This is a genomic window from Cryobacterium sp. PAMC25264 (assembly GCF_019443325.1).
Taxonomy (GTDB): domain Bacteria; phylum Actinomycetota; class Actinomycetes; order Actinomycetales; family Microbacteriaceae; genus Cryobacterium.
Map to the genome: position 1 here is coordinate 458,832 of NZ_CP080383.1, position 57,121 is coordinate 515,952.

A 57,121-nucleotide genomic window follows, 5' to 3' on the forward strand; every position below is an offset into this window, starting at 1 on the left:
GTGATGTCGACGTCGGATGCGGCGGGTCCGGCGGGGGTGTGGGCTGTGCTGCTCGTGGTCGCCGGTTCGGTCGCCCGGTCGGCGGCGGCGTTCCAGGCGGATGGCCAGGCCGGCTCCCGCCACGTGGTCGAGCTGGCGGCCGGGCCCGTCACCGGGACGCCAGGTGGCCGGATAGAGGTGTCCACGGTAGCCGCGGGCACCGTGCTGGTGGCCGACGCCGATACCTGGCAGGCGAACTGGTCCCTGCTCGCCGGGCTGCGCGGAGCAGCACCGCTGGTTTTCGACGGCACTACCCTCGCCGATTACCGCCTGCTGACACGTCGGCGCGACCTACCGCCGCCGTTGGCGCCGGGCCGCTCGCGGGGCTGGCTCGTCGAGCCGGACGGCACCGTCCGGCGGGTGACGCTGCCCTAGCCGGCCGGGGCGGCGAGCACCTCGGCCAGGGGTGTGAGCGGCAGGGCGTGTGCCGTGGCGACCGGGGCGCTGGTGAGCACCCCGCCGAAGGTGTTCAGCCCCAGCGCCAGCGCCGCGTCGGCGCGCAACGCATCCGCCCACCCCCGGTTAGCGATGGCACGCACATAGGGCAGAGTCGCGTTGGTCAGCGCATACGTCGACGTGCTCGGCACGGCGCCCGGCATGTTGGCCACGCAGTAGAACAGCGAACCGTGCACCGTGAAAGTGGGCTCGGTGTGCGTGGTGGGGTGGGTGTCGGCGAAGCAGCCGCCCTGGTCCACCGCGATGTCCACGAGCACGCTTCCGGGCTTCATACGCGACACCAGCTCGTTGCTCACGAGTTTGGGCGCCCGGGCACCGGGAATGAGGACCGACCCGATCACCAGATCGGACTGCAGCAGCGCGGTCTCGATCTCGAAGGCATTCGACGCGATGGTCTTCACCCGGCCGTAATGCAGGATGTCCAGCTCGCGCAACCGGAAGAGATTGGTGTCGAGGACCGTGACCTCCGCGCCCAGCCCGATCGCCACCTGCATCGCGGCGGTTCCGGCGACACCGCCGCCCAGGACCGTGACCCGGGCCGGATGCGTGCCGGGCACGCCGGGCACCAGCAGACCGGGGCCACCATTGGGCTTGAGCATGGCGTTGGCCCCGACGATGGGCGCCAGACGTCCGGCGACCTCGCTCATGGGCGCCAGCAGGGGCAGCGCCCGGGTCGGCAGCTGCACGGTTTCGTATGCGATGGCGGTGACTCCAGCGTCGAGCAGCGCCCGGGTGAGGCCCGCCTCGGCGGCCAGATGGAGATAGGTGAAGAGCACCAGGTCGGCCCGGAAGTACCCGTATTCGCTGGGCACCGGCTCCTTCACCTTGAGTAGCAGCTCGGCCGCCGACCAGGTGGAGACGGCATCGGGCAGGATCGTGGCGCCGGCCGCTGAGAACTGGTCGTCGGTGATCGACGACCCCAGGCCTGCGCCGGTTTCGATCAACACCTCATGGCCGTGCAGCACCAGGTCGTGCACCCCGGCGGGCGTGATCGCCACCCGGAACTCGTTGTCCTTGATCTCTTTCGGTACACAAATCCGCATGGGGCTCCTTTGCCTGTACGGGCGACCCGGGAGAGGCGCACGCCCGTGGCCACAGCATACTGGTGCGGCTCCGACGGGGTCGGATGCGTTTTCGAACGTGTTCCGGGCATCCGACCGACGGTATCCGCTGAAATCGCGTCGAATGTTAACGTTTTAGGCATTTTATGGCGCGTCTTGTTCCGACTGTGACAGTATCGGTCCACTCGTCACCCCGTGGACCACCCCTCGATGGAGCGGCCGCTGAAGAATGCAAGGAGACCGCCCCATGCCCCTGCCCGCAGACCCGATGATCCGTCAACTCGTGCAGCAGGCCCAGCGTGCCCAGATGGGGCGCCGTGCTCTCTTGGCCGGTGCGGGTGCCGGTGCGGCCGCCCTGGCGCTCGCCGCCTGTTCCACCGGCAGTGCGGCCAAGCCCACCGCGGCCACCGACAAGTCGGCGAGCGAGAAGACCCTGCGCTGGGACAACTGGGCGCTCTACATCGACGTGGACGACGCCGGCAACTACCCCACCCTGGAGGCGTTCATGGCGGAGACCGGCATCACGGTGAACTACACCGAGGCCGTCGACGACAACAACACCTACTACGGCAAGGTGAAGGACCAGCTGGCCCTGGGCAAGGACATCGGCGCCGACACTGTCTGCCTCACCGACTGGATGGTCGGCCGGCTCGCCCGGTTCGGCTACCTGCAGGAACTCGACCACGCCAACATCCCCAACCTGGCCAACCTGCTGCCCAACCTGAAGGACGTCGACTTCGACCCGGGCCGGGAACTGTCGGTGCCGTGGCAGGGCGGCTTCGCCGGTATCTGTTGGAACAAGGAGAAGTTCCCCGACGGCATCACGTCCGTCGAACAGCTGTGGAGCACCCCCGAACTCAAGGGTCGCGTCGGCGTGCTCTCCGAGATGCGCGACACCATGGGCCTGATCATGCTCGACGCGGGCGTCGACATCTCCGGCGACTGGGGCGACGACGACTTCACCGCCGCGATCGAGGTACTCAAGAAGCAGGTCAGCGACGGCCAGGTGCGCAACATCAAGGGCAACTCCTACAAGGAAGACCTCGTCAACGGCGACAGCCTCGCCGCCATCGTGTGGTCGGGCGACATCGTGCAGCTGAACGCCGAGAACGGCGACAAGTGGGGGTTCGTGGTGCCCGACAAGGGCGGCACCATCTGGAACGACAACTTCGTCGTGCCGATCGGGTCCGCGCACAAGGCCAACGCCGAAGCGCTGATCAACTACTACTACGACCCTGCCGTGGCCGCCGAGGTGGCCGCGTACGTCAACTTCATCACCCCGGTGGCCGGCGCCAAGGAGGCGGCCATGGAGATCGACCCCGAACTGGCCGACAACCCGTTGATCTTCCCCGACGACGCCACCCTCGCCAAGGCCAAGGTGTTCCGCACCCTCACCGGCGCCGAAGAACAGACCTACGGGGCAGAGTTCCAGAGCATCCTGCTGGGGGCCTGACGCGTGGCCACCGGAGCGTTCGCCGACCGCGGCGCCGACCTCGAACTCGTCGGCATCCAGAAACGGTTCCCCGGCTTCACCGCCATCGAACACCTCGACCTGGTCATCCCGGCCGGTTCGTTCTTCGCCCTGCTCGGCCCCTCCGGCTGCGGCAAGACCACCACCCTGCGGCTCGTGGCGGGGCTGGAAGACCCCACCGGCGGGCGCATCCTGATCGGCGGCCAGGACGTCACCGGGCAGAAGGCCTACCAGCGCCCGGTGAACACGGTGTTCCAAAGCTACGCGCTGTTCCCGCACATGACCGTGCTCGAGAACGTGGCGTTCGGCCTGCGCCGGCGCAAGATCGCGGATGCCGTGGCCAAGGCCCACGAGGCGCTGCGGCTCGTGGAACTCGACCACCTGGCCGCCCGCAAACCCGTGCAGCTCTCCGGCGGGCAGCAGCAGCGGGTGGCCCTGGCCCGCGCGATCGTGAACCGGCCGGCGCTCTTGTTGCTCGACGAACCGCTCGGGGCGCTCGACCTCAAGCTCCGCCGCCAGATGCAGCTGGAGCTCAAGACCATCCAGGAGGAGGTTGGCCTCACCTTCCTGCACGTCACCCACGACCAGGAGGAGGCCATGACCATGGCCGACACCATTGCGGTGATGAACAAGGGCCGCATTGAGCAGATGGGCACCCCCGAGCTGCTCTACGAACTGCCGCGCACGGCCTTCGTGGCCAACTTCCTCGGCCAGTCCAACCTCTTCACCGGGGCCGTGGTGGGGGAGACCAGCACCTCGATAGCAGTCGACGTGGCCGGGCGCAGCATCGTGGTGCCCAAGGCCCGCTCGCACCGCCACGCCGGTGATGTCACCGTGGGCGTACGGCCCGAAAAGATCACCCTGCACCGGCAGAAGCCGGAGCCGGACTCCGCCCACAACGTGATCGGCCCCGGCCGGGTGACGGATGTGTCGTTCACCGGAGTGAGCACCCAGTACCTCGTGACGGTGCCGGGTGTGGGCACCATCATCGTGTTCGAACAGAACCGCTCCTTCGGCCCCGTCGAGGGAGAGGGCGACGAGGTCTGGATGACCTGGAACGTTGAACACGGCTTCGGCCTGGACGACGACCCGGCAGGGCCGGACCCCAAGTTCGTCGCCGACACCACCACCAAGAGCATCGCGGCCCAGCGTCGGGCCGCCCTCGTCACGGAGCTCGAGGAGGCCTAGGAATGGCCTTCGCCGCGTTCTCCAGCACGGCGGCACCGCCCGCCGATGCGCCGCCGCGCCGCCGCAGCAAGGTGGCACTGCTCCTGCTGCTGCCCGGAATCCTCTACCTGGTGCTGTTCTTCCTGGCCCCCCTGGTGTCGCTGATCCTCACGTCCCTGCAGGCGCCAAGCGAGTTCGGTGACATCGGAATGTACAGCTACGCGTTCCGATGGGAGAACTACGTGGCGGTGATCGAGCAGTACTGGCCGCACATCCTGCGCTCGTTCGGCTACGCCATCGTCGCCACGGTACTGGCGCTGGCGTTCAGCTACCCGCTGGCATACTTCATCGGGGTCACGGCCCGCAAATGGCCTCTACTGCAGAGCCTGATGCTGGTGCTCGTGATCGCACCGTTCTTCATCAGCTTCCTGCTGCGCACCCTGGCCTGGAAGCAGATCCTCTCCGACGAGTCGTTCCTCGTGACATCACTCAAGGCGGTGTCGCTGCTGGCGCCGGATGCGCACCTCACCGGCACGGCGTTCTCGGTGATCTTCGGGCTGACCTACAACTTCATCCCGTTCATGACCCTGCCGCTCTACACCACCCTGGAACGGCTGGACCTGCGCTACCTTGAGGCAGGCAACGACCTGTACGCCAGCGGGTTCCACACCTTCCGCACCGTCACCATCCCGCTGTCGATGCCCGGCATCGTGGCCGGCACGCTGCTCACCTTCATTCCCGCTGCCGGCGACTACATCAACGCCAGCCGTGACTTCCTCGGCGGGGCGGATACCCAGATGATCGGCAATGTGATCGAGGCGAACTTCCTCGTGCTGTTGAATTACCCGGCGGCCGCCGCTCTCTCGATCATCCTGATGACCGTGATCCTCGTGATCGTGGGCGTCTACGTGAAGAGAAGCGGAACGGAGGAACTGCTGTGAGCCGACTCTCGCTGGGCAAGTGGCTGCTGCCGGTCTATTCGACGCTTGCGCTGATCTTCCTGATGATCCCGATCGTCTACACCTTCGTCTTCTCGTTCAATGACTCGCTCAAGTCCAACATCACCTGGCGCGGCTTCACCTTCGACAAGTGGCTCAACGTCTGCGCGGTGCAGAACGGTGCGGTCTGCGAGGCCTTCGGCAACAGCCTGATCATCGGGGTGGTGGCCACCGTGATCGCCACGACGCTGGGCACCATGATCGCGATCGCCCTGGTGCGCTACCGGTTCAGGTTCCGGGCCGGCACCAGCCTGCTCTTGTTCCTGCCGATGGCGACACCCGAGGTGGTGCTTGGCGCCGGTCTGGCCGCGCAGTTCCTGTCGCTGGGGGTGCCCAAGGACATGCTCACGATCATCCTGGCGCACACGATGTTCTGCATCAGCTTCGTCGTGGTGACCGTGAAGGCCCGCGTTGCCGGACTCGACCCGGCGCTGGAGGAGGCCGGGCGCGACCTGTACGGCTCGCCCGCCCAGGTGTTCGCCCGGATCACCTTCCCGCTGCTACTGCCCGGCATCCTGGCAGCCGCGCTGCTGTCGTTCGCGCTGAGCTTCGACGATTTCATCATCACGAACTTCAACTCGGGGGCGGTGACCACGTTCCCCAAGTACATCTACATCTCGGCGTCACGCGGTATCCCCGCCGAGGCGAATGTGATCGCGTCGGCCGTGTTCATCCTGGCCCTGGTGATCGTGGTGACCGCGCAGGTTTCCGCGGCCGCCCGGGCCAAACGCCAGGCCCGCCAGGGCTGACGCGTGAAAGTGAGCCGGTCGTTGGTCGAGCCTGTCGAGACTACGGCCATCTCGCCGGTCGAGCTTGTCGAGACCACGTGAGACGACCGTACTGCGCGGAGCGCGTCAGCGAGGCCGGGTCACCGAATCTCGACAAGCTCGATCAGCGGTGGGCTCGATCAGCGTTGGGGTCGGTCAGACGTAGCTGGCGCGGATCTGCCCGATGGGCTGGCCGCCGCCGAAGACCGCGAGCTTCAGCTCGGGGATGATGGCGTCTACCTCGGAACGCGGCACCGCGCCGGCATCCGCCAGCAGGCTCAGCGCCACGATGGTGGCCGCGCGCAGGTTGCCGTCCAGGATCTTCAGCGCCACGGTCATGCCGTTGTCGGCCGAGGCCACCATGATGCCCTCTGCGCCGCCCTTGACGAACAGGCCCAGACGCTCGATCGCGATCGAGTCCGGCAGCCCTGGGCCGGCGATGACCCAGCCGTTCTCACGCACGGCCTCGGCCAGGAAGCCGGCCTCACGGTAGATGGCGAAGGGCGAGGTCGACTTGGACGTGGCGATGCGGGCGATGCCGCGGGCCAGCGCCGTGAGGGACAGCGCGTGCACGGGGGCACCGCAACCGTCGACGCCCGAGGCGGTCGGACGTTCGCCGGTGAAGCGCTCAACGACGTCGAGAATGCGCTTCTGCAGCGGATGCTCCGGGTCGAGGTACCCCACGATCGGCCAGTGGTTCTGCACGCAGGCCACGAGCATCGCCGCGTGCTTGCCCGAGCAGTCGGAGTAAATCGGGGCGGGACCGGCGCCCTGGCGCACGAGGCCGTCCCTGGTGGCGGAGTCTCCCGGCCAGGTGGGCGTGCAGCCGAGGTCGGCCTCGGAGAGACCGGCGCGGGCGAGCAGCCCACGCACCAGGTCGGTGTGCTTCTGGGTGCCGGAGTGGCTGGACGTCGCGATCGCGGCATCCTCCCCGCGCAGCACGACACCGCTGGCCATGACCGCGATGGCCTGGAACGGCTTCATCGACGAGCGCGGGAACACCGGCGCGTTCACATCTCCGAGCGCGCGCAGCACGGCGCCGTCACTGCCGAGCAGTACGGCCGCGCCGGCGTGCCGGGATTCGATGAAACCGGACCGTTCGACGACGGCGAGCTCCACCGAGTCGATCACCTCGATGGTTCCCGCGCTGCCGGAAGGGCCGGCCGCACCGAATGCGGCGGAACTCGTGGTGCTCGTCACGGCTACAGTGTCGCCATCGCGTCGTCGATGACCGACAGTGCGTCGGCCAGCAGGGCATCCGTGACCGCCAGGCTGGGCAGGAACCGCAGCACGTTGCCGTAGGTGCCCGCGGTGAGCAGCAGCACACCGTGCTGAGCCGCGTAGGCGGCGATCGCCGTGACGGCGGCGGCGTTGGGCGCCTTGGTCGTCGTCTGGGTGCCGGGCTGCACGAGCTCGATGGCGATCATGGCACCGCGGCCGCGGATGTCGCCGATGATGTCGTGCTTGTCGGCCAGTGCGGTCAGACCGGCGCGGAGGGTCTTCTCGATGCGCTGGCCCTCGGCCAGGAGATTGTTGCGCTCGATCGCGTCGAACACGGCGATCGCGGCGGCGCACGCGACGGGGTTGCCGCCGAAGGTACCGCCGAGCCCACCGGGCTGGGATGCGTCGAGGATCTCGGCGCGGCCGGTCACGGCGGCCAGCGGCATACCGCCGGCGATGCCCTTGGCCACGAGCACCAGGTCGGGCTCCCACCCGAAGTGCTCACTGGCGAAGTAGGCGCCGGTGCGGGCCATGCCGCTCTGGATCTCGTCGGCGATCATCACGACGCCGTTGGCGGTGCACCATTCCTGCAGCAGCGGCAGGTAGCCCTCGGCCGGAACCATGAAGCCGCCCTCGCCCTGGATGGGTTCGACAACGAGGCAGGCCAGGTCGCTGGCGCCGATGACCTTCTCGAGGTACGCGATGGTGCGGGCCGCGGCCTGCTCACCGGTGAGGCCGTCGTGGTACGGGTAGGAATTGGGGGCGTGGTACACGTCGCTGGCGAGCGGGCCGTAGCCGGTGGCGTAGGGCGCCGCCTTGTAGTTCATCGCCATGGTGAGCACGGTGCGGCCGTGGTACGCGTGGTCGAGCACGGCTACCGCGCGGCGGCCGGTGTACTTGCGGGCGATCTTCACGCCGTTCTCCACGGCCTCAGCGCCGGAGTTGATCAGCACGCTCTTCTTGGCGAAGCTGCCGGGAGTGTGGGCGGCGAGCAGTTCGGCGACGCGCACGTATTCCTCGTACGGGGTGATGGTGAACAGGGTGTGCACGAAATCACCCAGCTGGTCGGTCGCGGCGGCGACGACGCTGGTCTCGGAGTGCCCGACGGTGGTCACACCGATGCCGGCGCCGAGGTCGATGAACTGGTTGTCGTCGAGGTCGACGACGATGGCGCCGCTGGCTTTCTTGATGTACACGGGCAGGGCGGAGCTGACGCCGGTGGACACCGCAGCCAGACGTCGCTGGTGCATCTCCGTGGAACGCGGACCCGGGATCGCGGTGACGATCTTGCGTTCCTGGCTCACCGAATACACGGGAGCCGAGGTGGAGGAGGAGGCAGCGGAGTCAGTCAACGTGTCAGTCATGATGAGGCCAGTTTACCGGCCGGTTCCCCCGCGGCCACGATGATTCCCTGCGAGAATTGACAGTGACGCGTTTATCCCGAAGGAGTCACCATGATCGGTGCACATCACTACGCCGTGCAGACCCAGTGGACCGGCAACCGGGGGACCGGCACCAGCAGCTACCGCGCCTATGGCCGGGAGCACACCCTCACCTCCGCCGGCAAGGAGCCGATCGCCGGTTCGGCCGATCGCACCTTCCACGGCAACGCCGACCGGTGGAACCCCGAGGAGCTGCTCCTGGCCGCCCTCAGCCAGTGCCACATGCTGTCCTACCTGCACGTGGCCGTGAACCACGGGGTGATCGTGGTCGACTACTCCGACGATGCGATCGGCACCATGGCGCAGACGGCGGATGGTGGCGGTCACTTCACCGCCGCAACCCTGCGTCCCCGGGTCACCATCGCAGACCCGGACCAGGCCGAACTCGCCCAGTCCCTGCACGCCGAGGCGGCCAAGGCCTGTTTCATCGCGGCGTCGGTCAATTTTCCGGTGGGACACGAAGCGGTTACCATCGTGGCCGCACCGGCCTCGGTGCTCTAGGCCGCGTAACCCGGTCTGCGGTCGGTTCCCCTCTAGTCGGTCGAGCTTGTCGACTTGGTGAGGTGTGTCGTGAACGTGTCGGCTCGCGGGATCTACTTCGACAAGCTCAGCACAAGTCGACACGATCAGCGTGTGGGTCGTGTCCGTCTCGTCGGTCGAGCGTGTCGAGACCTGGTGAGCTTGTCGAAGTAGAGCCGGTGACCCGTTTTCGACAAGCTCAACCAGCGAACTGACCCTACTTCTGGGCGGCCTGGAACAGTGTGAAGGCCTCTTCCAGAACCGAGGCGGCGTCGTCGATGAGGGCTTCGGAGATGACCACAGACGGCATGATCCGCAGCACGGAGTCCCAGCTGCCGGCATCCAGTGCGATGACGCCGTTGGTGGTGGCGTGCTTGAGCACGAACGACAGCGCCTCGGGGAACGGCTTCTTGGTGCCGGGGTGTACGAGCTCCACGCCGAACATGGCGCCCTTGCCGCGCACGTCGCCGACGATGTCGAATTTGTCGGCCCAGTCGCCGATGCGGGCCCAGAGGGCCTTCTCCACGCGCTGCGCTTCGCCCAGCAGGTTGTCGCGCTCGATGATGTCGAACACCGCCAGCGCCGCCGCGGTCGAGACCGGGTTGCCGCCGAAGGTGCCGCCGATGCCGCCGGGCTGCACAGCATCCATGATCTCGGCGCGGCCGGTGACGGCGGCCAGCGGGAAACCGCCGGCGATGCCCTTGGCCGTGGTGACCAGGTCGGGCACCACACCGTGGTGCTCGATGCCGTACCAGGCGCCGGTGCGGGCGATGCCGGCCTGGATCTCGTCGGAGACGAAGACGATGCCGTTCTCGGTGCAGAATTCGCTGAGCCGCTTGAAGTAGCCGGGGGCGGGGATGACGATGCCGCCGTCGCCCTGGATCGGCTCGACGAAGAAGGCCGCGATCTCCGACGCCCCGATGTGCGTCTGGATGTAGTCAATGGTCTTGTCGGCCGCTTCCTCGCCGGACAGGCCGTCCTGGTACGGGTAGCTGGTGGGCACGCTGTAGATCTCACCGGGGAACGGGCCCATGCCCACGCGCTCCGGCCACGGGCGGTAGGTCATCGCCATGGTGAGGTTGGTGCGGCCGTGGAAGGCGTGGTCCAGGCTCACGATGGCGCGGCGGCCGGTGTACTTGCGGGCGATCTTCACCGCGTTCTCCACGGCTTCGGCTCCCGTGTTGACCAGGATCGAGTGCTTCTCGAAGTCACCGGGGGTGATCTCGGCGAGCTTCTCGGCCACGCGCACGTAGTTCTCGTACGGGGTGACGGTGAAGAGCGTGTGGGTGAGCTTGCCTGCCTGCGCGGCGGCGGCGGCGGCCACCTCGGGGTGGGCGTGGCCGATGGTGGTCACGCCGATGCCGCAACCCAGGTCGATGATCTGGTTGCCGTCGACGTCCACGAGGATCGCTCCCGCGCCGTGGTCCATGTAGATGTTCGCGAGGGTGCCTGCGCCGGCAGACACGGCGCGAACGCGTCGTTCCTGCAGCGCGATTGACCGTGGGCCCGGGAGGGCGGTGACGAGCTTGCGCTCCTGGCTGACCGAGAAGGAAGAAGACATGGCTCCAGCTTACGGATGTCGGCTGGGGGCTCGCCCCGACCGGCTGCACGGATGACCGGCTGCCGCGAAGCGGTGGGGCATGATTGCCGATACTGTGTCCTTGATGCGCACGTCCTGAGGGGGCCCAGTGAGTAGACAGTCCATCATTCTTGCGTCGGTGGCGGTGGTCGGAGCTCTGACGCTGTCCGGTTGCACCGCGAGCGCCGAAGCGGCTCCGACCGAAACGACGGCATCCGCGGAGCCGACCGAATCGACGGCATCTGCTGGATCGACGACCGACGCGATGACCTGCACCGGTTTCAACGACGTCATGACGATCATCGTCAATGCCGACGCGGGTCTCTCCCAGGGTCGGATGGCCGAACAGGAGCAGCAGGGCTGGTACCGGCTCGCCACCCGCGTTCTGGATGGTGTGCCCACCCGCGGGGAGGGCGCGGTCAGTGACGTGACCACCGCGATGAAGGACCTCGCGCCACGGGTCGCCCTTGGAGCGATGGGAACCACCGGAATCGGCTCCGCCGAGTGGGATCTCGCCCGCGACGAACTGTCGGCCGCGTGCAGCGAGGCCGGCACTGAAATGGCCGTCGAAGGGTTCACCGGGGGGTGACCGTGAGCCGGCGCGTGTGCAGTGCCGGCGAGATCACTCGTTGTGCTGCGAGCAGCCTGTCCACGTTCCGTGTGGTGCTATGACTAGCTCATGACCATTGTGGAGGCCCAAGCCGACGTTCGACGGATCTATCGGGGCGGGTACAGCGGCCCTCTCGTCTCCGCGATCGTCTGGGCGGCGGCCAATGCCGTCTACTTCGTTATGTCGCCCGGCGCGGCCATGATGGCTCTCTTCTTCGGAGGCATGCTGATCTTTCCGCTCTCCGCGGTGATACTCCGGTTGACGACCGGCGCAGGGATGCTTCCCACAGGGCATCCGTCGACGGCGCTGGCGATGCAATCGGCGTTCACGGTACCCCTTGGACTCCTGGTGGCGATAGCCCTCGGGTCCTATGCGCCAGTGCTCTTCTTCCCGGCGTCCCTGATCATCGTTGGCGCTCACTACTTGGTGTTCATGACGCTGTACGGCATGAAGGTGTTCGCGGTGCTTGGCGGAGCTCTCGTCGTGTTGGGAACCCTTGGCATCTTCGTCATTCCCGAGATCGGCGCGATCAGCGGCTGGATCGGCGCGATCGTGTTCGCGGTCTTCATTCCTGTGCTGTATCGCACCGGCGTGGATCGACGGGTGTAGGGACTCCTGACGCCGACGCAGCACGGTCGCCGGAACTCCGGCGGGGATGAGACATGGCAGGGTGGGGCAATGGGGATTCGACGTGGTGGGGGACTGGCGGGAACTATCGTGGCGGCGGTGGTGATCTTGAGCGGATGTGCCGGGTCGGCGCCAGAGGCGAAGCCGAGCCCGACGCACACCACGCCGCCGCGTATCGAGGATCTGCTGACACCGAGCCCGACGCACACCACGCCGCCGCGTATCGAGGATCTGCTGACACCGAGCCCGACACCGACCGCCACAGCGCCGGCCACCGCGGAGCCGGTGGCACAGACCGTCGACGCCGGTGTTGTGTCCGAGGGTACCTCCGCGTCGGCCTCCGGGAACGGGCCCTCGAACGTCGCCTATCAGCGTCAGGGAGAATTCGCGGTTGTCATGAATGTCGACTGCTCGGCCTGTACCGGCACCACGACCGTGACGGAACCGGGACGCATGTCACCCTTCGGGGAAATGGCGGCGCCAATGAACGGCTCGTTCCTGAAAGACGTCTTCAAGAACGACCCCGTCAACCAGACGCTCATCGTGCTCGCCGACGGGCCGTGGACTGTGACGCTGCAGAGCTGGAATGACATCCCCTCGGTCTCCGGCGCACAGTCGGGTGTCGGGCCTGCAGTGCTGTTCCTCTCCGACGACATGCCCCGCCTCACGGTCGATTACGCACCCGCCGCTACCGAGGACTCGTTTTCCGGACGGGTGTTCACGACCTCCGACTCGCCCAAGTTGTTCGGTAACACCGAAGCGTTCTCCGAGGTGTACGACGTGGACCTGCCGGGAGTCATGGCGATCCAGACCAACGGCACCTGGACGGTGACGCCGACACCGTAGCCGGGTGCGCCAGACTGGGCTCATGCCCGATCTCACGTTGCGCGGTGGCATCGGCAGCCGGGTCTCGGCCGAGATCGACGTCAAACGATCCAGATTCCTCTGCCGTGTGGTGCGCGTCGACACCGAGGATGCCGCGCGCGCCGCGATCGACGCCGCGCGCGTCGAACACTGGGGCGCGCGCCACCACTGCTCGGCGTTCGTGGTCGGACCGAGCGGCACTCCCGATCAGGTGCTCCGGTCCAACGACGACGGTGAACCGTCGGGAACGGCGGGCCGGCCCATGCTGGAAGCCCTCTCGGGTCGCGGGCTCGTCGACTGCGTCACCGTCGTCACCCGCTATTTCGGCGGCACACTCCTCGGCGCCGGCGGTCTCGTGCGGGCCTATTCCGAGGCCGTTCTCACCACGATCGACCTAGCCGAGTCCCGGGGGCTGCTCGTAGCGCGCGAGCGTCGTGAACTGTTCACGCTCGCACTCTCCCATGCGGACGCCGGTCGTATCGAGGCCGAATTGCGCCAGCGTGGGGTGCTCGTCCTGGGCACGACCTACGGAGAGAATGCCCTGCTCAGTATTGCCGGCGACGACGCCGAGAGGCTGGGCACTATCGTGGCCCAGGTCACCGCCGGAGCGGGGGAGCTGGAGGCCATCGGAGACGAATGGGTCGACGTGGAGCGCGAGTCACACCCCTGAGGTCAGGTCACAAAATCAGGATGACGGAACTTTAGAGGGACGAAATCTCGGATTCCGTCCTTTCTTGCGCACTAAGTCCTTCTAAACGTGCGGCTAGCGCAGTTCGCGCCACCAGATGGCGCGCTTGACGCGCTGCACGACCGTGGTCGGCGGCGACTCGTTGTAGCTGTGCGCCAGTTCCTGCCCGGTCAAACCGTGGATCGCGGCCATGATGTCGTCGGTGGCCTTGCGGCGGGCCCGGCCGGAGTCGGCGGTGCCGTGCACGCTCACGTCGATCGGCTCGCCGAACTTCACGCTGATGCGGCGGATGCGCGGCATCTTCGAGCCCACCGGCATGATCTCCTGCGTGCCGATCAGTCCGACGGGCACGACCACGGCACCGGTGGTGAGGGCCAGCCACGCCACGCCGGTGCGGCCGCGGTAGAGCCGGCCGTCGAGGGAGCGGGTGCCCTCCGGGTAGATCGCGAAAGCGCCATCCACGTCGAGCACCTCCTTGCCGGCGTCGAGGGCCACCTGGGCTGCCTGGCCCGCGCCACGTTCCACGCCGATGGCGCCGATCGAGGTGAAGAACTGGCGTGACACCCAGCCCTTGAAGCCGGTGCCGGTGAAATAGGTGGACTTGGCCAGGAACTGCACCCGGCGCGGCGCGGTGAGCGGGATGACGATGCTGTCGATGAACGACAGGTGGTTGCTGGCCAGGATCACCCGGCCCTCGCGTGGAATGTTCTCCTTGCCGGTGATGCGGGGCCGGAAGACCAGGCGCGCGATGGGCGCCATGATGCCGTAGCCGAGGAAGTAGACGAACCCGGGCCGCTTGGGCTTGGCGTGCAGCGGGGCGATCTCGTCGGAGGCCGGCACCTGTTCGACGGGGGCATCCGGCGCGGTTTCGGGCTCGGATGCTGGGTCGTGCTTTGCTCCGGTCACTCAACGACCCTACAGCGCGGGTCAGTCGCGGCCCGGCATATGTGAGCGGTGCGCCTAGCATGGGCTCGTGCAGCGAATCATCATTCTCGGGTCCACGGGCTCGATCGGAACCCAGGCGCTCGACGTCATCAAGGCCAATCCCACCCGGTTCGAGGTGGTCGGTCTGTCGGCCGGCAGCAACCGGGAGCTTCTGGCCGAACAGGCCGCGGAGTTCAACGTGGACGACACCGCGGTGGGCGCCGCCGAGGCTGAACAGCTGGTGCGGGATGTCGACGCCGACGTCGTGCTCAACGGCATCACCGGATCGGTGGGGCTGGGCCCGACTCTTGCCGCGCTGACGGCCGGCCGCACGCTGGCGTTGGCGAACAAGGAATCACTCATCGTCGGCGGCGACCTGGTCAAGGCGCTCGCCGCGCCCGGCCAGATCGTGCCGGTCGACTCCGAACACTCCGCCATCGCGCAGGCCCTGCGTTCCGGCACCGCCGACGAGGTTCGCCGCCTGGTGCTCACGGCCTCCGGCGGACCGTTCCGAGGCCGCTCCCGGGCCGAAATGGCGAACGTGACCCCGCGGGAAGCCCTCGCCCACCCCACCTGGGACATGGGCCTGGTCATCACTACCAACTCGGCGACCCTGGTGAACAAAGGTCTCGAGATCATCGAGGCCCACCTGCTCTTCGACGTGCCCTACGACCGGATCGACGTCGTCGTGCACCCGCAGTCGCTCATCCACTCGATGGTCGAGTTCATCGACGGCTCTACCATCGCCCAGGCGTCGCCGCCGAACATGCGCCTGCCCATCTCGCTGGGCCTGGACTGGCCGAACCGGGTGGCCGCGGTGGGTGTGCCGATCGACTGGACCACGCCGCACACCTGGACCTTCGAGCCGCTCGACGACACCGCCTTCCCCGCGGTGGAGCTGGCCAAGCAGGTCGGCCGGGCCCGCGGCACCTACCCGGCGGTGTTCAACGCGTCGAACGAGCAGGCCGTGCTGGCCTTCCACGCTGGACGGATCGGCTACCTCGACATCGTCGACACCGTGCAGCGCGTCGTGGAGGCCCACGAGACCCAGGGCGAGCTGACCCTGGAATCGCTCGCGGAGGCCGAGCGGTGGGCCCGCGCCTCCGCCGACACCATCATCGACGCCATCAGCCGCTGAGCGAGCCCGGCTACCGAGTGCGGTAGCTCTCCGCCACGGTGACCAGCGCCTCGTCCCAGGGCGTGGCGTGGATGCCGAGATCCCGCTCGGTCTCGGCTGAATCGATCACGTACGGCACCAGGAACTGATAGCTGGAGTGATAGACCTCACGCATCAGCGGGCTCACAGCGCCGAGCGAGCGCAGCACCCACTGTGGGTACCCGGCGACCGTTCCGTGCGTGCCGTAGCGCGCGTTGAGTTGGGCGGCGATATCGGTACGGCTGTATGCCCCGCTCGGTACATGCCAGACGCGTCCCCACGAGCCCGTGTAATCGGCCGCGGCGATCATCGTGGCGGCGATATCCGGGATGAAGCTCCAGCTGTGCACGAGGTCTGGCCGGCCGACGCCCCTGGCGGTCTTCGAGGCCAGCACGGCGCTGAAGAACGCCTTGCCCAGATGGGCTGTACCACTCACCCTGCGCCGAAGTAGTCGCTCGCGCGCACCTCGACGGCCCGGATTTCGCCCCGGTCGTGCGCGTCGAGCACCCGGCGCCAGCCGTCCCGGCGGATCACGCCCTTGGTCTCGGTCGTGGTCTCCGGGGAGTGCTCGGTCATTGCTCCGGTGGGCGAGCCGTAGGGGTAGAGGTTGCCCATCACCACGAGGTTCGCGCCCGATACGGATGCCGCGGCGATGGCGGCTGCGAACACCGGCGGCCAGCGCCGGGCCCAGTCGGGGTATGGCGGGTTGGTGCAGAGGAAAATTGTCTGTGCGCGCTCGGCTGCCAGGCAGAGGGCCACCGGATCGGAGGCGTCGAGGGAGCGTGCCGTGGCCCCGGCGAGGGGGGTGGCGGAGCGGGTGGCGACAGTGACGCCATCGCCACGGGCCACCAATTGGCGAGCCAACTCGCTGCCGATCCAACCGGCTCCGACGACAAGGTGCTGGGGCATGAGAATCCTCCTGGCTGTGGGGTCGGACGTGCGGGGTACGGACCACGAACAGGTGCTGAGGACTGTTTAGCAGGTGCAGGCGCTTTCTAGTCGCACTTGCCCTTCTTCTCGCACGCACCGGTCTGGGTTTTGTCCTTGCCGGAGTCGCCCGATTTGTCCGGGCCCTTCGGCTTCTCCGGCGCGGCCGGCGGATCCTCGTCTGTGCTCACGGGCTCGGGTGCGGTGGTCTCGACCGGGGAGGTCTCGACGGGGGTACTCGCGGCGATAGACGATGCAAGGTCGGCCGCGACAAGGCCGATTGCGGTCTGGATCTCAGCGGCCCGCGCCGCCGTGACGGTGTCGTCGGCCGAGGCTTCGGCCAGGCTCTCGCGCAGAGTGTCGAGGGCGGTCTGCGCCGAGGTGTAGTCGCCAGCGGCGGCGGCCGTGCTGACGGCCAAAACGCCGCTCTGCAACTCGCTCGCGGCGTCGGCGTGCAGTGCCGTCGTCGCCCCGGCGCAACCGGCCAGCATGCCGCAGGCCAGGCCGACGCCGGCCAGCGCAACGACGAGTCTGGGGAGGAACTTTCGGGTGGCGCTCATGGGGTCACGCTCTCTTGGAGCTGCTGCAGGTGGGTGCCGAGGTCGCCGTCGACAGCGGGGTAAGCGGGCGGTTCGGGTGCCGGGTCGCCCGGCTGCACCAGGAAGACCAGGGCGAAAACCGCGGCTAACGCCACCACGGCGCCGATGATCACCAGGAGGGGGCGGCGCGCGGCGCTGGGGAGCAGAGCGCGCGGTTCGGGTCGGGTTCGGCGCGCCGGAGCTGCGCCCTTCGGCCGGTGGTCGGCTGCGGGCGGCGTCAGGCGGACCGTCACCGCACCGGTGTCGGCTGCGCCGGCTGCGAGGAGCACCCGGGTGGCCTCGTCGCCCGCGGGCAGGCGCCGGGTCTGCGCATCCGCCGCCTCGGTGGGCTGCAGCAGCTCCGTGGCCGCATCCGTCGCGGTATCGTTCGCCGCATCACTCGGTGCCGGAATCCACGAGGACTCGCCGGCCTCGAACGTGCCCTGCGGCACCAGGTCCCGCAGCCGCACCGCGGCATCCGCCGACGTGAGGCGGTCACCGGGCTCGCGGGAAGTCATGCCGGTCAGGACGTCGTGCCAGGCGGCGCCGAGCTCGGCGGGGATCTCGGGTTGACGCTGCAACCGGGCCATGGCCGACTCGATGGCCGTGCCCGGGTAGCTGCGCACACCGGTGACGGCCTCGAGCAGCACCAGGCCGAGCGAGTACACATCGCTGGGCGGCCCGATCGGGTGGCCCATCGCCTGCTCCGGGCTGAGGTAACCGGCGGTACCCAGCACGGCTCCGGTGCTGGTGAGGCGGGTGGCGTCGATGAGCCGGGCGATGCCGAAGTCGGCCAGCTTGGCGTGCGAGACGCGGCCGGGAAAGTCGGACGGGGCCAGGAGCACGTTGGCGGGCTTGATGTCGCGGTGGATGATGCCCCTGGCGTGCACATAGTGCAGCGCCTCGGCCAGGTCGGCGCCCATCCGGGCGACCTCTGCCGCGGGGAGCTTGCCATCGGCGATGCGGCTGCGCAGGTCGAAGCCGTCGACGTACTCCATGACGATGAACGACCGGGTGACACCGTCGAGCTGTTCGGTGCCCGCGTCGAACAGGGTGACCAACGCGAAATGGTTGAGACTGGCCAGCACCATCACCTCGCCGCTCTGCCGTTGCGGGCCCGAGCCATCAGCGGTGTCCATCCGGAACAGCTTGACCGCTACGGTACGGCCGAGGGAGACGTCGGTGGCCTGATAGACCGTGGCCATGCCGCCGGTGCCGATCAGCCTGTCGAGGGTGAACCTGTCCGCCAGGGTCAGCCCGATCAGGCTGTCGGATCGTGACTCATCACGAAGCGGCTCGGTCGGTGCAGACAGGGAAGGCCTCCAAGAGGGCGGGGAGCAGCGGATACTGAGCAATTCTTGACGCATGGGCCGGTGCCAGTCAACGACCAGCCGCCTTGCAGCTAGAAAAGGCTAATGTACGGATGTGGAAACCGTGCTGTTGTACATCTTGGGCGTAGCCGTGGTCGTCGTGGGCCTCGCGCTCTCCATCGGCCTGCACGAGATCGGGCACCTGGTGCCGGCCAAGCTGTTCGGGGTCAAGGTCACCCAGTACATGATCGGGTTCGGCCCCACCATGTGGTCGAAGAAGAAGGGCGAGACCGAGTACGGCGTCAAGGCCATCCCTCTCGGCGGCTATATCTCGATGATCGGCATGTTCCCGCCCGCCAAGGACGGTTCAGCGCGCAACAACAGCACCGGCTTCTTCAACCAGCTGGTGCAGGAGGGTGAACCGGCCCCCGCCGCCCGCAGCAGCATGGCCGCTGAGGCCCGGCAGGCCAGCGCCGACACCATCGGCGAGGGCGAGGATCACCGCGCCTTCTACCGCCTCCCGGTCTACAAGCGTGTCATCATCATGCTCGGTGGGCCCACGATGAACCTGCTCATCGCCGTGGTGCTCTTCGCGGTGCTGCTGATGGGCTTCGGCACCACCCAGGCCAGCACCACCGTGGGCAGCGTCAGCGCCTGCGTGCTGCCGGCCACCAGCGACCGGCAGACCTGCGCGGAGGGCGACGAAGCCGCTCCGGGCGCCGCGGCCGGCCTCAAGCCCGGCGACCGACTGGTGAGCATCGACGGCACCGCGATCACCAGCTGGGACCAGTCCACCGCGATCATCCGCGAGTCCTCCGGTACACCGCTGCAGGTGGTCGTCGAACGCGACAGCGCCCAGCAGACCCTCTCGATCACCCCCAAGCTCACCGAACGCTACGTGACGGATGCCGACGGCAACGTCGTCACCGACGCCAGCGGCGCCCAGGAAACCACCGAGGTCGGCTTCGTCGGCATCGGCCCGGCCGGCGAACTCGTGCCGCAGCCGGCAACCGCGGTGCTGCCCGCCGTCGGCGAGAACATCTCCGGCGTCTTCCACATGATCCTCAACCTGCCGCAGCGCCTGATCGACGTGGCCAACGCCGCGTTCGGCCCGGGGGAGCGCGACCCGAACGGCCCGATCAGCGTGGTGGGCGTCGGCCGGGTCGCCGGTGAGATCGCCAGCGTCGACACGATCCCGCTCGCCAGCAAGACCGCAAGCCTGATCGGGCTGCTCGCGTCGCTGAACATCGCCCTGTTCGTCTTCAACCTGGTGCCGCTCATGCCGCTGGACGGCGGCCACGTCGCCGGAGCGCTCTGGGAGGGCATCCGCCGGTGGTTCGCGAAGCTGTTCAAGCGCCGCGACCCCGGGCCCGTCGACACGGCCAAGCTGATGCCCCTGACCCTGGCGGTTGCCGTGGTGCTCGGCGGTATGACGCTGTTGCTGGTCTACGCCGACATCGTCAAGCCGATCAACCTGTTCGGCTGAGAGGTCGCGACACCAACCTGCGCCCATCGCGTTTGCGGGTGAGGTTCAGCTTCGACGCACAACCGGCGCGTAAGCTACATCCGTGGCCGCAATAAACCTGGGTATGCCCAAAGTCCCCGAAATCCTCGCACCCCGACGCAAGTCCCGCCAGATCAAGGTCGGCAAGGTCCTCGTCGGCGGTGACGCTCGCGTCAGCGTGCAGTCGATGACAACGACACCGACGACGAATATCAACGCGACGCTGCAGCAGATCGCCGAGCTCACCGCCTCCGGCTGTGACATCGTGCGGGTCGCGGTGCCCAGCCGCGATGATGCCGAGGCGCTGCCGATCATCGCCAAGAAGAGTCAGATCCCCGTGATCGCCGACATCCACTTCCAGCCAAGCTACGTGTACCAGGCCATCGACGCCGGGTGTGCGGCCGTGCGGGTGAACCCGGGCAACATCCGCAAGTTCGACGACCAGGTGGGCAAGATCGCTGCCGCGGCCAAGGCCGCCGGCGTCTCCATCCGCATCGGCGTCAACGCCGGTTCCCTCGAGCCCAGCCTGCTGCAGAAGTACGGCAAGGCCACCCCGGAGGCGCTCGTCGAGAGCGCCGTCTGGGAAGCCAGCCTGTTCGAGGAGCACGACTTCCACGACTTCAAGATCTCGGTCAAGCACAACGACCCCGTGATCATGGTCAAGGCCTACCGGCTGCTCGCCGAACGCGGCGACTGGCCGCTGCACCTTGGCGTGACCGAGGCCGGCCCGTCCTTCCAGGGCACCATCAAGAGCGCCACGGCGTTCGGTATCCTGCTCGGCGAGGGCATCGGCGACACCATCCGGGTGTCCCTCTCCGCCCCGCCCGCCGAGGAGATCAAGGTGGGCCTGCAGATCCTGCAGTCGCTCAACCTGCGTGAGCGCAAGCTCGAGATCGTCTCCTGCCCCAGCTGCGGCCGGGCCCAGGTGGATGTCTACAAGCTCGCCAACGACGTCACCGACGGCCTCGAGGGCATGACCGTGCCGCTCCGCGTCGCGGTGATGGGCTGTGTCGTCAACGGACCTGGCGAGGCCCGCGACGCCGACCTCGGTGTGGCCTCCGGCAACGGCAAGGGCCAGATCTTCGTGCGCGGCGAGGTCATCAAGACCGTGCCGGAGTCCGAGATCGTGGCGACCCTGATCGAGGAGGCCAACCGTATGGCCGCCGAGATGCCGCCCAGCGAAGACTCCCTCGGCGCCCCCGTCGTGACGGTCGGCTCCCGCTAAGCCAACTCTTCCCGCAACGGACAAATGGTCCCGGCACGCCGGGTGCATTTGTCCGCATGGGCACCAGTTGTCGCGGCGGTGAGCTGACAGCGCCGACGGGCGACGTGCTCGCGCCGTAAAGTAGGTGCGTGCCTATTCGTATGTCGAACTACTTTCTCCGTACCCTCCGCGAAGACCCCTCTGATGCCGAGGTCACCAGCCACCGCCTGCTTGTGCGGGCCGGCTACATCCGTCGTCAGGCGCCGGGTATCTTCGCCTGGCTGCCGCTGGGCCTGAAGGTCAAGGCGAAGATCGAGACCATCATCCGCGAGGAGATGGCCGCGGCAGGCGCGTTCGAGGTGCACTTCCCGGCCCTGCTGCCGCGCGAGCCCTACGAGGTCACCGGTCGCTGGGACGAGTACGGCGACGGCCTGTTCCGCCTTCAGGACCGCAAGGGCAGCGACCTGCTGCTGGCTCCCACCCACGAAGAGGTCTTCACCCTCATGGTGAAGGACCTCTACAACAGCTACAAGGACCTGCCCCTGTCGATCTTCCAGATCCAGGACAAGTACCGCGACGAGGCCCGCTCCCGCGGTGGCCTGCTGCGCGGCCGCGAGTTCACCATGAAGGACGCCTACTCCTTCGACCACACGGATGCCGGCCTCGACGTGAGCTACCAGGCCCAGCGCGACGCTTACGAGCGCATCTTCACCCGCCTGGGCCTCGAGTACGTCGTCGTGCAGGCGGATGCCGGCGCCATGGGCGGCTCCAAGAGCGAAGAGTTCCTGCACCCCACTCCGGTCGGCGAAGACACCTTCGTGCGCTCGGCCGGCGGCTACGCGGCCAACGTCGAGGCGTTCCGCACCCTGGCTCCCGCTGCGATCGACTTCACCGGGTTCCCGGCCGCCGAGGTGCACGACACCCCGGACACCCCCACCATCCAGACCCTGGTGGACAGCGCCAACGCCAACCACCCGCGCCCCGACGGGCGTGACTGGACCGCGGCGGACACGCTCAAGAACGTCGTCCTCGCGCTCGTGCAGCTCGACGGCAGCCGCGAGATCGTCGTGATCGGCGTGCCCGGCGACCGTGAGGTCGACCTCAAGCGCGTCGAGGTCGCCTTCGCCCCCGCCGAGGTGGAGGCCGCCAACGACGGTGACTTCGCCAAGCTCGACAAGATTCCCGGCCGCCCGGGCCTGGTGAAGGGCTACATCGGCCCGTGGGCCGCGACCGGCGCGATGCTGGGCGCCGAATCGGCGACCGGCATCCGTTACCTGGTCGACCCGCGAGTGGTCGACGGCACCGAGTGGATCACCGGCGCCAACGAGGCCGGCCGCCACGTCTTCGGCCTCGTCGCCGGCCGTGACTTCACGGCCGACGGCACCGTCGAAGCCGCAGAGGTGCGCGCCGGTGACCCCGCCCCCGACGGCTCCGGCCCGGTAGAGCTGGCTCGCGGCATGGAGATCGGGCACGTGTTCCAGCTCGGCCGCAAGTACGCCGAGGCGCTGGGCCTCAAGGTTCTCGACGAGAACGGCAAGCTCGTCACCGTCACGATGGGCTCCTACGGCATCGGCGTCACCCGAGCCCTCGCCGTGATCGCCGAGCTCAATAACGACGCCAAGGGCTTGATCTGGCCCGAGGCCGTGGCCCCGTTCGACGTGCACGTGATCGCCACGGGCCGCGACGAGGTGGTCTTCACGACCAGCGAGGCCGTGACCGCGATGCTCGAGGCCTCCGGCCGCGACGTGCTCTACGACGACCGCCGCAAGGTGTCACCTGGCGTCAAGTTCGGTGACGCAGAGCTCATCGGCATCCCCACCATCGTGATCGTGGGCCGTGGCGCGGCCGACGGCATCGTGGAGCTGTGGGACCGCCGCTCTGGAGAGCGCACGCAGGTGGCCGTCACCGAGCTGGCCGGCCACTTCGCCTGACCGTCGGCCCGCTGGTCGAGCTAGTCGAGACCTCTCACGGGGTCTCGACAAGCTCGACCAGCGTTCTTGTCGCGTCCGGTAGGGACGTCACGGGGCCTCGGGGATGCTCACCCTGGTTGGTCGAGCTTGTCGAGTCCTGGTGGCGTGCGTGTGTGTCGCGCCCCGGTCGTTGGTCGAGCTTGTCGAGACTTCTCACGGGGTCTCAGCAAGCTCGACCGGCGTGTTGGTCGCGCTTCGAAGCCGATCTAGAGGCGGGCGAACCGGGCCCGGAACAGGCAGTACACGCCGTAGGCGATGAGGCCGAGGCCCACCAACACCAGGATGACGGTGCCGAAAGGCAACTCGGCGAGCGAATGCAGCGCGCCGTCCAACCCGGTGGACTGGCTCGGGTCGACCGTGAAGCCCGCCACGATCACCAGGATGCCCACCACACCCACGGCGATACCCTTGGCCACGTATCCGGCAACGCCCAGACCCACCGTGACCCGGCCGACGGTGCCTGAGGGCACCGCGAGGTCCTCGGTGAACTTCTTGACCACACCCTTATAGACGAAGTAGCCGCCGATCGCGAGCACCGCGAGGCCAGCGATCACCAGCAGGACGGGCCCGCCGGGCAGAGCGAGCACGGATGCGCTGGCCGACGAGGTGCTCTCCGACGAGTTGGCCGAGCCGTTGAGCGCCACTGTGAGGGCCGTGCCGGCCACGAACAGGTAGGCGACACCCTTGCCGATCTCCTTGAGGCGGTGCGCCCAGACCTTCTTGGGGTCGTTGCCGGGCACCAGGAACGCCTGCAGCACCTGCCACAGGCCCAGCGCCGCCAGCCCCACCACGATGGTCCACAGCACGAACACGCCGCCGGGGGACTGCGCGACCTGGCCGAGCGCGCCCGACTGGTCGGCGCTGCCACCGCCCGCGCCCACGGCGAGACTGATTGCGATGGCCCCGATCAGGCCGTGCAGGAGGCCGTTGACGGCGTAACCGACCCTGGCCAGGGTTTTGAGATGTGGGTTGTTGCCGGCCTGTTGGGCGGCCCGGCCGGCTGACTCTGCGCCGGACTTCGCGGAAGAACGAGTATTCATCGGGTTATCTTAACGACGGATCGGCGTCGTGGACAGAAGCAAGCTGGCGAGTCCCGCCGGAAGCCCCGGGTGCGGGTGACGGGTGTGCCCGGAGTCCGGTACCGTAGGGAGAAGCCCGCTGCGCGGTTTCGCGGCGGCAAGATCTGAATAGAGGAGGCCGGCCATGGACATCGACCTCAGCGTGTTGCGGCTGATGGAGCGCGAGAAAGAGATTCCCTTCGAGGAACTCGTGCAGATCATCGAGCAAGCAATTTTGACGGCCTACCTCAAGCACACCCACCAGGGTGAGCCACTGAAGCAGGCTGCGGAAGAAGAACCCGGAGCTCGCGTCGTCCTCGACCGCAAGTCCGGTCACGTCGACATTTACATTCCTGAGCACGACGAAGAGGGCAACATCATCGGCGAAGCCGTTGACAACCCTGACGACTTCGGTCGCATTGCCGCATTCGCGGCCAAGCAGGTCATCAACCAGCGTCTGCGCGACATCGCGGATGACGCGGTGCTGGGCGAATTCAAGGGCCGCGAAGGCGAGATCGTCGCGGGCATCATCCAGCAGGGCCCCAACCCCCGCATGATCCACGTCGACCTCGGCACGATCGAAGCGATCCTGCCGCCCGAGGAGCAGGTGCCCGGCGAAAGCTACGTGCACGGTTCGCGCATCCGGGTGTATGTCACGGCCGTCGGCCGCGGCATGAAGGGCCCGCAGATCACCGTGTCGCGAACGCACCCGTCGCTCGTGCGTCGGCTGTTCGCCCTCGAGGTTCCCGAGATCGCCAGTGGCGTCGTGGAGATCGTGTCGCTGGCCCGCGAAGCCGGCCACCGCACCAAGATCGCCGTGCGCGCCACCGAACCCGGCGTGAACGCCAAGGGTGCCTGCATCGGCGAGCTCGGCCAGCGCGTGCGTGCGGTGACCGCTGAGCTCAACAATGAGAAGATCGACATCGTCGACTACTCGCCCGACCTGGCCACCTTCGTGGCCAGCGCACTGTCGCCGGCCAAGGTCACCAGCGCCTATGTCATCGACGAGTCGATCAAGGCCGTTCGGGCCCTCGTGCCCGATTACCAGCTGTCGCTCGCGATCGGCAAGGAGGGCCAGAACGCCCGCCTCGCCGCCAAGCTGACCGGCGCAAAAATCGACATCCAGCCGGACAGCATTCTGGAGGATGACGAATAGGGGGTACGATGGAACCCGTTAGAACGTGCATTGGATGCCGTTCGCGCGCCTCACGCTCCTCACTTCTGAGGGTCGTCGCCCAGAATTCGCTCCTGGTGGTCGATAAGACCGCCACCCTGCCTGGGCGCGGTGCGTGGATTCATCCCACCATCGCGTGCTTTCAGGAGGCCGTCAAGCGGCGCGCTTTCGGGCGTGCCCTGCGTGTGAGCAGTCCCCTGGACGCAAAACAACTAGAGAACAGGCTGACTTGGCTAATGGATAACTAATGAGCGGCTCGAAATGAGAACCGTCCGTTACTAACGGTCTGCCCCTTTCCGGGTGCAGGCCCGGAACAGGAGAATTGTGGCTGCGAAACCACGCGTACACGAGATCGCAACTGAGCTCGGTGTCGACAGCAAGGTAGCCCTTGCGAAATTGAAGGAAATGGGCGAGTTCGTCAAGGGACCGTCCTCCAGTGTTGAACCTCCCGTTGCACGCCGTCTGCGTGCAGCACTCGAGGCCGACGGAGTCGCCACCGGCGGCGCCGCTGCCACCCCGGCGGCACCTGCCGCCGCGAAGCCGGCCACGACCACCACTGTCAAGCCCGGCGTCCGTCCGGGCCCTGCACGCCCCGCCGCACCGGCGCCCGCACCTGTCGTCGAGGCTCCCGCCGTGGATGCCCCGCCGATGCCGGCCGCACCGCTGACCGTGGCCGAGCGCCAGGTTCAGGCTGCCGAGAAGGCCGCCGCCGCCGAAAAGGCCGCAGCGACCGAGAAGGCTGCCGCCGAGGCGCCCGCTACCGCGGGCACCGAGACGACCCCCTCCGCTGCCACACCGGCCCCCAAGGCCGGCGGCGAGACCGCCCCGGCCGCCAAGCCCGGTGGAACCGTGCCGCGTCCGGGCGCCCGCCCGGGCAACAACCCCTTCGCCAGCAACCAGGGCATGGGCAAGACCCCCACCCGCGTCCGGGTAACAACCCGTTCGCGAGCGCGCAGGGCATGGGACAGCGTCCGCCGTCCTCCGCCTCGCCCAGCAACATCCCCCGCCCTGCCGCACCCCGCCCCGGCGCCCCGCGCCCCGGTGGACCCGGCCAGGCACCCCGCCCGACCGGCTTCGGCCAGCGTCCGGGTGGCTTCCAGCGCCCCGGTGGCGCTCCGGGCGGCGCCGGTGGCGCTCGCCCGGCTTCACCCGTCCGGGCGCCCCTGCCGGCGCACCCGGCTTCGGCCCGCCCCGCCCCGCCGGTGGCGGCGGCGCCGGCGGTCGTGGCCGTGGCCCCGGCGGTGGAACCGCTGGTGCATTCGGTCGCGGTGGCGGCAAGAACAAGGCTCGCAAGTCCAAGCGGACGAAGAGGGCCGAGTTCGAGCTGCGCGAGGCCCCGTCGCTGGGTGGCGTCAGCGTCCCCCGTGGCGACGGCGGAACCGTGGTGCGTCTGCGCCGCGGTGCCTCCATCACGGACTTCGCCGACAAGATCGACGCGAGCCCGGGCAACCTGGTCACCGTGCTGTTCCACCTCGGTGAGATGGCCACGGCGACCGAGTCGCTCGACGAGGCCACCTTCGACGTGCTGGGCAGCGAACTGGGTTACAAGATCCAGATGGTCTCGCCCGACGACGAAGACCGCGAACTGCTGCTCGCCTTCGACATCGACATCGACCAGGAACTGGCCGACGAGACCGACGAAGAGCTCGAAGTTCGTCCTCCCGTCGTGACCGTCATGGGTCACGTCGACCACGGTAAGACTGCGCTGCTCGACGCCATCCGTAACGCCAAGGTCGCTGCCGGTGAAGCCGGTGGCATCACCCAGCACATCGGTGCCTACCAGGTCGTCACCGAGCACGAGGGCATCGAACGTGCCATCACCTTCATCGACACCCCCGGTCACGAGGCGTTCACCGCCATGCGTGCTCGTGGTGCGCAGGTCACCGACATCGCGATCCTCGTGGTCGCCGCCGATGACGGCATCATGCCGCAGACGATTGAGGCGCTCAACCACGCGCAGGCCGCCAACGTGCCGATCGTGGTCGCAGTGAACAAGATCGACAAGCCCGGTGCGAACCCGCAGAAGGTGCGCCAGCAGCTCACCGAATTCGGCCTCGTCGCCGAAGAGTACGGCGGAGACGTCATGTTCGTCGACGTGTCGGCGAAGAACAAGGTCGGCATCCAGGAGATCCTGGACGCCGTCCTGCTCACCGCAGACGCCGGGCTCGACATGCGCGCCAACCCGAACAAGGATGCCCGCGGTGTGGCCATCGAGGCCAAGCTCGACAAGGGTCGCGGTGCAGTTGCCACCGTGCTCATCCAGTCGGGAACGCTGCGTGTCGGTGACTCAATCGTCGCCGGTACCGCCTACGGCCGCGTTCGTGCCATGGCCGACGAGAACGGCAACGCCGTTCTCGCCGCCGTGCCGTCCCGTGCCGTCCAGGTGCAGGGCCTCTCGAGCGTTCCCCGCGCCGGCGACACCTTCCTCGTCATCGAGGAAGACCGCACCGCGCGTCAGATCGCTGAGAAGCGTGAAGCCGCCGAGCGCAACGCCCTGCTGGCCAAGGCCCGCAAGCGCATCAGCCTCGAGGACTTCACCCGTGCACTCGAAGAGGGCAAGGTCGAATCGCTCAACCTCATCATCAAGGGTGACGTCTCCGGTGCCGTTGAGGCCCTGGAAGAGTCGCTGCTCAAGATCGAGGTCGACGACTCCGTTCAGCTGCGCATCATCCACCGTGGTGTCGGTGCTGTCACGGAGAGCGACGTCAACCTCGCCACCGTCGACAACGCCATCATCATCGGCTTCAACGTGCGCCCCGACACGAAGGCGCGCGAACGTGCGGCTCGTGAAGGTGTGGACGTGCGTTTCTACTCCGTCATCTACAACGCGCTCGAGGACATCGAGTCTTCCCTCACCGGAATGCTCAAGCCCGAGTTCGAAGAAGTGCAGAGTGGTATCGCCGAGATCCGCGAGGTCTTCAGCTCGTCGAAGTTCGGAAACGTCGCCGGTGTCATCGTGCGGTCGGGAACGATCACGCGAAACGCCAAGGCACGGGTCATCCGCGACGGCATCGTCGTGGGCGACAACCTGGCCATCGAGTCGCTGCGTCGCTTCAAGGATGACGTCACCGAGGTCCGTACGGACTTCGAGGCTGGTATTGGGCTTGGTAAGTTCAATGACATCCAGATCGGCGATGAGATCGAGACGATCGAATTGAAGGAAAAGCCCAGGGGTTAATACCTCGGTGGCACGGGGTCTCCGCTTGATCCCCCCTAAAGGGAAGAGCGGGGACCCCTACCCGATTCCCTTTAGGGGGGATCAAGCTCCGACCCCACCTCCCGAGAAACGCCAGCAACAATTCGATGGTGGGGGAGGGCTTGAGAGCGTTAAGAAGTACCCCGAAATTTATAGGTTTTCTAGGAGTAGATCATGGTAGATCCGGCACGCGCTATGAAGATGGCGGACCGCATCAAGGTCATCGTGGCCAAGCGGCTCGAACGCGGCATCCGCGACCCGCGACTGGGCTTCGTGACCATCACCGACGTCAAGGTCACCGGCGACCTGCAGCACGCCTCGGTGTTCTACACGGTCTACGGCTCCGAAGAAGAGCGCAAGGACAGCGCCGCCGCCCTCAAGGCCGCGACGGGCATGTTCCGCAGCGAGGTGGGCAAGAACATCACCGCCCGCCTGACGCCGTCGATCGAGTTCATCGCCGACGCCATCCCCGAGAACGCCGCACTGATCGACGACCTGCTGCGTGAGGCACGCGAGCGCGACACCCAGGTGGGTGAGATGGCCCGCACGGCCGTCTACGCCGGCGACGAAGACCCGTACGTGAAGCCGCGCGAGTACGCCGCGGACGAGGACGACGAGGATGACGACGACACCGACGAGGACGAGGTCGCCCCTGCACCCACCGGCCGTCACGTCGCTCCCACGGAGCCCGACGCACTGTAACTGCCAGAGCTGACTCTCGGCGCTGCCGCTCAGCGCTCATGGCGCTGCCGGCACCGGCCGCACTGCGTGAAGCACAGGCCTCCTGACCAAGCGTCAGGAGGCCTTTTGCGACCTCTCGGCGAGGTGTGTCTCCGCGAGTTGCAACGAAGTGCCGATGGAGGGCGCTCTTTGCCGCCTCTCGGCGGTTGTCTGGGACGCTGGGCTGCGTGTCCCTCTCGAGTTGCCGCTGAACGCCATCTCAGGGCCCTTGAGGGGGCGCTTTGCTTCCTCTCGGCGAGGTCGGCCGGCGGTGAGATGGCAGTTGGGGCCCACTCGGGAGCGCTGAGAGGGCGTCAAGTGGCAAGTCAGGCGGGGTCAGGCATCAGCTCGGGTCAGGCCTCGGTGGCGGCGATGGTCCAGGCGGCGGAGTGGGTCGCGCCAGCCGCGAGGCGCACCAGGTCCTCGCCGGTGGAGAAGGCGTCGGGCGGGCAGGTCATCGGCTCGACGGCCAGGCCGATGCGGCTCTGCTCGGGTGCGGGGCGGTCTGCCGTGTGCACCTGCAGCCAGGGCAGCTCCGGGCCGAAGGTCAGGCGCACACCGGTGCCGGCCGGACTGGTCAGCGTCACAGTGGCGGTCGCATCCGTGTCGCGGGCGATGGCGGTGAAGGCGTGGTCGATGAAGGTGTCGCCGATGACCCGCGGGGTGCGGAAGTCGAACTCCGGGGTGCTTTCGACCGGCGCGACGGCCACGGGGCTGAGGCGGTCGGGCGTGACGGTGAGGTAGCTTGCGGCGGGGAACTCCAGGCTCCAGTCGTCGACGGTGCCGGGGCCCGCCACGAGGTAGGGGTGCGGGCCGGTGCCGTACGGGGCAGTGCTCGCACCGACGTTCTCGGCGGTCACCGTGGTGGTGAGGCCGTCGTCGGCGAGGCTGTAGGTGGCCAGGAGAACGATGCGGTGCGGGTAGCCGTCGCTCGGCACGATGGTGGTGCCGAGAGTCACGGAGTCGGACGAGCGTGCCTGTAGCGACCAGTCCGCCCAGCAGACCAGGCCGTGCAGGGCGTGCGCCCGGCTGGGCTCGGTGAGCGGCAGCTGGTAGTCCACGCCGTCGAAGGTGTAGCTGCCGTCGACGACCCGGTTCGGCCAGGGCGCCAGCACGGCGCCGCGGTAACGGGGCGCACCTCGTCGGCGTCGAACGGAACCACGAGGTCGCGGCCCGTCCAGGTGAGCAGCCGCAGGCTCGCGCCCACGCTCGCGATGGTGGCAGAGTAGCCGCCGTGCTCGATCGTGAACTGCAGCCCGGAGAGCGGCAGCACCGACGCATCCGTGTCTGCAGCGGTCTGGGTCATGGTGGCGTCAGTCATGGGGAAGGACTCGTTTCAGGTAGGCGTTCTCGAAGCGGCCGGCGGGGTCGACCCGTCGCACGTGGGCGGCGAAGTCGCCGAGCCGGGGATAGGCCCGGCGCAGCCCGGCCGGGGACATCGTGGAGACCTTGCCCCAGTGCGGCCGAGGCGCGAAAGGCTCCAGCGTGTGCTCGACGAGGGGGAGCACCGCCAGGATCTCGGCCGGGAGCGGCTTCCAGGTGAAGTGGATGGCCAGGGAGTCCCTGGCGTAGCTGGGGCTGAGCCAGGCGGTGTCTGCGGCGACGCTGCGCAGCTCGGAGATGTGCAGCAGGGGCGCGATCCGGTCACCGATCGCCCGCAGCGCGGTGATGGCCGCGACGGCGTGCTCGGCTGGGATCAGGTATTCGGACTGGATCTCCTCGCCGTGGCTCGGCTGGAACTCACTGCGGAAGTGCGCGAGGCGCTCGTTCCACGGTCCGGGTTCGCGCAACTGCTCGGTGACGCTGTCTGCGGCGACCCCGGGCAGCGGATGCAGCGCCACGGTGGCCTCGGTGGCGCCCAGGGCGCCGAGGTCGAATTCCGGCCCGTCCACGTCCAGCCGGCGCTTCGACCAGACCTGGTGGGTGTTCTCGCCCTGGAACGTGGTGAACACACTCACGCTGTAGCCGCTGGACATGATGGCCGGCCAGTGGGCCAGCGCCGCCGCCCAGGACAGCTCCTCGTGCACGTACTGGGAGATCTGGAAGTGCGGCTGTACCCGAAGGGTGACCGCTGTGACGATGCCGACGGCACCCAGGCCCACCACGGATGCGGCGAAGTCTGCGTCGTGCTCGCTCACGGTGACCACCTGACCGTCGGCGCGCACGACCTCGAGGGCCAGCACCGAGGAGGCCAGCGAGCCGTTGCGCACCCCGGAGCCGTGGGTGCCGGTCTGGATGGCACCGGCCACGGAGATGTGCGGCAGGGACGCGAGGTTGGGCAGTGCGAGGCCCTGCCCGGCGAGGTACCGGCCCACCTGGGCGTAGGTGCTGCCGGCGCCGACCCGCACGCTCACGGGGACGCCGTCGTCGCCGGACTGCAGCGCGGGCTCACCGGCCAGTAGGTCCAGAGCGATCAGGGTGCCTCGGTATCGGCGATGGTCGAGAACGAATGCCGCGAGCCCAGTGCCTTCACCGGGCCGGATGCGGCGGCCACGATCTCGGATACCTCGGCCGTGCTGGTGGGGTGTCTGATGTCGTCGGTCGAATACTCGACGTTGCCAGCCCAGTTCTTCATCGAAACCATTTCTGTGAGGTGCGCGCAGGTGTGAGGTGAGCACAGGGGGAGTCACCCCTGGGAAAGAGCGTACATCCCGGTGTCCACGCACACGGCGAGGCCGTCGGCGAGCAGTCCGGCCAGGGCGCGGTCCCGCTGCACGGCGTCCGGCCAGAGGCTCTCGATCTCGGCGGCCGTGACGGGGTGGTGGGTTGCCCGCAGCTCGGCCATGATGAGGCCGCGCACCTGCCGGTCGCTTCCCTCGAACTTCTTCTGCACGGCCTTCTTCGGTCCCGCGTACTCCGGGTAGCCGGCGGCGCGCCAGGTGCAGGCATCCCGGATCGGGCAGGCGTCGCAGCGGGGGCTGCGGCTGGTACACACCACGGCGCCCAGCTCCATGATCGCGGCGTTGAAGACCGCGGCGGCCACGGTCTCCTCCGGCAACAGCTGCGACATTGCCTCCAGGTCGCGTCGCCGGCTCGGCGGCGCCGGTTCGGCCTGGCCGGCAACGGCGCGCGCGATCACCCGCCGGGTGTTCGTGTCGACGACCGGATGGCGATGGCCGTAGGCGAACGCGGCGACGGCTCTGGCGGTGTAGTCGCCGATGCCCGTGAGAGCGAGGAGGTCCTCCACGTCGTGCGGCACCACGCCACCGTGGCGTTCGGTGATCTGCACGGCCGCGGCGTGCAGCCAGAGTGCTCGGCGCGGGTAGCCCAGGCTGGCCCACGCGCGAACGGCTTCACCCGGGGGCACGGCGGCGAGGTCGCCGGGGGTCGGCCAGCGTTCGAGCCACTCCGCCAGACGCGGGATCACCCGGTTCACCGGGGTCTGCTGCAACATGAACTCGCTCACCAGGGTGCCCCAGGCGCTGAAGCCCGCACGCCGCCAGGGCAGGTCGCGCGCGTTGTCGCCGAACCAGGTGCTGATCTCGGCGGCAAGCCCGGCGGCCGCCGTTCCGGCGACATCTGCGGTGACGGTGGCGGTGCTTTGGGCTGTGGCGTTCATCCGTTCTAACCTAGGCTCGATTCATGAAGCTTGTTTCCACACCGCGCGTCGAGTACCTCCGTACCCTCGCGGCCGAGATAGTGAACCTGAACGGTCGGGGACGGGTGGTCGTGGCCGTCGACGGTGCCGATGCTGCGGCCCGAACGGCCTTCGCCGACGACCTGGCCGCGGTGTGCGACGAGGCCGAGACGCCCGCCTTCCGTGCCTCGCTGCCGTATTTCAGGCGATCACGCCAGGAGCAGGCCCGGTTCGGCGCCGATACCCCCGAACGGCTCTACCGGCACGGCTATGACTATTCGGCGTTGCGCCGGGTGCTGCTCGAGCCGTTCCGGCTGGGCGGCAGCACGGCGTTCGTCACCCGGGTGATCGACCCGGAGCGGGATACCTGGATCGAACCGGACTGGACGACGGCCCCGGCCGACGCGATCCTGGTGCTCGACGGTGAGTTCCTCAACCGCGCCGAGCTGCGGGACGGCTGGAACTACCGGATTCTGCTCGAGAGCGAGACCACCAACGAGGCCGACTACCTCTACCAGAAGGAGGAACGCCCCAGGCAGTGGGTGTCGGCCGTGATCGACCTGAGCGATCCCGCCCGGCCCACCCGGGTGTTCAGCGACTCCTGCTGAACCGCTCCACCACCTCGGTGGCGGTAAGGAACGTGCCACTCTGTTCCACCTGGTGCACGAGCGCCGTGAGCCGGATGTTCACCGGTGCCGCAGTCCCAGTCAGGCGGGCCTCCCGCACGACGACGCCGTTGAGGTAGTCCACCTCGGTGCGTTGGCCGCGCCGCACCGACTGCAGGGTGGAGCCCAGGTTGGGCACCGTTCCCATGCGGGCGCGCATCATGAGCGGCAGCGCCTGCCCGGCCCAGGCCGGCAACAGGGCGAAGAGCCGCAGCCGCCGGTGCCCGAGGGCCTGCATCGAGCCGAACCGGATGCCGCGGCCAAGGCCCACCCGCACGGCCTCGCGCATGCTCAGGGTCATGATCCGGCGCAGGCCAGGGTGTGTTACCACGGTCTGCACGCTCAGCCCGGTGATCGCCGGCAGGGCATTGAGCATATTCACCACGAGCTTGGTCCACTGGGCACCGACGAAATTGTCGATCGCCTGGGTGGGCACGGCTTCGGCCAGCACCGCCTGCCAGCGCCGGGTGGCCTGGTCGGCCGGCCCGCTGCCCCGACCGAGGTAGGTGGGGGCCGCCGTGGTCACGGTGACCAGGCCCGGCTCGGTGTAGTTCGCGGCGATGATCGACAGGGCGCCGAAGCAATCGGAGCCGGGCAGCAGCCGCCGGGCCGTGTCCACCCCGTCGAGGCCGTTCTGGATCACGATGACCGCGGCCCCGTCGAGCACGGCGGCGTTGTCGCTGATCGCAGCCTCGGCATCCTGCGCCTTGGTGCAGACCAGGGCCAGGTCGGGCGTCTCGGTCAGTCGCTCGAGCGCCGTCGGATGGGACTGCCCCATGCCGAAGCCGCCCTCCAGCCGGATGCCGCGCTCCCTGATCGCGGCAAGTCCGGCGCCGCGGGCGGTGACGGTGACGTCGTGGCCGGCCTGGGCGAGGAGGGTGGCGAAGGTTCCGCCCAGGGCGCCGGCACCGATCACAGCAATTCGCATGAGCTCAGCCTAGAAGTTCGCCGGGTGGGGCGCTCACGTGAGACGGCGTGCGGGGCGTTCCCACCTCGGTGGTCGAGCTTGTTGGACGCTGGTCGAGCTTGTCGGACGCTGGCCGAGCTTGTTGGACGCTGGTCGAGCTTGTCGACCCGGTGAGCGGATTTCGAGGCACGTCACGAGGTCTGCTTCTGAAGGCTCCGCACAAGTCGACAGGCTCGATCGACGGGATGGGGACGATTGCGGATCGGGTCAGCGAAGGGCGGGCGCGCGGCGGCCGGAGGGCAGCGCCAGTGCGATGACCGCCGCGACCGCGAGCACGCCGGCTCCCACCATGACCGCGGGAATTGCCGCATCCACATAACCGTTCGGTGTCAGCTCGCCGCCGTTGCCGGTGAACACGGCCGTGAGCACCGCCACGCCCAGGGCCACGCCGATCTCCCGGAAGGTGGAGTTGGTGCCGGAGGCCTTGGCCTGATCGTGCGGTGCCATGTTGGCCAGCACGGCGGTGGAACTGGGCGCGAAGACCAGTCCCATGCCCAGCCCGGCCAGGATGAACGGGCCCACCAGTTCGCCGTAGGCGACGTCGGTCGACATCGTTGACGCGAGCCAGAACATCGCCGCGGCCAGGAAGGCCAGGCCCAGCACGATCGGCAGCCGGGTGCCGGTGCGCGGGCTGAGCAGCCCGGTCAGCGGAGCCACGACCATGGGCGCGAGTGTCCACGGCATCGTCATCACCCCGGCCTCGAGCGGGCTGTGGCCCTGCACGATCTGCAGGAACTGGATCAGCACGAAGATCGACCCGAAGATCCCGAAGCTGAAGGTGATACCCACCAGATTCGCGACGGCGAAGCTCCGGTCGCCAAACAGCCGAAGCGGCAGCAGCGGCGCGGATGCCCGCTCCTCCCACCAGACGAAGGCCAGCAGGAGCGCCGAGCCGCCGATGAGCGCCGTGAGCACCTCGGTGCTGGACCAGCCGGCCTCGTTGCCGCGCACGATTCCGTAGACGATCCCGAACACGCCCGTTCCTGCGAGCACGAGGCCGACAATGTCGGCGCGCAGCCGGGCGCCGAAGGTGTTGGGCAGGGCGGCCAGTACCAGGGGGACAGAGAGCAGACCGAGCGGCACATTCAGCCAGAAGATCGACTGCCAGTTCCAGCCCTCCACCACGGCCCCGCCGATGAGCGGGCCGAGGGCGACACCGAGTCCGGCGATGCCACCCCAGATGCCGATGGCCGCGGGCCGGAACCTATCGGCGACCGATCCGACGAGCAGGGTGAGCGAGAGCGGCATCAGCGCCGCTGCGCCCACCCCCTGCAACGCCCTGGCGGTGATGAGCAGCCACGGCTCGACGCTCACCGCGCAGAGCGCGGATGCCGCGGTGAACACGGCGATCCCGGCCAGGAACACCGTGCGGCGCCCGAAGCGGTCGCCAATGGCGACGGCCATGAGCATGAACGTGGCGAAGCTGAGTGAGTACGCATTCACCACCCACTGCAGCTCCTCGATGGTCGCCGAGAGGTCCGCGTTGATCACGGGCAGGGCACTGGTGACCACGAGGTTATCGAGGGTGGCCATGAACATGGGCAGCGACGCGGCCAGGACGGCGAGCCACACCGGCACCCTCCGCCGCCGGGTCGTCCGGCTCGAGTCCGGTCCGGGCTCGGCGGGGCGGCGGGCTGCTTCGGCGGGCACAACCAGGTCGGCCGGCGGTGGAACGGTCATGGTCAGACCCCTTCGAGAAGTGTTGTAATCGAATGATTACAAGATGTGAGATTAGTTATCGGCTGATAACCTGTCAAGTGTGACGACGACATCCGAACCTGAGACATCCGCGACCGGCGCATCCGACATCGCAGCGGTGCAGCCCACTGAGCGCATCCCCGCTGCTGTTCGGCGGGAGCAGATCCTGGCCGCCGCCAGTGTGGTGTTCGGTGAGCGGGGGTACTCCGGTGCCACGACCGACCAGGTGGCCAAGGCTGCGGGCATCAGCCAGCCCTATGTGGTGCGGATGTTCGGCACCAAGGAGAATCTCTTCCTGGAGGTCCTGGCCCGGGCGCTGGACCGCCTGATCACCGGTTTCCGCCTGATTATTGCCGAACCTCGCGAACACGGACCCGACGAAGCCGAGAATTTGGCGGCCCGGCTCGGCGCCGCCTATGTCGACCTCATCGAGGATCGCGGCATCCTGCTCTCGCTCATGCAGGCCTTCATTAGCGGCAACCACCCTGTCGTCGGCGCCAAGGCCAGGGCCGGCTTTCTCCAGATCTACCGGATGTTGCGCGACGAGGCGGGCTTCCCGCCCGACACGATCCGGGCGTTCCTGGCCGATGGCATGCTGTTCAACACCCTCCTGGCCATCCGGCTGCCGGACATCTTCGACGATGACCCCGCAGCCGAGGAGCTCATGCGATGCACATTCCGTGGCAAGCTCGACGTTGTGCTCGGCGCCACCGCCGCCGAGAACGAACTTGATTCCAGCCCGAAGGACCGCACGTGAACGCCCCGAGACGCAAGCCCGCGAGCACGACCAGCGGACTCGTACTGATCGACAAACCCCAGGGTTGGACCAGCCACGACGCCGTCGCCCGCACCCGCCGCCTGGCCGGCACCCGCAAGGTCGGCCACGCCGGCACCCTCGACCCCATGGCCACCGGCCTACTGATCCTCGGCATCAACAGCTCCACCCGGCTGCTCACCTACGTGGTCGGGCTCGACAAGGAGTATCTGGCCACCATCCGCCTGGGTGCTGCCACGACCACCGACGACGCCGAGGGGGAGGAGCTGACCCGAGCCCCCGCCGAGGTCGTCGCCGCCGTGAGTGAGGGATCAATCGTCGACGGCATCGCCGCCCTCACCGGAGCGATCAGCCAGCGGCCGAGCGCCGTGAGCGCCATCAAGGTGGACGGCAAGCGCGCCTACGCCCGGGTGCGCGCCGGCGAGGACGTGGAGCTGCCCGCCCGGCCGGTCACCGTGAGCGAGTTCGAGCTCGTGTCCAGCACCGCCGCCGACGGCTTCCTCGACCTCGAGGTGCGCGTGGTGTGCTCCTCGGGCACCTACATCCGCGCACTGGCCCGCGACCTCGGCGACGCCCTGGGCGTGGGCGGTCACCTCACGAGCCTCCGCCGCACCCGCATCGGCCCGTTCGGCATCATGGACGCCGACCCACTCGACGTTCTCGATGTGGGCCGGGCCCTGATCGGGCCGGCGGATGCGGCGACCCGCCTCTTCGACCGGCTCGACCTCGACGCGCAGCAGGCCATCGACCTCGGCCACGGCAAGCGCATCGAGGCGCCGGCCGGAGCGGGCGACGCCGGCCCGGTCGCGGCTGTGGACCCGGCGGGCCGGCTCATCGGGCTCGTCGAATACCGCGACGGGCGCGCCAAGTCGATCGTAAACTTCCCGCCGGACGACGAGCCCGCGCCTGCCGCCGAGCCCGCCGCGAGCGCGGCGCCCGAGCCCGCCCCCGCAGCACCCACAGAATCCGAGGACGCCAAGTGATCGAGTGGTTCGCCTACCTGCAGCTGGCCGTCGCCGTGCTCGCCGGCCTCCTCTGCCTGGGGCTCGGCCTGGCCGGCCGCAAGCCCACCGACCTGAGTATGGGTGCCACCCTGCTCGTCGAGGTGCTCCTGATCGTGCAGCTCGTGGTGGCCATCGTGGCGCCCTTCACCGGCAACGAGGCCACCGGAAGCGTCCTGGAGTTCTACACCTACCTGATCAGCGCCATCCTGCTGCCGCTCGGCGGGGGAGTCTGGGCGCTCATCGAGCGCAGCCGCTGGAGCACCGTGATCCTGGGTGTGGTGTGCCTGTCCGTGGCGGTCATGCTCTACCGCATGCTGCAGATCTGGACCGTGCAGACCGTCTGAATCACACCGGTAGCGCCCGGCACCGGGTCACCCGAAGATGCTGCGATAATTACTGAGCGATGAATGAGCTCAAGACCGACTCCGGAGACAACGCCACCGGCACCACGCCCCGCCGGGTGACCGGCATCGGCCGTGTGCTGATCATGGTCTACGGGGTGCTCGCGCTCGCCGCCACCGGGCGCTCCTTCGTACAGATCGTCGGCAAGTTCGACCAGGCACCCGTGGCGTACACGCTGTCCGCCCTCGCGGCCGTGGTCTACATCGTCGCAACCGTCGCCCTGATCAAGCGCGGTGCGCTCTGGTACCGCGTGGCCTGGATCACCATCGGCTTCGAGTTGCTCGGCGTACTGGTGATCGGCACCCTGAGCCTGGTGGACCCGCAACTCTTCCCACACGACACCGTCTGGTCGGTCTACGGGCGCGGCTACCTGTTCATCCCGCTCGTGCTGCCGATCCTGGGCATGTGGTGGCTCGCCCGGCACGCCCCGGAGCGGGCCGGCCGGAACGGTTCCGCAGCGTGACCGGCGCTCAGGTCACTCCCATGAAGGTGCTCGACGGCGTCGAGTCGGTGCCGGCCGACTGGCCGGATTCGGCCGTGAGCATCGGCAAGTTCGATGGCGTGCACGCCGGCCACCGGGCCGTGATCGCCGAGCTCAACAGCCTCGCCCGCCGCGAGGGCCTGGCGTCGGTCGTCGTGACCTTCGACCGCCATCCGCTGGCCCTGCTGAACCCCGCGAAGTGCCCCACCGAGCTCGTGAGCGTGTCGCAGAAGCTCGACCTGCTCGCCGAGACCGGCATCGACGCCACTGTGGTGCTCACCTTCGACCACGCGCTGTCTTCGCTGCCGCCCCAGGACTTCGTGCGCGACATCCTGGTGGACACCCTGCACGCCAAGCACGTGTCGGTGGGCCGGGACTTCAGGTTCGGCGCCAAGGGCGCCGGCGACGCCGACCTGCTCACCGAGCTCGGTCGGCAGTACGGTTTCGACGTGCGACTGATCGACGACGTGATGCCGCAGGGCGAACGCCGGGTCTCCTCCACGTGGATCCGCGACCTGCTCTCCGCCGGTGATGTGCGCTCGGCCACCCGCCTGCTCGGGCACCTGCCCACGGTCCGCGGCGTGGTCGTGCACGGCGCGGCGCGGGGCCGGGAGCTGGGTTTTCCCACCGCGAACCTGTCTCCGGAATCCGAAGGCTTGATCCCCGCCGACGGTGTCTACGCCGGTTGGCTGACCGACCATGGCGCCCGGTACCCGGCCGCCATCTCCATCGGCAACAACCCCACCTTCGATGGCGTGCCGCAGAAGCAGGTGGAGGCCTACGTTCTCGACCAGGAGATCGACCTGTACGACCATGTCGTCGAGGTGGCCTTCGTCGAGCACATTCGCGGCATGGTGGCCTTCACCGGCATCGAACCGTTGATCCGCCAGATGCAAGACGACGTCGTGAAGACCCGAGCGATCCTGCATCGCCCGTTCGACTAGCCCGTTCGACTAGCCGGTTCGACTCAGCCTTCTGCGGCACCCTCTGCGCTGTCGGAGGTCCGGTCCGCCTCGCGGGGCAGTGGTCCGCGGCCGAACAGGAACACCAGCAGCTCGCGTGCCGTGCCGGGCAGCGGGGTGCCATGACCGACGCTCCAGTCGGCATCCGTCGCCTCGAGTCGGCGGATGCGCAGAACGGCCTTGATCTCGGTGGGGGCGATCAGGCTGCGGCGAAGCGCCACAGCTCCACCTGCCGTCGCGTGGATCGGCAGGGGGAGACCGAGGGGCTCGGCCACGTCGAGACCGTGCACCACGGCCTCGGTGAGCTCGGTGATCCCGCCGTGGCCCACCCCGGCGGCGCGCTCAGCGGCGATCTCGCGGAGCCGGGCCACAAGCGCCGCGGGTTCGGCCTCGGCGGCGGCGCGGCTCACGGCGTCGATTGCCCGGGCGGGGCGCAGGAAGTGGCCCAGGTACGCGCGTGCCGCACTGCCCAGAAGCTGCCTGCGGCTGCTGCCCAACCGCCAGACCAGGTGCCCGGCGACATCCCGCACCCGCCATCCGCTGCACAGGCTCGGCGATTCCCACTGCTCGGGGGTGAGGGTGTCGAGCACGTCGGCGACGGCCGTGAGGGTGGCCGCGAGGTGCCCGGACCAGCGGGCGTTCACGCCGGACTCGTTGCCGACGCTGCGGAGGCTCAGAGGGAGGTCGCGCGCGAAGTTGGCCATGTGGTCCAGCCTAGACTTGCACGGTGTCAGTGAGCCCGCCGCGTCCCCTCTGGTCCGGCCGTGCCTTGGCACTCGTGGGGATCGTGCTGGTGGCCGCGAACCTGCGCACCGCCGTCGCAGCGCTCTCGCCCATCGTGGGGCAGATCAACGCCGACATTCCGCTGAGTTCCGCAGCCATCGGCGTGCTCGGCATGCTGCCGCCAGTGTGCTTCGCGGTCTTCGGCATCTTCACCCCGGTGTATACCCGCCGCCTTGGCCTGGAGAACGTGCTGGTGCTGGCCCTGGTGGCCATGCTCGCCGGCCATGTCACGCGCGGCCTGGCCGGGTCGTTCGGGATGCTCGTGGTGGGCAGCGTCATCACCTTCGCAGGTCTGGGTGTCGGCAATGTGCTGCTGCCGCCGCTGGTCAAGAAGTACTTCCCCGACCGGGTCGGCCTGGTCACCTCCCTGTATGTGACGGTGGTGTCGTTGAGCACCCTGATCCCGCCCCTGATCGCGGTTCCGGTGGCGGATGCGGCCGGTTGGCGGGTGTCGCTCGGCCTCTGGCTGGTGCCGGCCCTGATCGCCCTCGTGCCGTGGGTGAGCATGTTCGTGCGGCACCGGGTGGAGTCCACCCCCGCCGCGCTGATCGACGAGGCTCAGCCGGCCGTGCTCGGCCAGATCTGGCGGTCCTCGATCGCCTGGGCGCTCGCGGTGGTCTTCGCCACTTCTTCGCTCAATGCTTATGCCATGTTCGCCTGGCTGCCACAGCTACTCGTCGACAACGCCGGGGTGACCCCGGCCCAGGCCGGCACCCTCCTGTCGATATATGCGGGCATGGGTATCCCCTGCGCACTGCTGATTCCGTGGCTGACGGCGCGGATGAAGAACGTCGCCGTGCTGGTCTACGTGGGCGTCCTGGCCTTCCTGCTCGGCGACCTCGGTCTGCTGCTCGCCCCGGCAACCCTCACCTGGCTCTGGGTGGTGCTGGCAGGGCTCGGTCCGCTGTTCTTCCCGCTGGCGCTCGTGCTGATCAACCTGCGCACCCGCACCCACGAGGGGTCGGTGGCGCTCAGCGGCTTCGTGCAGAGTGTGGGCTACACCCTCGGCGCCCTCGGGCCCCTGAGCGTGGGACTGCTGCACGAGCTCACCGGTGGCTGGACCGCCCCGCTGATCTTCCTCATCTGCACCGCGCTGGCGGTCACCGTGGCCGGCGCCGTGATCGCCCGCCCGCATCTGCTCGAGGACGACCTGGAGCGCCACCGGGGCCGCTGAGCGGCTTCTGCTCATATGAGCAACCTCGGCAACATGAGTTGTTCCGGCCGATCAGGTCGACTTACGCTGGGGGGACGTGGGAAGGCACCAAGCTGATGACTGACATCGATGAGCTCCTGTCCATCCGGGCCGCGGAGCTGTACTACGAGGAAGACAAGACCCAGGACGAGATCGGCACCATCCTCCGGCTCACCCGGTGGAAGGTCGGCCGGTTGCTGGCACAGGCCAAGGCCAAGGGGTTCATCCGCATCGAGATCGTGCATCCGCGCGCCCGCCGCCTGGGCCTTGAACGCCAGCTACGTCAGGCCACGGGCCTGACCGACGTCGTCGTCGTGTCGACAGCCGGCGTCGTCGACGAACTCGACCTGCACAAGCGGACCGCGCAAGCGGCCGCCGATTACCTCACGGCACTGCGCCCGGTGCCGCGCACTCTCGGCATCAGCTGGGGCCGCACGCTGCACGACATCTCCCTGCAGCTCAAGCCCGGCTGGGCCAGCGGCGTGAACGTCGTGCAGATCAACGGCGGGGTGAGCCTGAACGCCCGCCCCGGCACCGCCGCGGCCACGGCCGTGAGCATCGCGCAGAAGGGGGCAGGGCAGTTCACCCTGCTGCCCAGCCCCGCCATCCTCGAACGGGTGGAGACCAAACAAGCCATCGCCTCCGACCGTTCGGTGGCGGGGGTGCTCGAGATGGGGTCGGCAGCCTCCGCGTACCTGTTCAGCGCGGGGCAGGCCGACCAGGATTCCGCCCACGTGGACAGCGGCTACCTCACGCCGGAACAGATCAGCGAACTCGTGCGCAAGGGCGCCGTGGGGGATGTCGTCGGCCGGTTCATCGACAGCGACGGCCAGATCGTCGACCCCGCGTTGGACGAACGCACCTTCGGGATCTCGCTCGATCAGTTGCGCAGGTCCCGCACGGCGATCGCCGTGATCGGCGGACCGCGCAAGCATGCGATCGCCAGGTCGGTCGTCCTGTCCGGCCTCTGCACCGTCCTGATCACCGACGAAGACACGGCCCAAGCCCTCTTAGGCCCGCGAACCGTGAGCTAAGCCCCGAAAAACGAGCGTTTTCGGGGCTTAAGTCACAGTTCGCGGGAGGGGTTAGGCCTCGTGCGGGCGGTCGGGGTTGTCGTCGCGCAGCAGGTCTTCGAGGGCCTGGTCCACTTCGTCGAGCACCGGAGCCTCGCCCTTGGCGGTGCTCGTGAGGCGCGCCACGAGGGCCTGCGGGTCGTCGAGGTCGGCCGAGGTGGGCAGGATGTCCGGGTGCGCCCACAGTCCGTCCCTGGCTTCGTTGCCCACGGCATCCGTGACGGCCTGCCACATCGCGGCGGCCTCGCGTAGGCGCCGCGGGCGCAGCTCCAGACCCACCAGGGTGGCGAAGGCGGACTCGGCTGGTCCGCCAGAGGCGCGGCGGCGCTTGACCGTCTCGTTGATGGCATCGGCGCGCGGTAGTCGGCTGGTGGCCTCCACCGTGACCACGTCGACCCAGCCTTCGACGAGCGCGAGCATGGTCTCCAGCCGGCCGAGGGCGGCCAGTTGGGCCTCGGTCTTGGGCGGAATCAACGAACCGTTCACCATGGCGTCGCGCAATTCCTCCGGGTTCGACGGGTCGAAGCCCTCTGCCAGGGATTCGAGACGGGAGGTGTCGATGCTGATGCCGTGGGCGAACTCGGTGATCGAGGTGATCATGTGCAGGCGCAGCCAGCGGGAGTGCCGGAACAGCCGCGCGTGGGCGAGTTCGCGCACCGCGAGGTAGATCTGCACCTGGTCCATGGGCACGTCGAGGCCCTCACCGAACTCGGCGACGTTCTGGGGGAGGAGGGCGGCCTGCTGGTCGCCGAACAGCGGGATGCCGATGTCGCCGCCGGAGACGACCTCGCTGGAGAGCTGGCCGACGACCTGGCCCAGCTGCATGGCGAACAGGGTGCCGCCGAGGCTCCGCATCATCTGGCTGGCGCCGGCGAGCATGCCCTTGAGCTCCTCCGGTGCCTGTTCGCTGAGCACGGAGGTGAGCGAGTCGGAGATGCTCGTGGCGACGGGCTCGGCCAGCTGGCTCCAGAGCGGCATCGTGGCGGTGACCCATTCCTTGCGGGTCATCAGGCGCGGTTCAACCGTGAGCTCGGCGACGGAGATCACGTCGTCGAGCCAGAGGGCCGCGATGTGGAAGGCCTGCTCGAGCTCGGCGCGCTGGGCCGGCGTGGTGCTGTGTGCGCCCGTTGCGGCGCGCTCCTGGCCCTGCTGCAGGGCGATGTCCCAGTTGATGCCGCCGTCGCCGTCACCGGCGCGGAGGGCTCCCTGCAGCTGGTTCATCAGAGCGGCAACACTCGCCGGGTCGTTGGGAAGACCGGCCGCGCCGGCCAACTGGCCGGGGTCGATCGACGATTTACCCGAGAGGATGTCTCGGAGCATGTCCCGGAATTCATCTTCGGGGTTCTGACCCTCGTCGGGTCGGGAGTCATCGGCCACTTCAGGCACCTCTCAGTTGCTTGCCTCTACGCTAGCCCGAGAACCCCGGCCAGAACTGGGAAATGACCTACGCTGGGTCCTTGCGGTGTCCGCCTGTCGCGAACACCGCTCACGACCCCGTTCACCCCTTTAAGGAGCCTGGTGGCCCTCTTCACCGATGATTCGTCCCTAGGCTCCGCCCACCGCCGCCGTGGTTCCCGCACCGGCTGGGTGGTGCTGGGCATCGCGCTGGTCACGGGCCTCACGCTCGCTGTGGTCCCGTCGCCGTATGTGGTCGAGAAGCCGGGCCCGGTCTACAACACGCTCGGCTCCGCAGACTACGAGGGTGAGAAGAAGGACCTCATCACCATCCCCGACGAGACCGTCTACCCCACCGAAGGCAGCCTCGACCTGCTCACGGTGTCGGTGCTGGGCAACCCCGACAACCGCCTGAACTGGCTCACGGTGGCCGCCGCCTGGCTCGACCCGAGCCAGGCCGTGGTGCCGCTCGAGTCGGTCTTCCCGGCCGACGTCACCACCGAGGAACGCGACGAGCAGAACCAGGTGGCCATGGTGAACTCCCAGCAGGATGCCATCGCGGCGGCGCTGACCAACCTCGGCTACGACTATCCGACCGAGTTGAGCGTGGTCTCCCTGGCCGACGACGCCCCGGCGGCCGGCGTGATCAAGGCGGGCGACCTCATCGAATCGGTCAACGGCCAGGCCGTCGCCGACATCACCGCGCTGCGCGCCGCGCTCACGGCAAGCGGCGCCGACACCCCTGCCACCATCGGGCTCAGCCGCGACGGCGCCGAGCAGAGCGTCGAGGTCACCCCGGTCGACATCAGCGGCAACGTGGTGCTGGGCATCAACGTCAAGTCCGAATACCAGTTCCCGTTCGACGTTGACATCCAGCTCGACAAGGTCGGCGGCCCGAGTGCCGGCATGATGTTCGCCCTGGGCATTATCGACAAACTCACGCCAGGCGCGCTCCAGGGTGGGGCGGATGTTGCGGGGACGGGAACCATCGACCAGTCCGGCACCGTGGGGCCCATCGGCGGGATCCGCCAGAAGCTCTTCGGCGCCAGCAACGCGGGCGCCGACTGGTTCCTCGCCCCGGCCGCCAACTGCGACGAGGTCACCGGCCACATTCCGGACGGTCTCACCGTCTTCGCGGTGAGCACGCTCGACGACTCGCTCGCGGCGCTTGACGCCATCCGCACCGGCGCCGACACGAGCGCCCTGCCTACCTGCCCGGCAGGCTGATAGCAGCGCCTCTTCTGGGTGAGCCCTCAGCGAACTGGGGGTTTGCCCCGAGACTCGCTGCGTAGAATGAGGGTCTGACCCCGATCTATCAGAGCAAGAGGCCAATTCGTGAGTTCATCATCCGCCGGAAGCGCTCCACGTCGGAGCCGTGCCCCGCTAGCCATCACGGCAGCGATCATCGCAGGGCTGGTGATATTGTTCTTCATCTTCGCCGGGCTGTACGCGGATGTGTTGTGGTTCGACCAACTCGGCTTCCTCAGCGTGCTGACCACCCAGTGGGTGGCCGGTGCCGTGTTGTTCCTGGTCGGCTTCCTGGGCATGGCGATCCCGGTCTGGGTGAGCATTCAGCTGGCCTACCGCCTGCGTCCCGTCTACGCGAAGCTCAATTCGCAGATCGACCGCTATCAGCAGGTGATCGAGCCGCTGCGTCGCCTGGCGATGTACGGCATCCCCGCTCTGCTCGGTCTGTTCGCCGGCGTGGCCGCTGCCACGCACTGGCAGACCATCCTGATGTGGCTCAACCGCACGGATGCCGGCACCACGGATCCGCAATTCGGCTTCGACGTGTCGTTCTTCCTCTTCGACCTGCCGTTCTACCAGTCGCTGCTCGCATTCAGCTCGGCCGTCGTGCTGATCTCCGCCCTCGTCGCGCTGGCAACCTCGTACCTCTACGGAGCCATCCGCATCACCGGCCGCGAGGTTTACGTGGCCAAGGCCGCGCGCGTTCAGATCGCCGTGACCGCCGCCGTCTACCTGCTCCTGCAGGGCGTGAGCATCTGGCTCGACCAGTACTCCACCCTCACCCAGGCCAATGACCTGATCACCGGCGCCGGCTACACCGACGTCAGCGCAACCATCCCGGGCCGCGCCATCCTGGCCGGCATTGCCGTCTTCGTCGCGATCCTCTTCGTGGTCACCGCGTTCATCGGCCGCTGGCGCCTGCCCGTCATCGGCACCGCGCTGCTCATCGTGTCGAGCCTGCTGATCGGCTCGCTCTACCCCTGGGTCGTGCAGCGCTTCCAGGTCGACCCGAGCGCCAAGACCCTCGAGGCCCCGTACATCCAGCGCAACATCGACCTGACCCGCGACGCCTACGGTGTGGCGGATGTGGAAGAGATCCCGTACACCGCCACGACCGAGGCCGAGCCCGGCGCCCTGCGTGCCGACGCCGAGACCACGGCCAACATCCGCATTCTCGACCCGGCCCTGGTCAGCGACGCGTTCGCCCAGCTCGAGCAGTTCAAGCAGTACTACCAGTTCCCGTCCAACCTCTCGGTGGACCGGTACACGATCGACGGCAAGTCCCAGGACACCGTGGTGTCGGTTCGAGACCTCAACCTCGACGGCCTGAGCAGCGAGACCTGGGTCAACTCCTCGGTCGTCTACACCCACGGTTATGGTGTGGTCGCCGCGTACGGCAACCAGCGTTCGGCCGACGGCCAGCCGGTCTTCCTCGAATCGGGTATCCCCACCTCGGGTGCGCTCGGCGAGTACGAGCCGCGCGTGTACTTCGGTGAAACCTCGCCCACGTACTCCATCGTCGGCGCCCCCGAGGGCAGCGACCCCGTCGAGTTGGACTACCCGTCCGGCGAAGACGGCGCCCAGCAGACCTACACGACCTTTTCGGGCGACGGTGGGCCGAGCCTGAACGGCCCGTTCAACAAGCTGATCTACGCGCTCAAGTTCCAGTCCGAGCAGATCTTCCTGGCCAACGCCGTCAACGACAAGTCGCAGATCCTCTACGACCGCGACCCGGTCACCCGCGTGCAGAAGGTCGCCCCGTACCTCACCCTCGACTCCGCCCCGTACCCCTCCGTGGTGAACGGCCGGATCAAGTGGATCGTAGACGGCTACACGACCAGTGCCAGCTACCCGTACTCCACGGCCGTGAGCCTGAGCAACGCGATCGCTGACACCGAGACGCCCGAGCAGCCGTTCGCGCTGGACAACATCAACTACATGCGTAACTCGGTCAAGGCCACCGTCGATGCGTACGACGGCTCGGTGACGCTCTATGCCTGGGATGAGAACGACCCGCTGCTGCAGACCTGGCAGAAGATCTTCCCGACCACGGTCGAGCCGATGAGCGAGATGTCCGGCGACCTGATGAGCCACGTGCGCTACCCGGCCGACATGTTCAAGGTGCAGCGCGCCATCCTCGGCAAGTATCACGTGACCGACCCCGGATCCTTCTATTCCGAGGACGACGCCTGGACCACGCCGAACGACCCCGTGTCTCCGAGCACCAACACGACCCTGCAGCCGCCGTACTACCTGACCATGCAAATGCCCGGCCAGAAAGCACCGTCGTTCTCGCTGTACTCGACCTTCATCCCCAACGCGTCCGGGGAGACCAGCCGGAACGTTCTGACCGGTTATCTCGCGGCCGACGCGGATGCGGGGGCCACCGATGGTGAACGGGCGGATGGCTACGGCAAACTGCGCCTGCTGACGCTGCCGAACGACATCACGGTACCCGGCCCCGGCCAGGTGCAGGCGAAGTTCAACGGTGATCCCACGATCTCCGCCGAGCTCAACCTGCTGAAGCAGGGTCAGTCCACGGTGCTCAACGGCAACCTGCTGACACTGCCTGTCGGTGGCGGTCTGCTCTACGTGCAGCCCGTATACGTGCAGTCCACCGGTGAGACCAGCTACCCGCTGCTGCAGAAGGTCCTCGTGGCCTTCGGTGACCAGATCGCGTTCGAGGACACACTCGATACGGCGCTCAACGTGCTCTTCGGTGGCGAGTCCGGCGCTAATGCCGGCGACACCGATGTGCCCGCCGTCACCACTCCGGAGGGCCAGACGCCCACCGACGGCACCACGGTTCCGTCCACCCAGACCGGCAACCCGGAGGTCGACGCCCAGCTGAAGACGCTGCTGGCTCAGGCAAAGCAGGCCATCGCCGACAAGCAGTCAGCTCTGGCCGCCAACGACCTCGCCGCCTTCGGGGTCGCCGACAAGAAGCTCTCCGACACCGTGGCGAGCATGCTCACGCTCATCGGTCAGTAACGGCCGCTTGAGCCCAGACGCGGGCGGTGCACCGGGGAAACCCGGTCGCACCGCCCGCGTTTTGTCTGTGTCCGGCGCCTGCAGAAGCGGATGCCGGACCGACTCGGGTGCGACTCGCCCGGGGGGAGCGCTCGATTCGAAGGCCTTGGGGAACTGTGGTAACTTAGTTCTTGTAGCGCGGGGTGGAGCAGTTCGGTAGCTCGCTGGGCTCATAACCCAGAGGTCGTAGGTTCAAATCCTGCCCCCGCAACAGAAACAAAAGTCCCGGTCTCGAAAGAGACCGGGACTTTTGCGTTAACCCGGAGTCCGCCATAGGGCCGCTCAGCGCAGGGCACCGAGCTTCTGCGGGTTCAGGACGAAGAAGATCCGGTTGATGCCGCGGTCGTTCACGCCGATGCTGCAGACGATGTAGGGCTCGCCGTCCTTGCGGAAGACGAACGCGTCGGAACCGTTCACCGGAGTCAGCTGCATGTCGACGTTGCCCTGGAGCTTCTGCAGCGTACCCAACAGGAACCGCCCGACATGATCGCGCCCCTCGATCGGCCGTCGAGCTGCGGACACGATCCCGCCGCCATCCGAGTAGAGCACGATGTCGTCGGTGAGGAGAGTCTGCAGACGCTGCACGTCTCCGCTCTGAGCGGCGGCGAGGAAAGAGCGCAGCAGCCTGTTCTTCTCGGCGACGGTCACCCGGGTGCCGCTGCTCTCGGTGAGGTGCTGGCGGGCACGCCGGGAGAGCTGGCGGGCATTGGCCTCGGTGGTGCCGATGACCTCCCCGATTTCGCGGTACGGATAGTCGAAGGCCTCATGCAGCAGGTACACGGCTCGCTCCATGGGGGTGAGTCGCTCCATCAGCAGCAGGATCCCGACCTCGAGTGCCTCGGTGTTCTCGGCCCCGAGCTCCGGATCGGCACCCGTGAGTACGGGCTCGGGGAGCCAGGGGCCAATGTAGGTCTCGCGGCGCAGGCGCGACGAGGTGGCCACATTGATGGAGAGGCGGGTCGTCATCGTCGTCAAGAAAGCGGCGGGGCTGTGGATGCCCGTACGGTCGGTGCCCTGCCACCGGATCCAGGCATCCTGGACGATGTCCTCGGCCTCAACCGTGCTGCCGAGCATCCGGTAGGCGATTCCGAAGAGCCGGGGACGCAGGGACTCGAACTCGTCCGCCACGTCGTCGATCTCCGATGCTGCGGCGTCGCTCCGGTTGCCTCGCATCGGCATCCCTTCGTCGCTTGGGCCGGGATTGTGAACAGTTTTTAATGTACTCCGCCCCTGAGCGCTGCCGTGTCACGTTTGCGCGGTGTCCGCGGTCAGTACTGATAACACGCGCGCAGTCTCGACAAGGAGAACGAATGAGCAGACCTTTCGACCAGACGGTCGTCGTCATCGGGGCCGGCTATGCCGGCATCCTGGCGGCCAACCGCATCCAGGCCTCGCTGACGCCCGCGGAGGGCCTCCGGGTGCGCGTGCGGCTGGTCAACCCGGCACCGCACTTCATCGAACGGGTGCGCCTCCATGAGGCGGCTGCCGGGGTGCGTGTGACCGCGGCGATACCCCTGGACGAGATGCTCCATGGCCGGGTCGAGGTTGTGCTGGGAACGGTCCTGCGTATCGACGCGCCGGCGCATGCCCTGACCGTGGACACCCGCAGCGGGGTGATCAGCGAGCCGTACGACATCCTCGTCTACGCGGTGGGGAGCGTCGCCGCGCTCGGTGCGCCTGGCGCCGAACTCTACGCGCACCTGCTGAGCAACGTCCAAGGTGCGGAGTCGGCGCGCCGGGCGATCGCCACGGGCAGGGCCGACCAGCGCATCGTCGTCGTCGGCGGAGGTGCGACGGGCGTCGAGGCCGCGGCGGAGTTCGCGGAACGGCACCCGAGAGCATCCGTCACCCTGGTGTCGCGGAGCGAGGTTCTCGGGAACCTCCCCGCGGCGTCCCGGCGGTCGGTGGCCCGGTCGCTGGCGAAGCTCGGCGTCGAAGTGCGGGAGTGGAGCGACGTGCGCCGGGTGCAGGCCGACGCCGTCGAGCTCTCCGACGGCACGCGGATTCCCAGCGACGTCACCGTCTGGACCGCCTCATTCGCGGTTCCCGATCTCGCCCGCCGCAGCGGCCTCGACATCGACTCGATCGGCCGGTTGCTGGTCGACGAGGAGCTTCGCACGGTCCGGTACCCGGAGATCCTCGGCGCAGGGGACGCGGTACGTCCGCCGTCCTCCGTCGGCTCCCACCTGCGCATGGGCTGTGCCATCGCCATGCCCCTCGGCGCCCAGGCGGCGGACAACGTTCTGGCAGTTTTGCGCGGTGAGACCCTGACGACACTCAATGTGGGGTTTGGTGCCCAGTGCATCAGTATCGGCCGAAGAATGGGGCTGATCCAGCTGCTCACCGCAGCGGATGAGCCGCGCCCGCTGCGGATCACCGGCCGGGCCGGTGCGCTGGTCAAGGAGTTCGTCTGCGCAGTCATCGCCACAGGGTCGCCGCGACGCGAGCGCACCCGTCCCGGTTCGCTCATGTTCCCCTCCGGGCCCAAGCGCATGCCCGTGGGCTCCAGGCGCTGAAGCCAGCGCTGTGACGAGTCCTGGCGGTCGGAGCTACTGCAGTGCGACCATCGAGGTCAGATAGCTCGGCTGGCTGACGTAGAAGGTGACGCCGTCCACGTTCGCCAGGGCCGGATTGTCGTCGCCCCAGCGCTCGCCCAGCAGCGTGGCGGTCACCGGCTCGTCGGACTCGGTGTACCCGGCCGCCGTCAGTTCCGCTCGGGTCGCGCTCCAGGTGCCCTCATCCATCGCCATCTGGCCGTACCAGAGCGGAACGTCGCCTCCGTCGCTGGTCCAGTAGCAACTCAGCCCGCCCTGGTCGACCATCGAGGCCATCAGACCGCTGTGGCCTCCAGGCAGGTCGGTCTCAAGGGTCCAGCCCGCCGCGGTGATGTCAGCCAGGGCCGGTGCTGACAACATGTTCTCGCAGGTTGGATCGACAGCGAGGTCGCCGGTCGGCGGTGCAGGTGTCGGTGTGACCGTCGGGGTTGCGGTCGCCGGTGGGGCGACCGGCGTGCCCGGGGTCGTGGACGGTGCAGTTGCCCCCGACTGGACGCCTGCGGCGCAACCGCTGAGCATGAATAGTGCGGCCAGAACCGCCGTTGATCTGCGAAGCATGTGTTGTTCCCCCACCTCGATGTGAACCCCCGTGCGTGGCCTGATACGCACTCTACCCGGGCTGTCACCGCGTCGCGCCTACGACGACGGCGTGCCCGACCGGACGCAAAAACGGCCCCGCACAGAAGTGCGGGGCCGTAATGGTGGTGCAGGTCGAACGGGTGCTGCTGTGACGCGTGGAGCCTACTTGCCGGCCTTGCGGGCCGGCTTCTTGGCGTCCGCGGTCGTGGCGGCAACCTCTGCACCGGTCTCGAGTGCCGCGTCGCCGACGGCGGTGCGTCCGGCGCGAACCTCGGCGAACGAGGTGCCGTAGTACGCGGCTTCCATGAGGGTCTTCATGTCCTCGAGCATCGGCATCCGCGGGTTGGCGGGTGCGCACTGGTCGCCGTAAGCGCCCATGGCGAGCGAGTCGAGGCGGCTGATGAAGTCTTCCTCCGGCACACCCTGCGCCTGGAAGGACGGCTTGATGCCGACCTTGTCGCGCAGCTGCTCGACGGCCTGGGCGTAGGACTCGACGCCCTCGGCGGGAGTCGAGGCCGGCAGGCCCAGGTGCTTGGCGATCTCCTGGAAGCGCTCCGGGGCGATGTAGTGCTCGTACTTGGGCCAGCTGGTCAGCTTGGTCGGGACGGTGCCGTTGTAGCGGATCACGTGCGGCAGGTAGGTCGCGTTGACCCGGCCGTGGATCAGGTGCAGCTGGGCGCCGGTGACGTGGGCCATGGCGTGGACTATGCCCAGGAACGCGTTACCGAACGCCATGCCCGAGATGGATGCGGCATTGTGCATCTTCTCGCGAGCCTTGATCACGGTGTCATCGGTGCTGCCGATGGTGCCCTTGACGCTGGTCTCGATGTTCTCGAAGATCAGCTTGATCGCGTGCAGGCAGAGACCGTCGGTGAAGTCGTTCGCATACACCGAGACATACGCCTCGGTGGCGTGGGTCAGGGCGTCGAAGCCGGAGTCGGCGGCGAGGAACGAGGGCATCATGGCCGTGAGCACGGGGTCGATGATCGCGACGGACGGGATCAGGGCGTAGTCGGCCAGCGGGTACTTGATCCCGGTGACGTCGTCGGTGATGACGGCGAACGGGGTCATCTCGCTACCGGTGCCCGAGGTGGTCGGGATGCAGACCAGCTTGGCGAGCTCACCGAGGTCGGGGAACTTGAACGCGCGCTTGCGCACGTCGAAGAACTTCTCCTTCATGTCGGCGAATTCGATTTCGGGGTGTTCGTACAGCAGCCACATGACCTTGGCGGCGTCCATGGGGGAGCCGCCACCGAGGGCGATGATGGTGTCCGGCTTGAAGGCGCGCATTTCCTCTGCGCCCTTCTCGACGGCGGCAACGGTGGGCTCGGGGAGCACGTTGTCGATGATCTGCAGGGCGACACGGCCCTCGCGGCGGTTGAGCACGTCGAGGATCTTGTCGACGAAGCCCAGGCGGGTCATGGTCGAGTCGGTGACGATGGTGACCCGGGTGACGTCGCGCATGTCGGCCAGGTAACGGATGGCGTTCGGCTCGAAGTAGGTCTTCGCGGGGATCTTGAACCACTGCAAGTTGTTGTTCCTCCGGCCGATGCGCTTGACGTTGATGAGGTTGATCGCCGAGACGTTGTTCGAAACGGAGTTGTGTCCGTACGAGCCACAGCCCAGGGTGAGCGAGGGGATGAACGCGTTGTAGATGTCACCGATGCCACCGAGCGAGCTGGGGGCGTTGGTGATGATGCGGACAGCCTTGACGCGCTTGCCGAATTCCTCGATGATCGCGGGGTTTTCGCTGTGGATCGAGCCCGAGTGGCCGAGACCGTCGAATTCCACCATCTGCTCGGAGAGCGAGATGCCCTCTTCGGCGTCCTTGGCGTGCATGACGGCGAGAACCGGGGCCAGCTTTTCGCGGGTCATCGGCTCGTGCGGGCCGACTCCGGAGACCTCGACCAGGATGATCGACGTCTCTTCCGGAACGCTGAAACCGGCCTGCTGAGCGATCCACACCGGCGACTTGCCGACGACGTTCGGGTTCAGCTTGGCGCCGGCGCAGTTCTCCGAGTTGGCCTGAACACCGAAGATGAACTCCTCGAGGAGGGCCTTCTCTTCTTTGTTGGTGCGGTAGGCGTGCAGGATCTTGAACTCGGCCATGGCCTCGTTGTAGAGGGGCTCTTCGATGATGACGGCCTGCTCCGAAGCGCAGATCATGCCGTAGTCGAAGGCCTTCGAGAGCACGACGTCGTTGACGGCACGCTTGAGCTTGGCGCTCTTCTCGATGAAGGCGGGCACGTTGCCGGCGCCGACGCCCAGGGCGGGCTTGCCGCAGGAATACGCGGCGCGAACCATGGCGTTACCACCGGTGGCGAGGATGAGGGCCACACCGGGGTGGTTCATCAGCAGGGTGGATGCTTCGAGGGAAGGCTGTTCAATCCACTGGATGCAGTTGGCGGGGGCGCCTGCTGCGATGGCGGCGTCGCGGACGACGCGGGCGGCGGCGGCGGATGATTCCTGCGCGGCCGGGTGGAAGCCGAAGATGATGGGGTTGCGGGTCTTGAGCGCGATGAGGGACTTGAAGATCGCGGTGGACGTACAGTTCGTGACCGGGGTGATGCCACAGATGACACCGACGGGCTCGGCGATCTCGGTGATGCCGGTGAGCTCGTCGCGGCTGATGATGCCCACGGTCTTGAGGTTCTGCATGCTGTTGGTGACGTGCTCGCACGCGAAGAGGTTCTTCACGGCCTTGTCTTCGAAGACACCACGGCCGGTCTCAGCGACGGCGTGCACGGCGAGCGTGGCGTGCTGGGACAGAGCGGCGACGGAGGCCTTCTTGACGATGAAGTCGATCTGCTCCTGGGTGAAGTCCGCGTAGTCCTTCAGCGCGACGTTGCCGGCGGCAACCAAGGTGTCGATCTGTGCAGCTATGGGAGTGGCGACTGGTCGGTCTGTGATCGTCATAGTTTTCCTCCTGGACAACCCGATCTGGGATCTTTGTCTCTGGTTCAAACTTAGGACTCGTCCGGGACCGAAACACGTGCCAAAGGTCCCACTCGGGTGGCATTTCCGCGGCCGCGGAACCCGGCCGCCGAGCCCCGGCCACTCCGTGCCGAATCACGCTCAACCAGCACAAATGGTGCCGAACCGGACATGTGCACCCGGTGTGCCGGCACCATTTGTCCGTTTCGGGTACAGATACCGGGCGGTTTTGGGGCTCGGCGCGGCGGGCGGGACAGGTCAGGTGGCGAGGCCGCGCACGGCGGCCACGGCCTCGCGTACCCGGGTGGCGGCCTCGGCCAGGTCTGCGGCGCTGGTGCCGGCCGAGAGGGTGAAGCGCACCGCGGACTGGGCGAGGTCGGCGGGGATGCCCAGCGCCGTGAGCACATGCGACGGTTCGTCGCTACCGGCGGCGCAGGCGGATCCGCTCGAGCAGACGATGTCGAAGCGCTCGAGCTCGAGCAGCACCGCTTCCCCTCCGGTACCGGCGAAGGTGAACGAGGCGTGGCCGGGCAGCCGGTGTAGCGGATGCCCCGTCAGGGCGGCTCCCGGCGTGCTCTCGAGCACCGCGGTAACGAAGGCGTCGCGCAGGGCGGACAGGCGTGGTGCGAGGTCGACCCGCTCGGCCTCGGCCAGGTCGAGGGCCGTGGCCAGGCCCACGGCTCCGGCAACGTTCTCGGTGCCGCTGCGTTTGCCGCGTTCCTGCCCGCCGCCGTGCAACACCGGCTCCACCGGCAGCCGGCCGCGCAGGTACAGTGCGCCCACGCCCTGCGGGGCGCCGAGCTTGTGCCCGGAAATACTCAACGCGTCCACGCCCAGCTCGGTCACGTTCAGCGGCAGCCAGCCGGCCGCCTGTACGGCGTCGGTGTGCATCGGCACGCCCGCCGCCCGGGCGATCGCGGCGAGCTCCCGGATGGGCTGCACGGTGCCGATCTCGTTGTTGGCGTAGTGGATGCTGACGATTGTGCTGTCGGGCCGGATGACCCGGCTGAGGTCGTCGGGGTCGACCCGGCCGGTGGTATCCGTGGGCAGCAGGGTGATCTCGAAGCCGTGCAGCCGGTGCAGGTAGTCGCAGGAGTCGAGCACCGCCTCGTGCTCGAGGGCAGTGGTGATGATGTGCCGGCCGCGCGGGGCGCCGAGCGCGAGGCCCTTGAGGGCGAGGTTGTCGGCCTCGGTGCCGCCGCTGGTGATGGTGATCTCGCCGGGGCGGCAGCCGAGCACCCGGGCGATGCGCCCGCGCGCGGTCTTGAGGGTCGCCGCCGCGGCCTCGCCCACCCGGTGGTGGCTGGACGGGTTGCCGAACCCCTGTGTGAGGATCGGCCAGATGGCCTCGGCCACCTCGCGGCGGAGCGGCGCGGTAGCGGCGTTGTCGAGGTAGATCATGGCTTCTCTCCAGAGAACGGGGCCGGGCGGCCGGGCGCGTGAACGCTACTCGGGGAACACGGCCTCGGGCAGGATGACGACATCAAGCCCCAGGTCGAGCGAGCGCACGCTGTGGGTGAGGGCGCCCACCGAGATGACGTCGACACCCGACTCGGCGATGCGCCGCACGGTGTGAAGCGACACCCCGCCGCTGGCCTCCACGATGGCGCGGCCGGCGACCTGCCGCACCCCCTCGCGCAGGGCCTCAGCATCGAAGTTGTCGAGCATGATGGTGTCGATACCGGCCGCGAGCACGGGCTCGATCTGCTCGAGGGTGTCCACCTCCACCTCGAAGTGGGTGGTGTGCGAGAGTCGAGCCCGCACGGCGAGCAGAGCCTCGGTGAGGTCGGTGCCGTCGGCGCTGAGCACGGCCAGGTGGTTGTCCTTGGCCATCACGGCGTCGGAGAGGCTGAAGCGGTGGTTGTGGCCGCCGCCGTCGCGCACGGCCTGGCGCTCCACGGCGCGCAGCCCGGGGGTGGTCTTGCGGGTGTCGACGATGCGGGCGCGGGTTCCCTCGGTTTCGGCCACGTACTCTGCGGTGAGCGTGGCGATGCCGCTCATCCGTTGCACGAAGTTGAGCCCGATGCGCTCTGCGGTGAGGATGCCGCGAGCCGGACCTGAGGCCTCCGCGAGGAGGTCGCCCGCGGCGAAGGCGGTGCCGTCGGCGACGTGCAGGTGCACGGTGATGCGGGCGTCGACCAGGCGGAACGCGGCGGCGAACACGGCGCCGCCGCTGAACACGCCGGCCTCCCTGGCCACGAGCTGGGCGGTGGCGACGGCGTCGGCGGGGATCAGCATCTCGCTGGTGAGGTCGCCCCACGGGGCGTCCTCGTCGAGGGCGGACCGCACAACGGTCTCGATGGCGTGAGTGGTCAGCATGCGATGCCCTCCGAAGCGATGGATGAAGCGGTTACCAAGGTGCGCTCGTCGGGTCGCACCGTGAAGCGGGGCCGGGCCAGCTCCAGGCGGGTGTCCGGGAAGTCGGCGCGGTGGTGCGCCCCGCGGGACTCCTCTCGGGAGAGGGCGGCGGCCACGATCAGCCGGCCCAGGTCGAGCAAGTTGCCGGTCTCCAGCTGCGCGGCCGTTGCCAGCGCCCGGTCCACGGGGTGCCAGCCGGCCAGCGTCGCCGCC

51 protein-coding genes, 1 tRNA gene and 2 pseudogenes (2 of these 54 only partly in view) are annotated in these 57,121 nt (G+C 68.2%); 30 read left to right on the forward strand and 24 right to left on the reverse strand.

Features of this window, described 5'->3' with window-relative positions; all coding sequences use genetic code 11:
- A protein-coding gene (locus KY500_RS02065; protein ID WP_219902141.1) for an FtsK/SpoIIIE domain-containing protein crosses the window boundary here: on the forward strand, positions 1–414 show its 3' portion. 2,568 nt of this gene lie to the left of the window's left edge; 414 of the gene's 2,982 nt are visible here — the last part of the coding sequence; its start codon lies off the left edge, out of view; it ends in the stop codon at positions 412–414.
- Here the strand turns inward: KY500_RS02065 and ald are convergent.
- Positions 411–1,538 (reverse strand): alanine dehydrogenase, encoded by a 1,128-nt coding sequence (ald, locus tag KY500_RS02070; protein WP_219902142.1) that lies wholly within the window; start codon positions 1,536–1,538, stop codon positions 411–413. The genes KY500_RS02065 and ald overlap by 4 nt on opposite strands.
- Positions 1,539–1,803: 265 nt before the next feature.
- On the opposite strand from ald, the gene KY500_RS02075 reads away from it, so the two are divergent.
- Genes KY500_RS02075 through KY500_RS02090 form a run of 4 tightly spaced genes read left to right on the forward strand, consistent with a single transcriptional unit; the run spans position 1,804 to position 5,941 of the window.
- On the forward strand, positions 1,804–3,009 hold the full coding sequence (locus tag KY500_RS02075; protein ID WP_255579718.1) for a PotD/PotF family extracellular solute-binding protein: 1,206 nt from the start codon (positions 1,804–1,806) through the stop codon (positions 3,007–3,009).
- 3 nt (positions 3,010–3,012) lie between these two features.
- Positions 3,013–4,215, forward strand: coding sequence for an ABC transporter ATP-binding protein (locus tag KY500_RS02080; RefSeq protein WP_219902144.1), 1,203 nt, complete (start codon positions 3,013–3,015; stop codon positions 4,213–4,215).
- 2 nt (positions 4,216–4,217) lie between these two features.
- Entirely contained in the window at positions 4,218–5,135 is a 918-nt protein-coding gene (locus KY500_RS02085; protein WP_219902145.1) for an ABC transporter permease, read from the forward strand.
- Positions 5,132–5,941 carry an ABC transporter permease gene (locus KY500_RS02090; protein ID WP_255579721.1) on the forward strand — a complete coding sequence of 270 codons (810 nt, stop codon included), beginning with the start codon at positions 5,132–5,134 and terminating at the stop codon, positions 5,939–5,941. Before KY500_RS02085 ends, KY500_RS02090 begins: the two co-directional genes overlap by 4 nt.
- 174 nt (positions 5,942–6,115) lie before the next feature.
- Here KY500_RS02090 and KY500_RS02095 read toward each other — a convergent pair whose 3' ends face one another.
- Together KY500_RS02095 and gabT are read right to left on the reverse strand one after the other, a co-directional pair.
- Positions 6,116–7,159 (reverse strand): asparaginase, encoded by a 1,044-nt coding sequence (locus KY500_RS02095; RefSeq protein ID WP_084020682.1) that lies wholly within the window; start codon positions 7,157–7,159, stop codon positions 6,116–6,118.
- Positions 7,160–7,161: 2 nt separating this feature from the next.
- Positions 7,162–8,544 (reverse strand): 4-aminobutyrate--2-oxoglutarate transaminase, encoded by a 1,383-nt coding sequence (gene gabT / locus KY500_RS02100; protein ID WP_219902146.1) that lies wholly within the window; start codon positions 8,542–8,544, stop codon positions 7,162–7,164.
- A gap of 90 nt (positions 8,545–8,634) precedes the next feature.
- Between gabT and KY500_RS02105 the strand changes: the two genes are divergently transcribed.
- Positions 8,635–9,123 carry an OsmC family protein gene (locus KY500_RS02105; protein ID WP_219902147.1) on the forward strand — a complete coding sequence of 163 codons (489 nt, stop codon included), beginning with the start codon at positions 8,635–8,637 and terminating at the stop codon, positions 9,121–9,123.
- A 235-nt stretch (positions 9,124–9,358) separates the two neighbouring features.
- On the opposite strand, the gene KY500_RS02110 is transcribed toward KY500_RS02105, so the two are convergent.
- Positions 9,359–10,702 carry an aminotransferase class III-fold pyridoxal phosphate-dependent enzyme gene (locus tag KY500_RS02110; RefSeq protein WP_219902148.1) on the reverse strand — a complete coding sequence of 448 codons (1,344 nt, stop codon included), beginning with the start codon at positions 10,700–10,702 and terminating at the stop codon, positions 9,359–9,361.
- 127 nt (positions 10,703–10,829) lie between these two features.
- On the opposite strand from KY500_RS02110, the gene KY500_RS02115 reads away from it, so the two are divergent.
- The 4 genes from KY500_RS02115 to KY500_RS02130 all read left to right on the forward strand — a co-directional run bounded on the left by KY500_RS02115 (position 10,830) and on the right by KY500_RS02130 (position 13,491).
- Positions 10,830–11,309, forward strand: coding sequence for a hypothetical protein (locus tag KY500_RS02115; RefSeq protein WP_219902149.1), 480 nt, complete (start codon positions 10,830–10,832; stop codon positions 11,307–11,309).
- 90 nt (positions 11,310–11,399) lie between these two features.
- A complete protein-coding gene (locus KY500_RS02120) occupies positions 11,400–11,939 on the forward strand; it encodes a hypothetical protein (RefSeq protein WP_219902150.1) in 540 nt (179 codons plus the stop codon).
- A gap of 108 nt (positions 11,940–12,047) precedes the next feature.
- Entirely contained in the window at positions 12,048–12,803 is a 756-nt protein-coding gene (locus tag KY500_RS02125; RefSeq protein WP_219902151.1) for a hypothetical protein, read from the forward strand.
- 22 nt (positions 12,804–12,825) lie between these two features.
- The gene (locus KY500_RS02130) at positions 12,826–13,491 is read left to right on the forward strand and encodes a YigZ family protein (RefSeq protein ID WP_219902152.1); all 666 of its coding nucleotides are present in this window, start codon (positions 12,826–12,828) and stop codon (positions 13,489–13,491) included.
- A 93-nt stretch (positions 13,492–13,584) separates the two neighbouring features.
- Here the strand turns inward: KY500_RS02130 and KY500_RS02135 are convergent, their stop codons facing one another.
- Positions 13,585–14,268, reverse strand: a complete 684-nt coding sequence (locus KY500_RS02135; protein ID WP_084021364.1) for a 1-acyl-sn-glycerol-3-phosphate acyltransferase — start codon at positions 14,266–14,268, stop codon at positions 13,585–13,587.
- A 214-nt stretch (positions 14,269–14,482) separates the two neighbouring features.
- Here KY500_RS02135 and KY500_RS02140 point away from each other — a divergent pair, with 214 nt between their 5' ends.
- Entirely contained in the window at positions 14,483–15,571 is a 1,089-nt protein-coding gene (locus KY500_RS02140) for a 1-deoxy-D-xylulose-5-phosphate reductoisomerase (protein WP_219902153.1), read from the forward strand.
- A gap of 10 nt (positions 15,572–15,581) precedes the next feature.
- Here the strand turns inward: KY500_RS02140 and KY500_RS02145 are convergent, their stop codons facing one another.
- The 4 genes from KY500_RS02145 to KY500_RS02160 all read right to left on the reverse strand — a co-directional run bounded on the left by KY500_RS02145 (position 15,582) and on the right by KY500_RS02160 (position 18,461).
- On the reverse strand, positions 15,582–16,025 hold the full coding sequence (locus KY500_RS02145) for a hypothetical protein (RefSeq protein ID WP_219902154.1): 444 nt from the start codon (positions 16,023–16,025) through the stop codon (positions 15,582–15,584).
- Positions 16,022–16,498: an NAD-binding protein gene (locus KY500_RS02150; RefSeq protein WP_219902155.1), complete on the reverse strand. Its 477-nt coding sequence runs from the start codon at positions 16,496–16,498 to the stop codon at positions 16,022–16,024. Before KY500_RS02150 ends, KY500_RS02145 begins: the two co-directional genes overlap by 4 nt.
- 86 nt (positions 16,499–16,584) lie before the next feature.
- The gene (locus tag KY500_RS02155) at positions 16,585–17,076 is read right to left on the reverse strand and encodes a hypothetical protein (RefSeq protein WP_219902156.1); all 492 of its coding nucleotides are present in this window, start codon (positions 17,074–17,076) and stop codon (positions 16,585–16,587) included.
- Positions 17,073–18,461, reverse strand: coding sequence for a serine/threonine-protein kinase (locus KY500_RS02160; protein WP_219902157.1), 1,389 nt, complete (start codon positions 18,459–18,461; stop codon positions 17,073–17,075). The genes KY500_RS02155 and KY500_RS02160 overlap by 4 nt, the downstream gene beginning before the upstream one ends.
- A 58-nt stretch (positions 18,462–18,519) precedes the next feature.
- Here KY500_RS02160 and KY500_RS02165 point away from each other — a divergent pair, with 58 nt between their 5' ends.
- The 3 genes from KY500_RS02165 to KY500_RS02175 all read left to right on the forward strand — a co-directional run bounded on the left by KY500_RS02165 (position 18,520) and on the right by KY500_RS02175 (position 23,043).
- Entirely contained in the window at positions 18,520–19,890 is a 1,371-nt protein-coding gene (locus tag KY500_RS02165; RefSeq protein WP_219902158.1) for an RIP metalloprotease, read from the forward strand.
- An 82-nt stretch (positions 19,891–19,972) separates the two neighbouring features.
- Positions 19,973–21,133, forward strand: coding sequence for a flavodoxin-dependent (E)-4-hydroxy-3-methylbut-2-enyl-diphosphate synthase (gene ispG / locus KY500_RS02170; protein ID WP_181445866.1), 1,161 nt, complete (start codon positions 19,973–19,975; stop codon positions 21,131–21,133).
- Between the two features lie 140 nt (positions 21,134–21,273).
- Complete coding sequence (locus tag KY500_RS02175; RefSeq protein WP_370626921.1) at positions 21,274–23,043, forward strand: proline--tRNA ligase; 1,770 nt, start codon at positions 21,274–21,276, stop codon at positions 23,041–23,043.
- 245 nt (positions 23,044–23,288) lie between these two features.
- On the opposite strand, the gene KY500_RS02180 is transcribed toward KY500_RS02175, so the two are convergent.
- Positions 23,289–24,122, reverse strand: coding sequence for a DUF1206 domain-containing protein (locus KY500_RS02180; protein ID WP_219902160.1), 834 nt, complete (start codon positions 24,120–24,122; stop codon positions 23,289–23,291).
- Positions 24,123–24,285: 163 nt separating this feature from the next.
- Here KY500_RS02180 and nusA point away from each other — a divergent pair, with 163 nt between their 5' ends.
- From nusA to rbfA, 4 genes and pseudogenes are all read left to right on the forward strand, one after another.
- A complete protein-coding gene (gene nusA, locus KY500_RS02185; RefSeq protein ID WP_066593852.1) occupies positions 24,286–25,296 on the forward strand; it encodes a transcription termination factor NusA in 1,011 nt (336 codons plus the stop codon).
- An 8-nt stretch (positions 25,297–25,304) separates the two neighbouring features.
- Positions 25,305–25,562, forward strand: a complete 258-nt coding sequence (locus KY500_RS02190; protein ID WP_219902161.1) for a YlxR family protein — start codon at positions 25,305–25,307, stop codon at positions 25,560–25,562.
- A gap of 76 nt (positions 25,563–25,638) precedes the next feature.
- A pseudogene (infB, locus tag KY500_RS02195) lies at positions 25,639–28,492 on the forward strand (translation initiation factor IF-2).
- A gap of 192 nt (positions 28,493–28,684) precedes the next feature.
- On the forward strand, positions 28,685–29,212 hold the full coding sequence (rbfA, locus tag KY500_RS02200; protein ID WP_219902162.1) for a 30S ribosome-binding factor RbfA: 528 nt from the start codon (positions 28,685–28,687) through the stop codon (positions 29,210–29,212).
- A 371-nt stretch (positions 29,213–29,583) separates the two neighbouring features.
- On the opposite strand, the pseudogene KY500_RS02205 reads toward rbfA, so the two are convergent.
- The 4 genes and pseudogenes from KY500_RS02205 to KY500_RS02215 form a co-directional block, all read right to left on the reverse strand.
- Positions 29,584–30,536, reverse strand: a pseudogene (locus tag KY500_RS02205) (aldose 1-epimerase family protein).
- A 7-nt stretch (positions 30,537–30,543) separates the two neighbouring features.
- Positions 30,544–31,584, reverse strand: a complete 1,041-nt coding sequence (locus tag KY500_RS02210) for a D-arabinono-1,4-lactone oxidase (protein ID WP_255579725.1) — start codon at positions 31,582–31,584, stop codon at positions 30,544–30,546.
- Positions 31,585–31,643: 59 nt separating this feature from the next.
- Positions 31,644–31,805 (reverse strand): hypothetical protein, encoded by a 162-nt coding sequence (locus KY500_RS19090; RefSeq protein WP_255579726.1) that lies wholly within the window; start codon positions 31,803–31,805, stop codon positions 31,644–31,646.
- 51 nt (positions 31,806–31,856) lie between these two features.
- Positions 31,857–32,789 carry an A/G-specific adenine glycosylase gene (locus KY500_RS02215; protein ID WP_219902163.1) on the reverse strand — a complete coding sequence of 311 codons (933 nt, stop codon included), beginning with the start codon at positions 32,787–32,789 and terminating at the stop codon, positions 31,857–31,859.
- A 23-nt stretch (positions 32,790–32,812) separates the two neighbouring features.
- Here KY500_RS02215 and KY500_RS02220 point away from each other — a divergent pair, with 23 nt between their 5' ends.
- Positions 32,813–33,415, forward strand: a complete 603-nt coding sequence (locus KY500_RS02220) for a hypothetical protein (RefSeq protein WP_219902164.1) — start codon at positions 32,813–32,815, stop codon at positions 33,413–33,415.
- Here KY500_RS02220 and KY500_RS02225 read toward each other — a convergent pair.
- Positions 33,399–34,400, reverse strand: a complete 1,002-nt coding sequence (locus tag KY500_RS02225) for a ketopantoate reductase family protein (RefSeq protein ID WP_219902165.1) — start codon at positions 34,398–34,400, stop codon at positions 33,399–33,401. The two genes, KY500_RS02220 and KY500_RS02225, sit on opposite strands and share 17 nt — an antisense overlap.
- A gap of 246 nt (positions 34,401–34,646) precedes the next feature.
- Positions 34,647–36,119, reverse strand: a complete 1,473-nt coding sequence (locus KY500_RS02230) for an MFS transporter (RefSeq protein WP_219902166.1) — start codon at positions 36,117–36,119, stop codon at positions 34,647–34,649.
- Between the two features lie 79 nt (positions 36,120–36,198).
- Here KY500_RS02230 and KY500_RS02235 point away from each other — a divergent pair, with 79 nt between their 5' ends.
- Genes KY500_RS02235 through KY500_RS02255 form a run of 5 tightly spaced genes read left to right on the forward strand, consistent with a single transcriptional unit; the run spans position 36,199 to position 39,743 of the window.
- The gene (locus tag KY500_RS02235) at positions 36,199–36,894 is read left to right on the forward strand and encodes a TetR/AcrR family transcriptional regulator (protein ID WP_255579728.1); all 696 of its coding nucleotides are present in this window, start codon (positions 36,199–36,201) and stop codon (positions 36,892–36,894) included.
- Positions 36,891–37,895, forward strand: a complete 1,005-nt coding sequence (truB, locus tag KY500_RS02240; RefSeq protein ID WP_219902167.1) for a tRNA pseudouridine(55) synthase TruB — start codon at positions 36,891–36,893, stop codon at positions 37,893–37,895. The genes KY500_RS02235 and truB overlap by 4 nt, the downstream gene beginning before the upstream one ends.
- Positions 37,892–38,260 carry a hypothetical protein gene (locus KY500_RS02245; RefSeq protein WP_219902168.1) on the forward strand — a complete coding sequence of 123 codons (369 nt, stop codon included), beginning with the start codon at positions 37,892–37,894 and terminating at the stop codon, positions 38,258–38,260. The genes truB and KY500_RS02245 overlap by 4 nt, the downstream gene beginning before the upstream one ends.
- A 59-nt stretch (positions 38,261–38,319) precedes the next feature.
- Positions 38,320–38,781, forward strand: coding sequence for a hypothetical protein (locus KY500_RS02250; RefSeq protein ID WP_219902169.1), 462 nt, complete (start codon positions 38,320–38,322; stop codon positions 38,779–38,781).
- A 20-nt stretch (positions 38,782–38,801) separates the two neighbouring features.
- Positions 38,802–39,743 (forward strand): bifunctional riboflavin kinase/FAD synthetase, encoded by a 942-nt coding sequence (locus tag KY500_RS02255; protein WP_219903241.1) that lies wholly within the window; start codon positions 38,802–38,804, stop codon positions 39,741–39,743.
- A gap of 23 nt (positions 39,744–39,766) precedes the next feature.
- Here the strand turns inward: KY500_RS02255 and KY500_RS02260 are convergent, their stop codons facing one another.
- A complete protein-coding gene (locus KY500_RS02260; RefSeq protein WP_219902170.1) occupies positions 39,767–40,465 on the reverse strand; it encodes a maleylpyruvate isomerase family mycothiol-dependent enzyme in 699 nt (232 codons plus the stop codon).
- Positions 40,466–40,488: 23 nt separating this feature from the next.
- Here KY500_RS02260 and KY500_RS02265 point away from each other — a divergent pair, with 23 nt between their 5' ends.
- Positions 40,489–41,718 carry a CynX/NimT family MFS transporter gene (locus tag KY500_RS02265; RefSeq protein ID WP_370626861.1) on the forward strand — a complete coding sequence of 410 codons (1,230 nt, stop codon included), beginning with the start codon at positions 40,489–40,491 and terminating at the stop codon, positions 41,716–41,718.
- Positions 41,719–41,813: 95 nt separating this feature from the next.
- Entirely contained in the window at positions 41,814–42,770 is a 957-nt protein-coding gene (locus KY500_RS02270) for a sugar-binding transcriptional regulator (protein ID WP_219902171.1), read from the forward strand.
- Positions 42,771–42,821: 51 nt separating this feature from the next.
- On the opposite strand, the gene KY500_RS02275 is transcribed toward KY500_RS02270, so the two are convergent.
- Positions 42,822–44,186 (reverse strand): zinc-dependent metalloprotease, encoded by a 1,365-nt coding sequence (locus tag KY500_RS02275; protein WP_370626862.1) that lies wholly within the window; start codon positions 44,184–44,186, stop codon positions 42,822–42,824.
- Positions 44,187–44,327: 141 nt separating this feature from the next.
- On the opposite strand from KY500_RS02275, the gene KY500_RS02280 reads away from it, so the two are divergent.
- From KY500_RS02280 to KY500_RS02290, 3 genes are all read left to right on the forward strand, one after another.
- Positions 44,328–45,431 (forward strand): PDZ domain-containing protein, encoded by a 1,104-nt coding sequence (locus KY500_RS02280; protein WP_219902172.1) that lies wholly within the window; start codon positions 44,328–44,330, stop codon positions 45,429–45,431.
- A gap of 108 nt (positions 45,432–45,539) precedes the next feature.
- Complete coding sequence (locus tag KY500_RS02285; RefSeq protein WP_219902173.1) at positions 45,540–48,443, forward strand: UPF0182 family protein; 2,904 nt, start codon at positions 45,540–45,542, stop codon at positions 48,441–48,443.
- A gap of 176 nt (positions 48,444–48,619) precedes the next feature.
- Positions 48,620–48,693 (forward strand) — tRNA-Met (locus tag KY500_RS02290).
- Positions 48,694–48,764: 71 nt separating this feature from the next.
- Here KY500_RS02290 and KY500_RS02295 read toward each other — a convergent pair.
- Entirely contained in the window at positions 48,765–49,655 is an 891-nt protein-coding gene (locus KY500_RS02295) for an RNA polymerase sigma-70 factor (protein WP_219902174.1), read from the reverse strand.
- A 137-nt stretch (positions 49,656–49,792) separates the two neighbouring features.
- Here KY500_RS02295 and KY500_RS02300 point away from each other — a divergent pair, with 137 nt between their 5' ends.
- A complete protein-coding gene (locus KY500_RS02300; protein ID WP_219902175.1) occupies positions 49,793–50,998 on the forward strand; it encodes an NAD(P)/FAD-dependent oxidoreductase in 1,206 nt (401 codons plus the stop codon).
- 33 nt (positions 50,999–51,031) lie between these two features.
- Here the strand turns inward: KY500_RS02300 and KY500_RS02305 are convergent, their stop codons facing one another.
- The 5 genes from KY500_RS02305 to KY500_RS19700 all read right to left on the reverse strand — a co-directional run.
- Complete coding sequence (locus tag KY500_RS02305; RefSeq protein ID WP_219902176.1) at positions 51,032–51,397, reverse strand: hypothetical protein; 366 nt, start codon at positions 51,395–51,397, stop codon at positions 51,032–51,034.
- Positions 51,398–51,778: 381 nt separating this feature from the next.
- Positions 51,779–54,532 carry a bifunctional acetaldehyde-CoA/alcohol dehydrogenase gene (gene adhE, locus KY500_RS02310; protein ID WP_219902177.1) on the reverse strand — a complete coding sequence of 918 codons (2,754 nt, stop codon included), beginning with the start codon at positions 54,530–54,532 and terminating at the stop codon, positions 51,779–51,781.
- A 276-nt stretch (positions 54,533–54,808) separates the two neighbouring features.
- Entirely contained in the window at positions 54,809–55,951 is a 1,143-nt protein-coding gene (locus KY500_RS02315) for a cysteine desulfurase family protein (protein ID WP_219902178.1), read from the reverse strand.
- A gap of 45 nt (positions 55,952–55,996) precedes the next feature.
- The gene (gene nadC, locus KY500_RS02320) at positions 55,997–56,869 is read right to left on the reverse strand and encodes a carboxylating nicotinate-nucleotide diphosphorylase (protein WP_219902179.1); all 873 of its coding nucleotides are present in this window, start codon (positions 56,867–56,869) and stop codon (positions 55,997–55,999) included.
- Positions 56,863–57,121, reverse strand: partial view of a hypothetical protein gene (locus tag KY500_RS19700; protein ID WP_370626922.1) — the 3' portion only. 236 nt of this gene lie beyond the right edge of the window; only the last 259 of its 495 coding nucleotides appear in the window; its start codon lies beyond the right edge, outside the window; it ends in the stop codon at positions 56,863–56,865. Before KY500_RS19700 ends, nadC begins: the two co-directional genes overlap by 7 nt.

Excerpts from the sequence above, each read along its gene's own strand:
- ald (WP_219902142.1), bottom strand. The coding sequence starts at position 1,538 with ATGCGGATTTGTGTACCGAAAGAGATCAAGGACAACGAGTTCCGGGTG.
- KY500_RS02295 (WP_219902174.1), bottom strand. The coding sequence starts at position 49,655 with ATGCGAGGCAACCGGAGCGACGCCGCAGCATCGGAGATCGACGACGTG.
- KY500_RS02225 (WP_219902165.1), bottom strand. The coding sequence starts at position 34,400 with ATGCGAATTGCTGTGATCGGTGCCGGCGCCCTGGGCGGAACCTTCGCC.
- nusA (WP_066593852.1), top strand. The coding sequence starts at position 24,286 with ATGGACATCGACCTCAGCGTGTTGCGGCTGATGGAGCGCGAGAAAGAG.
- KY500_RS02190 (WP_219902161.1), top strand. The coding sequence starts at position 25,305 with ATGGAACCCGTTAGAACGTGCATTGGATGCCGTTCGCGCGCCTCACGC.
- rbfA (WP_219902162.1), top strand. The coding sequence starts at position 28,685 with ATGGTAGATCCGGCACGCGCTATGAAGATGGCGGACCGCATCAAGGTC.
- KY500_RS02105 (WP_219902147.1), top strand. The coding sequence starts at position 8,635 with ATGATCGGTGCACATCACTACGCCGTGCAGACCCAGTGGACCGGCAAC.
- KY500_RS19090 (WP_255579726.1), bottom strand. The coding sequence starts at position 31,805 with ATGAAGAACTGGGCTGGCAACGTCGAGTATTCGACCGACGACATCAGA.
- KY500_RS02305 (WP_219902176.1), bottom strand. The coding sequence starts at position 51,397 with ATGTTGTCAGCACCGGCCCTGGCTGACATCACCGCGGCGGGCTGGACC.
- KY500_RS02110 (WP_219902148.1), bottom strand. The coding sequence starts at position 10,702 with ATGTCTTCTTCCTTCTCGGTCAGCCAGGAGCGCAAGCTCGTCACCGCC.
- KY500_RS02085 (WP_219902145.1), top strand. The coding sequence starts at position 4,218 with ATGGCCTTCGCCGCGTTCTCCAGCACGGCGGCACCGCCCGCCGATGCG.
- KY500_RS02260 (WP_219902170.1), bottom strand. The coding sequence starts at position 40,465 with ATGGCCAACTTCGCGCGCGACCTCCCTCTGAGCCTCCGCAGCGTCGGC.
- KY500_RS02215 (WP_219902163.1), bottom strand. The coding sequence starts at position 32,789 with ATGAACGCCACAGCCCAAAGCACCGCCACCGTCACCGCAGATGTCGCC.
- KY500_RS02270 (WP_219902171.1), top strand. The coding sequence starts at position 41,814 with ATGACTGACATCGATGAGCTCCTGTCCATCCGGGCCGCGGAGCTGTAC.
- KY500_RS02230 (WP_219902166.1), bottom strand. The coding sequence starts at position 36,119 with ATGACCGTTCCACCGCCGGCCGACCTGGTTGTGCCCGCCGAAGCAGCC.
- KY500_RS02135 (WP_084021364.1), bottom strand. The coding sequence starts at position 14,268 with ATGGCGCCCATCGCGCGCCTGGTCTTCCGGCCCCGCATCACCGGCAAG.
- KY500_RS02300 (WP_219902175.1), top strand. The coding sequence starts at position 49,793 with ATGAGCAGACCTTTCGACCAGACGGTCGTCGTCATCGGGGCCGGCTAT.
- gabT (WP_219902146.1), bottom strand. The coding sequence starts at position 8,544 with ATGACTGACACGTTGACTGACTCCGCTGCCTCCTCCTCCACCTCGGCT.
- nadC (WP_219902179.1), bottom strand. The coding sequence starts at position 56,869 with ATGCTGACCACTCACGCCATCGAGACCGTTGTGCGGTCCGCCCTCGAC.
- KY500_RS02155 (WP_219902156.1), bottom strand. The coding sequence starts at position 17,076 with ATGAGCGCCACCCGAAAGTTCCTCCCCAGACTCGTCGTTGCGCTGGCC.
- KY500_RS02130 (WP_219902152.1), top strand. The coding sequence starts at position 12,826 with ATGCCCGATCTCACGTTGCGCGGTGGCATCGGCAGCCGGGTCTCGGCC.
- KY500_RS02150 (WP_219902155.1), bottom strand. The coding sequence starts at position 16,498 with ATGCCCCAGCACCTTGTCGTCGGAGCCGGTTGGATCGGCAGCGAGTTG.
- KY500_RS02160 (WP_219902157.1), bottom strand. The coding sequence starts at position 18,461 with ATGCGTCAAGAATTGCTCAGTATCCGCTGCTCCCCGCCCTCTTGGAGG.
- KY500_RS02220 (WP_219902164.1), top strand. The coding sequence starts at position 32,813 with ATGAAGCTTGTTTCCACACCGCGCGTCGAGTACCTCCGTACCCTCGCG.
- KY500_RS02120 (WP_219902150.1), top strand. The coding sequence starts at position 11,400 with ATGACCATTGTGGAGGCCCAAGCCGACGTTCGACGGATCTATCGGGGC.
- KY500_RS02180 (WP_219902160.1), bottom strand. The coding sequence starts at position 24,122 with ATGAATACTCGTTCTTCCGCGAAGTCCGGCGCAGAGTCAGCCGGCCGG.
- KY500_RS02255 (WP_219903241.1), top strand. The coding sequence starts at position 38,802 with ATGAAGGTGCTCGACGGCGTCGAGTCGGTGCCGGCCGACTGGCCGGAT.
- KY500_RS02175 (WP_370626921.1), top strand. The coding sequence starts at position 21,274 with ATGTCGAACTACTTTCTCCGTACCCTCCGCGAAGACCCCTCTGATGCC.
- adhE (WP_219902177.1), bottom strand. The coding sequence starts at position 54,532 with ATGACGATCACAGACCGACCAGTCGCCACTCCCATAGCTGCACAGATC.
- KY500_RS02315 (WP_219902178.1), bottom strand. The coding sequence starts at position 55,951 with ATGATCTACCTCGACAACGCCGCTACCGCGCCGCTCCGCCGCGAGGTG.
- KY500_RS02250 (WP_219902169.1), top strand. The coding sequence starts at position 38,320 with ATGAATGAGCTCAAGACCGACTCCGGAGACAACGCCACCGGCACCACG.
- KY500_RS02075 (WP_255579718.1), top strand. The coding sequence starts at position 1,804 with ATGCCCCTGCCCGCAGACCCGATGATCCGTCAACTCGTGCAGCAGGCC.